Raw genomic sequence first — 57,671 nt, 5'->3', positions numbered from 1 at the left:
TACCACTAATGATTTGGCAGTTAGTGTCTCGCATACTACGCGCGAGCCACGCCCGGGCGAAGTCGATGGTCACCACTATCACTTTACCGACAGAGCTACGTTTATTGAAGGTATTCAGTCCGGTGAGTTTTTAGAACACGCACAAGTGTTTGATAATTACTACGGTACCTCAAAACAAAGTGTTGATCAGCAACTTAATTCAGGCATCGATGTGATTCTAGAGATTGATTGGCAAGGCGCACTACAGGTCAAAGACTTGTACGATGATGTGACCATGATTTTTATCTTACCGCCCAGTAAAGCCACGTTACGTCAGCGTTTATCCTCTCGTGGTCAGGATTCTGAAGAAGTGATTGAAAAGCGTTTGGCCGGTGCCGTGACCGAGATGCAGCAATACACTCATTTTGATTATGTGGTGATTAATGATCAATTTGAAGCCGCGTTAACTGAGCTTAAATCAATTATTGTTGCCAAGCGTCAGACACTAGCGCGCCAGCAAGCCCGTTATAGCGAGACCATTGCCGACTTAATGAAGGACTAATAGTAAACGGGTTGAATGCTCTATTAATCTTACTTCACTTGGTCAATTTAGTTATCCATTTAATGGCAAAATTTGCTATACTAAATGATTGACTATCATATTTTATATCTATCACTTAGTGATACAAAGAGGACTTTATGGCACGTGTAACCGTTGAAGACTGCTTACATGCAGTAGATAACCGCTTTGAGCTGGTACTGGTTGCCAGCAAGCGCGCCCATCAACTATCTAAGGGCATCTCTGAGCCACTAGTTGACGTTCAAAACGACAAACCAACTGTATTGGCACTACGCGAAATTGCTGCAGGCTTAGTTACTAAAGATATCTTAAATCAGCCTGACCATCACTTTGCAACTAACTCGTTAGATTTAGCCTTAAGCGGCGGTCAAAGCTTCTAATACTTTTTATATCCGTATTTAGGCTTATGTCATTATTTAAGCATCTTTTATGAGTTGCTTAGTGAAGACAGGTATAAGCCACAAGTTTAAGACCACGCATGATAAGCCGCGATCCGCATTTTGCAGATCGTGGTTTTTTTATGGTGTGCTCGTTAGCCCGTGTTGTCCTATTAAACTTATGAGTTATTCGCTTAGTGACGACTGTTGATATTGCCTTATTAACAGCGTTTTGTAGTTTTGTCTGCTCAGTGGTTGACACCACCTGATTTTTAAGCTTAATTAAGGGGGATAGCACCTTATTTATTTTGTTTGAGCATGGTTATCAGAATCTATCAGATACTGACACCTATTATGTTTAATCCTTCTTAACTGAAGGGTTGATTTAACTCATTTTGTTAGCATCATAAATGAGTTACCATTGATATCAATATATAAGCATTAATGGATAAGCGCTTGTTTTGATAGCGTATTATTAGTAAACCCTTTGCCAGACCTGTTTGTTCTTGATTACTTTTAATTGACTCTTGCCCAGCTGAAGGATGATAAATCATGTCACCGCCTATTACCCAAACACATCCTGATGCCGGCTTAACTTCATCTGAAACCAAAAACTCTATGACTACTGATTTACATACCAATATTAACGACACGGTTATTAATAATATTGCCCACTCTGATAACGTGGTGGATCCCGTTGACAGTGAATATATTACATTGCCTGATTCTAACGATGATGATCAAATCAATCAGACGTCATATATGCAGAACCTACCGAAGTTGAGTCATCATTTGGTTGATGATGCACAGCGCAATCTAATGCGCTCGGTGGCGTATCTTAGCGATAAAGAAAAAGAGGATATTTTAGAAGCCTGCGCCTATGGAGACCAAGCTCATATCAAAGACACGCGTAAATCAGGTGAACCTTATATCACTCACCCTATTGCGGTAGCAGAGATTTTGGCAGGCTTCCATCTTGATCGAGATACCATTATTGCCGCTATCCTGCATGATACAGTTGAAGATACTGAAGTCACTTCAGAGGAAATTACCACACGCTTTGGTGGCACCGTTGCGCATTTGGTCGATGGTGTAACCAAGCTTAAGTCGTCCAATCATAACAAGCGTCAAAATAAAGCGGCTACCTTTCACAAAATCATGTCAGCTACGCTCGATGATCCGCGTGTATTGATAATCAAGCTAGCAGATCGTTTACATAATATGTCAACTCTGGATGCAGTACGTCCTGAAAAACAGCGCTCTACGGCCTCTGAAACCTTGCAATTTTATATTCCCTTTGCGCGTCTGATGGGGCTTAATGATATTGCCGATTACATGGAAATTCTGTGCTATCGCAACCTTGACCCTGTCATGTATACCAAGATGTCAGACAAATTACTGCAACATGGTTTAGGTCGCAAGTATCAAACTGAAACCATTCAACAATATCTGAATTATGTGCTGGATAAGCACTATGTCTCAGGCCAGGTACGTGCACTAGACAACCGAGTGGTTATGTATCGTCAATTCTTCCGTAACCGCGGTGAGATTGATGATTTACTGCGTCATTATGCGTTTGAGATTGTCACCTCAACCATTGATGACTGTGACCTACTAGCCAACTATCTAATTAGTAAATATGACATTCAACCTAACTTTATTGAGGATAATATTCGCCATCCTCTCCCTGGTGGTAACCAGTCGTTAACGCTCACTTATGTGCGTGACAACGATACCATTAAAGTCACTTTATTAACCCATAAAATGCAAGAAGCGGCTCGCCTTGGCGTTATCGCAGCTGATCAAGCCTCTGAAGTCAGTCGTTCAGTTATTGAAGCCTCTCTACGCAATATGAAAGAGCTAATAGATTTAGGTGACGAAGGACAAAGTGAAGAGCTGGATTATGAGGGCGTTGTCGAGACCATTGATGAGCTAATCTCTTATCTAAACTCACGCAAAATCCTTTGTTATAGCCCCAAAGGTCGAGCTTACGAGCTGCCGCGCGGTGCTACTGCGCTTGATTTTGCTTATGCCGTAGGTCCTAAAGTGGGTAATATAGCGGTGGGTGCAAAAATCAATGGCGAAAACGCCAAATTAGGCTCTACCTTAAAATCAGGGGCTGTGGTTGAAATTGAAGTTGATCAAAATGCCAAGCCAAAAGCTGAGTGGCTTGGCATCGTGGTCACCAGTAAAGCACACCGCACTTTGCGCCGCTGGTTTAGTAGCTTGCCTGTTGAAGAGCAGCGAAGGCATGGTCGCCAAGCATTAGACCGCGCTTTAAAAACCTATAACAAATCGCTTGATGATGTTAACGATGCCGACTGGGAAGACTTACTACAGTGGCAGAATGCCAGTAGTAAAGATGAGCTGTTTGAGAACATGAGTGCCGGCACCTTATTACCGCAATTGGTCGTGTCACGCTTATTTAGTGATGATGTGACAAAGACTCACGAGCAAGCACGCAAAAAAGGCTTTGATAGACCCAATCAGCTATTATCTAATGCCAACGGTGTAGAGGTTCACTTTGCTGGGTGCTGTCGCCCTATTTTCGGTGACCCAATTATTGGCCATTTGACCATGCACGGGCTGATGCTACATCGACATCGCTGCTACTCTATCGTCAATAAATACGTCGATAAGCCGTATGAGCTAGTACAATTAAACTGGTATAGCGAAGAGCAGATTGAAAAGAGTATTGAGCACCCAAGCGAGCGTCCTCACTTTACCGCTTATTTAAAAATCAACTTAGCGCTAAATGATGAGCAAGTCTCACATGTGGTTTACACCTTACGTCAGCTTGATATTGGTATTGAAAAGGTCGATATCCGCGCCAAATCCACAGTCATCCATGTGATTGTACGTAGCCGTAATCATGTGCTTGAAGGCATTGAAGCGCTACGCCCTCATGTTGGCTTCGGCAGCATTCGACGTTTATACCGTTTATAATCGGTTCACTACTTTGACAACAAATAATCAAAGCAGCGACCGTTAGGCTATAAAAATACTAAAGACACTTTTTTAACCATGACATATGTCATCTCTAACAATAAATAAGGAAATTCTTATGGCACGTCAAACCATTCATACGAATAATGCCCCTGCAGCCGTTGGCGCTTATTCACAAGCCGTTAAAATCCCAACAGCGGGCGGCAGCATGGTCTACATCTCAGGTCAGCTTGGCTTTGACCCTGAAACAATGCAGCTTCGTGAAGGCTTTGAAGCTCAGGCTGTGCAAGTAATGGATAATATCGAAGCTATTTGTAAAGCAGCCGGCGGCAAGCTAAGCGATGTCGTTAAATTTAATGTGTCATTGACTGACTTGAATGACTTTGCTGCCCTAAATGCCGTATTTACTGAGCGTTTGGTAGAGCCGTTCCCTGCCCGTGCAGCAGTACAAGTAGCCGCACTTCCTAAAGGCGGTGTGGTTGAGATTGAATCTATCTTATTTATCGAAGATTAATGTCTTGGTAATCAAGCATACTGTATTCAATATTCATACACATCTTGTTCTACTTATTGCGGTGTTATTTTAAGGGAGGTTGCCATCTGATGCTTATCCGTGTCGCTTTGCCGGTGCCTCTCTACCGCGAATTTGATTACTTACCACCTCCTTCAAGGCTCTCACAAGTAGAGCCCTCTTTACCACCTATTGGGGGACGCGTCCAAGTCTCTTTTGGGCGGCAAACCCTCATCGGCATCGTGGTCGCTCATGTTAATGAAAATGACAGCGATGTCCCGACCAATAAATTAAAAGCCATTAAATCAAGCCTAGACGATGAGCCGCTTTTAGACGAATCAATGTTGTCACTGGCGGCTTGGTTGGCACGTTATTATCACTATCCTCTGGGGGATGTGCTCTCTGTTATGCTGCCAACGCTTATTCGCCAAGGCAAACCGCTCGACTTATTGGTGACTCACTGGCGTATATTACCAAATGTGCTCGATGACAGCCTCTCTAGTAATGCCTATAAGCAAAAGCAGCAACTGGCCATGTTAATGCTGCATGGCGAGCATGGTGCTAGTGAAGACACCTTGCTACTTGAGGGCATGGAGCGGCCTTTCTTAAAGCGCTTAGAAGAAAAAGGCTTGGTCGAGCATTATAAGCAGCAGCAGCCGGACCCTAAACCGGTGAGTCTGGCCAAAATGCCACTTGATTTAAACGATGAGCAAAAACAGGCGGTTGACGCCCTTATCGCCACTGCTAATGAGGGCAGCTACAGCGGTTATTTGCTAAATGGCGTTACTGGTAGCGGTAAAACCGAAGTCTATTTACAGGCAATGCAGCCAGTATTAGAAGCCGGCAAGCAAGTCTTGGTATTGGTACCGGAGATTGGACTGACACCGCAAACGCGAGCCCGTTTTGCAGAGCGCTTTTCGGCCAATATTTTGCTGTTACACTCCAATCTTAATAATACACAGCGTATGCAGGGATGGGAGGATTGCCGCCAAGGCCGTGCCCAAATTATTATCGGCACTCGCTCCTCAGTGCTCTATCCGTTTGCTAATTTGGGCTTGATTGTGGTGGATGAAGCGCACGATCAGTCTTATAAACAGCAAGATACTTTGCGCTATCATGCCGCTGATGTGGCTTTATACCGCGGCTTTCAGACAGGTATTCCTGTGGTTATGGGTACCGCGACCCCCTCTCTTGAGCATTTGAAACTGGTGCAAGATGGCAAGCTGACCGAGCTTATGTTGACACAGCGTGCCGGCAATGCAGCTGCCGCTACCCTACAACTGGTCGATGCGCGTGATAATCCAACCAAATATAGTGATTTGCCTGTCGATGCCAAACAGAGCGAGCTTCTGCCCAATTTAGAGCGTTCTCAAAACACCGGACTGACCGACGATACCATTGCAGAAATCCGAACGACGTTAGAGGCCGGCGAGCAAGTATTAGTATTTTTAAATCGCCGCGGTTATGCGCCCATTTTACTCTGTAATGCTTGTGGTTGGCAGGCAGACTGTGTACGCTGCGATGCGCATATGACTTTGCATCACAGTCAGCTCAATAGCAGTCAGCCAAGTTACCTCAAATGTCATCACTGCGACTGGCAAGCCTCTATTCCGCTTGCCTGCCCAGAATGTAACAGCACCAATTTAAACGCAGTCGGCATGGGCACTACCCGCTTAACCGAAAGCTTGCATGCACTATTTTCAAACCCGCAAACCATTAAAAAAACCTACCCTATTATTCAGATAGATAGAGATACCACTCGCCATAAAGACAGCTGGGAAGATATCTATCGACGCATCAATACCGGTGACCCTGCAATCCTAGTGGGCACTCAAATGGTGGCCAAAGGGCATCACTTTCCGAATGTGACCTTAGTGTGTTTGCCCAATGCTGATAGAGGGTTCTTATCGCCTGATTTTCGCTCCCCCGAGCACACCGCTCAACTTATAGTGCAAGTTGCCGGTCGCTCAGGCCGCGGCAGCAAGCCTGGCCGTGTATTAATCCAGACCGTACAACCTGAGAATCCTTTGCTGCGTAAACTGGTGCGTGAGGGCTATCATCCGTTTGCATTAGAGCTGCTTAATGAGCGTAAAATGCTTGGCTTACCGCCTTACACCCATGGTGCGTTAGTCCGCTGTGAAGGCAAGACCCTAGAGCGCACCACGCAAGCGTTAAAAGATGCGATTGCTATTTTACCGGCCAACGATTTGGCGATTTTGGGGCCGATTGATGCACCAATGAAAAGAAAAAACAGTCGCTACCACAGCCAGCTACTATTATTATCTAAACAGCGTGCGCCGCTCCATCAATTGCTCAATGTGTGGTGGCCGCAAGTACTGCAATTGCCCTCTGCTAAATACTTAAAGCTCACGTTAGATATTGATCCTGTGGGCTGGTAATCGACCTGTATTTTCTGATATCGTTTTCTAGCTAAAAAAGGTAATTATGAGCTCACATACGCCCCACTCTCACGACCCAGACAATACAATTGCCCATGACCCGCCTCATTTTCATGATGAGCCGACCGCGCGTGACATGAGTAAACAGCGCCGCAGCTTATGGTTAAGCTTTCTGATTATTACCGGCTTTATGTTGGTTGAAGCCATTGGCGGTGTGCTGACCCAAAGTTTGGCGCTATTATCAGATGCAGGGCATATGCTCTCTGATGCCGCCGCTTTAGGTGCAACGCTACTGGCGTTCAAAATTGGTGAAAAGCAGGCCAATGACGAGAAGACCTTTGGTTATAAGCGTTTTGAAATTTTGGTGGCGGGTGCGAACGGGGCGACGCTAATTATCATCGGGATTATGATTATTTGGGAGGCTATCGGGCGCTTTGCCTCTCCACCTGATGTGGCCTCTCAAGGGATGCTAATCATTGCCAGTATCGGCCTTATGGTCAATCTTATCGTGGCATGGTTATTACATCGAAGCGGTGCCGCTCACGGACATGATCACGGTCATGAATCCAGTCATGATGATGTCAATGCAGCCGCTTCTGAGAAAAACCTCAATATGCACAGCGCCTATTTGCATGTATTAGGTGATTTATTAGGCTCAGTTGCTGCGATTACGGCCGCACTCGCCATGATGTGGATGGGCTGGTGGTGGGCTGACCCCGTGGCCTCTGTGATTGTGGCGGTGTTGATTTTAATCAGTGGCTTTCGAGTGGTCAAAGCATCGACTCATATTTTGATGGAGGGTACGCCAAAGGAGATTTCACTCGATGAAGTGAAACGTACCATTGAGGAAAATGAGCACATTATCGCTGTGCACGATTTGCATGTATGGAGTATTACTAGCGGGTTGCTTGCCTTATCTTGCCACGTTGTGGTAGATGGCGACATGCGTATTTTGGAGGCTAGTAAGCTGATTCACGAGCTTGAGCACAGTCTAGAATCACTGGGTATTAGTCATACCACTATTCAGGTAGAATCAATTGAGCATCCTCACAATCGGCTTGAGGCGATTACTTGTGCCATAGACGATGCTAATTTAGCGGCAAACAAACAAGGCAGTCATCAGCACCATTATCATTAGTAAAGACAAGCTTTTTAATAAATTCTGACACACTCGCACATTCTAAAAACTAACAATCTATTCTCTATTACTATCGTCAATTGTTTTTTTATACACATAGCGCAGTAAAGGATAGACAAGCCAGATGACAGCAAACAGGGTGATAGCGACCGCCGTCAGCAAGACACCAATACGGATAACTATATCTAACGGGATATCGCCGACCACAATCTCAGGGGCTATGGTCGGCCCCATTGTAGAAGCAAAAGCTAAATAAAAGGCAAACGCACACAGCGCAGCAGCCAACACCAATTTGGCAAAAGTAACTAAGACAATATCCAGTAGTGTGTCCGTATCTTTATACTTGAGTATTTTTAGCACACAACCCTCCTCTTAGACGGTCATTTAGACAAACAATCCTTTAAATAAACGCTCGTTTGTTTAAAGAGTCAGTTTGATGGATGACTCATCATAAGAGTCAGCAATCCTGCAATACCAGTCTTTTATTGTGTCCTAACCTAACCGAGTGTGTCCTGTTTTTACTCAATCCTCTACTTACGTTTGGCTCAATTTTTGACTTAACCCGCTTATTTATCTAGCGTTTGTAGTATAGAGCTGACATCATCTTCATATTGCTGAGGCGACAGTTGTAATATATTTAGTAAGGCCTGTAAGAAGTCTTGAGCATTATAATACGCATCGATATAACTGCCATCTAATCCTAACACAGGGCTACATAAGACGTAACGTAGACGGTCAGTGGCAGCAATAGTATGTTGTGGTGGATAGCCCATCTTCTGGATAATGGCGGTGGCTCGCAGCTGCAAAGCAGATATTTGCTTAATAGCAAGCGCACCTAGTGGGCAACGCGCGGTATAACGGCGGCTGTATTGGAAGGTAGTATGGGTATTGGTTTGAGAGCTGTTTGGACGAGCAAAAGATTGCTGTATAGACATGTTAGACTCCTGAAACTCCGACTAAACGAATCTTATAAGGCACAAATGACTGTGTCGGAGTACAGGTTCATGCGCTTTACCAGGATTATTTTATATCGTGCTGGAAGTTGCAAGACATGAATCCGCCTGTTCAACAGGTAGCCCATGCAATTAAACCCACGATAGATGGTTTTATAGTACCACAAACATTTTTAGGAATAAATAATAGCCTAAATTTATATCATACGCCATAGCTTAACTAAATCAAGATTAGCTAAGCGTATTTAATGGTACTTTTAAATAGCGTACGCCGTTGTCTTCAGGCTCTGGCATGTTTCCTGCACGGATATTTACCTGAACTGATGGAATAATCAGCCGCGGCATATCGAGCGTTGCATCACGCTCTGTACGAATTTTCACAAATTCTGCCTTACTAATATCATCTCGAACATGCTTGTTATGTACACGCTGCGCCGCTACTGTAGTAGCTGGGGAATGCTCGCGTCCTTCAGGTGGATAGTCGTGACATAAATAAATCTCAGTATCGTCGGGCAGCGATAATATTTTCTGAATAGAGTGATATAAATCATCGACATCACCACCTGGAAAATCCACACGCGCAGTGCCTACATCTGGTGCAAACAGGGTATCACCAACAAAAATTGCCAATCGCTCATTATCGCTCGCGGTATCTTTTGCAATATAAGCCATATCTGCCGGCGTATGACCAGGCACGTGCATTACCGTGAGCTTAATATCACCTAGCATAAACTCGCTACCCTCTTCTGTCAGCATATCAAATTGACTGGCATCCGTTTTAAAGCTCATATCAAAGTTAAATACATCTTTGAAAATGCGCTGCACCTTACTAATGTGCCTGCCTATTACCAACTGACCACCAAGGGTCTGTTTGATATGCTGCGCTGAGGATAAATGATCTGCGTGAACATGGGTTTCAATGATATAACGCACCGTCAGCCCCTGCGCTTTGATAGAATCAATAACTTGATCAGAAAAATCAGTACGGGTATGTCCAGATTTAAAGTCATAATCCAAAACAGGATCAATAATTGCACACAGCTTATTAGCAGTGTCGATTAATACGTGCGTGTAAGTCTCGGTGTCTTCATGTAAGAATGACTTGATATCCATAATAATCCTGTCTCTACGTCTGTACGTTGGCCTCTCTATTTTTAGAGTAGCCCTAATCAAATAAGCCAACCAATATAAGTATATGCCTTAAATTTTTATTCACTCATTATAATATATATATTTATATTATATGTTTAAATATAGTAATTTTAGATAAGTGTTCATTGAGCTTTCAAACCGTAACCGTTTTAGCCTTCTTTGAGCTAAGCGGCGTTTGCTATACTGCCTCGATGACAATTTTCTCAAAAATCATGGACAAATAATGGATAATATAAATGAATGGGTCTTAAGCATCATGGACATGCTCGGCTATTTTGGGGTGACAATGATGATGTTTTTGGAAAACATCTTCCCGCCCATCCCCTCAGAGTTGGTGATGCCTGCTGCAGGGTTCGCAGCCGCGCAAGGCCATATGCAAATTATGATGGTTATCATCGCAGGAACGCTAGGATCTGTTTTAGGAGCCTTGCCGCTTTATTATCTGGGCACAAAATTTGATGAAGATCGTCTATTACAAGCCACCGAAAAGTATGGTAAGTGGCTATTGGTCAAACCAGAGGATGTGACTCGGGCTAATAGTTGGTTTAATAAATACGGCAATATGGTTATCTTTTTTGGGCGTATGGTGCCGGGTATTCGCTCACTTATCTCCATTCCGGCAGGCATGAATCATATGTCGTTACTGCCATTTATTCTACTGACAACTATCGGCTCAACCATCTGGAGCGCCCTACTTGCTTACTCTGGATATGTGCTTGGTACAAATTATGATCAGGTCGGGCAGTATATCTCGCCCATATCAAAAGTGGTCAGTGCGATTGCCATCATTGCTATTATCGTGTTTATTATCAGACGCTTAAAACACAGAAATTCCGATTAAAGCGATATAAATACTAAGTCTGAGCACTAAATATTTGGCAATAAAAAAGCCGGTAAATTGCCGACTTTTTTATTGCGTCCTGTAAATAATCAGACTCTAAAAAGACTTCTAACTATAGAACATTCTAGAAAAGAACACGGACACGAATGGTCTCGTCGATGTCTTTTAATGTCTCTAACGCTTCATTAGAATCGCTGTTGTCAACATCCATGACCAGATAACCAACATCACCTTCTGTCATCAAGCTCTGAGCAAGAATATTGATGCCTGCTGAGGCAAATGAGGTGTTAATTTGTGATAACACACCTGGTACGTTTTTATGGATATGAAGCAAGCGGTGTGAGCCTTCTCTGACAGGTATGCTAACTTCAGGGAAGTTCACAGACGTCGTGGTATCACCAGCATCAGAGTATTTAACAAATTTTTCAGACACCTCTAGACCAATATTCGCCTGAGCTTCTTGGGTAGAACCACCGATATGCGGGGTTAAAATCACGTTATCGAACTTACGTAGTGGTGATTCAAACTCTTCATCAGCTGATTTAGGCTCTTTCGGGAACACGTCCACGGCAGCACCTAATAAGCGCTCTGATTCAAGAGCTGCTGCTAAATCATCAATCTCAACACAGGTACCACGTGCAGCATTGATGAAGTAACTACCCTCTTTCATCTGATCGAACTGTTCTTTTTTCATCATGTAACGCGTGCTTGGCAAATCTGGCACATGTAATGTCACGATGTCTGCTTTGTTTAATAACTCATTTAAGCTACCAACCTGTACAGCATTCCCCAGTGGCAATTTGGTCACTACGTCATGATAGATAACTTTCATACCAAGGCTTTCAGCAAGTACTGATAATTGTGAGCCGATTGAGCCATAGCCCACGATTCCCATAACCTTACCACGAACTTCGTGTGAGTTTTTGGCCGACTTGCCCCAGCCGCCACGGTGTACCACTGCATTTTTCTCTGGAATACCGCGGTACAGCATGATGGCTTCTGCTAATACCAACTCTGCCACTGAGCGCGTATTTGAATAAGGCGCATTAAAGACAGGAATACCGAATTCACGAGCCGCTTCTAAATCAACTTGGTTGGTACCAATACAGAAACAACCGATAGCGATTAGCTTATCAGCCTGCTCTAAAATGTCGCGGGTTAATTGGGTACGTGAACGGATACCGATGAAGTGGGCATTTTTGATTTTTTCAGCCAACTCATCTGGATCTAGTGCGTGAGATAAGTATTCGATATTGGTGTAGCCAGCATCATTTAATACTTTAAGCGCGTTATCATGTACGCCCTCTAATAGTAAAAAACGAATTTTATCTTTATCAAGCGATAATGCCATGTTTTTGCCCTTATGTTTAGATGGGTATTTGAAAGTGCAATTTCTAAGACATACATTGGTTAGTAAACCAAGATAAGCAGAGAGATAACAGCATGATTTGCGCCTGTATAGTTCATACATTAGCCGCAATCAATCAGAGTGAACAAGGCTTACATACCTTATTATCAGTGTGTCATAATATAACTATCTTATAACAAATTATAGTGTTTTGGCAGGTTAAATATTGAATAAACCCCTACCATTTATGACTATACTATGTAAATTTTAGTTATATTATTTATTAGCCTTATTTTTTTGTTCCTTTTTTTCACCATTTATCTGCCGCTATATCAGGCACTTCTGTAGAGACTAATATGACTGAATCCCACACTGTAACTCCGAATACACCTGCTCACGAACTTGCGCATGGCGCGAATCAATCTCAGGTTAATGAGACCACACTGACGGCTTCTCATGAGGTTGCCCCTGAAGCGGTAGCTACGGTTATTCACCGTTTAACCGCCGATTATAATTTCGATACCAGTCAAATTAAGACCGATAGCGAAAGTCTTGAACATTGGGGTAAAGATTGGACTAAGCACTTTGCGCCTGCGCCTTCGGTGATTGTATTTCCTAAATCTACTGAACAGGTGCAAGCAGTGATTAAGCTCGCTAACGAATATAACATTGTGGTGACCCCAAGCGGCGGGCGTACTGGTTTGTCTGCTGGTGCAGTCGCCAGTAACGGCGAGATTGTGGTGAGTCTCGATAAAATGAACAAAATTAGTGAGTTTTTCCCCGCTGATAGAATGGTAGAAATTGAAGCTGGGGTTATTACCGAACAGTTGCAGCAATTTGCTGAAGAGAAAGGCTTATATTATCCAGTCGATTTTGCTTCAGCAGGCTCGAGTCAGATTGGCGGCAATATCGGTACCAACGCAGGCGGCATCAAGGTCATTCGTTACGGCATGACCCGTAACTGGGTATTGGGTCTGACAGTCGTTACCGGTAAGGGAGATATTCTAGAACTAAACCGCGGTATGATTAAAAATGCAACCGGTTATGATCTGCGTCATTTATTCATCGGCGCAGAAGGCACGCTAGGTATCGTCACCAAGGCACAGATTAAGCTTGAACGTGCGCCGCAAGACCTAACCGTTATGGTATTTGGTATGGATGAGTTTGAGCACGTAATGAACGTGTTATCGGCTTTCCAATCACAAATTGATTTAACCGCCTTTGAATTCTTTGATGACGTCGCAATCGAGAAACTCATGGCAACCGGTCATGTACAAGAGCCGTTCGAAGCACGTACTAAATACTATGCCCTACTTGAGTTCGAAGCACCATACGAGCCCATTATGGATAAAGCCATGGCCATGTTTGAACAGTGTATGGAGAACGGCTGGATTATCGACGGTGTGATGAGTCAAAACTTATCGCAAGCGGCTGAGCTTTGGAAGCTGCGCGAATATATCTCAGAAACCATTTCTGTATTTACTCCCTACAAAAACGATGTGTCAGTACTTATAAGCTATGTGCCAGAGTTTATTAAAGACATCGAAGCAGTGGTGAATACCAACTATCCTGACTTTGAGATTTGCTGGTTTGGGCATATTGGCGATGGTAATTTACACTTAAATATATTGAAGCCTGAGAGTCTTTCAAAAGATGAGTTCTTTGAGAAATGCCAAAGCGTGAATGATTTGGTATTTAGCACAGTGCAAAAATACGGCGGCTCAGTGTCTGCAGAGCACGGCGTAGGCATGACCAAAAAGCCGTATCTGAACTATAGCCGCAGTGAAACAGAGATTGAGTATTTAAGAGAATTAAAGAAGGTATTTGATCCAAACGGCATCATGAACCGTGGCAAGATTTTCGATATCTAATCTGCTGTACAACCTATTTCTATAACGTATAAAAAAAAGGTCGAGCTAATTTAGCTTGGCCTTTTCATTTATACGTTTTTATTTATAAGTTATATCGATATCTTTGATTTAGTGAATTAGCTAACTATTTATAGGAACGACGTATTAAACAACAGAAACAACGCTATGATAGATAGTATGGTCAATGCCCCTTGTATCATAATAAAGGCCTGATGCGGGCCAACCACATGCTGTAGCATATTCCCGAGTGCATTAAAGCGTATGTCTGCGGTTTTTGCCTGTGGCGTCGCCTCTAACTGGTGGATAACTGATAAGAACTTATTAGTATGAGGTGCCGTCCAATCGCATGGTTTAAATGGCAAAAACTCTGATAGCCGCTCGGCCTGCTTCTTAGTCTTTGGTGACCAAGTCCAGCGCTCTAAAAATAGAAGTCGCATATTCCACGTAAAAAAAGTACGTGACTCAATAGATTGTACCAGTAGCACCTTCAAATGTTTATGACGGTTATCTTCGGCAATACGATTTAGTAAATCGATCACCACTGGCTTAGAGCCCTCTAAGCATTGCAAAAAATGACCATTGCCGTAACACAGCGTGCCGGTCAAATTATTTTCTTTATTAAACCTATCAGATTGCGCTTCTATATCACGAAATACCGATGTCTGAAAACGGCTTTTGCATGTTATTTCGCTGGTATAAACTAAGCGAATAAGTGCCTGCTCATCTATTTGACTCAACGCTCTAATTGTATTTTGGTCATGTAATGGCATAAGATGCGCCTTAATATTGTAATTACCGAGTCATTTCAGCGATAACGTTAAATAATACATACATAAATTAGTCTTTATCATACAATAAATTACTTTGCCCCCATAGCTAAATATGATTATTAGTCTTAACGGCTTTTCAGCCTACTGGAATGCTTTTACTCTACTGCATTCATTGTTCATCGCCCTAGGCGTATCATCAAAAGGCTATCAAAGCTAAACGCTATATTTTACTTGGCATTAAGCATGATTAACAAGCCCCATAGCTGCCGTGCTAGCTATAACTTTATGGTTCAACACATAGACAATAAAAATAACGTCATTCATCATGAAGAACACTCACTATTAATCGCCAATTATTGACAGTTTGGTTTACAATTCTCCATTTTTTATAATCGTCTTCAGTTCTATAATAATGATATCTACGTATTTTATAACCGCAATCAATCGCTCTACCCTCTTTCTGACACTCTTTTATCTTGTTCCTTTTAATCTTATAAAGCACATGATATGGATGAATAAACCGCCTATCTAGACAAGGTGTCGCGATAAATAAATCTCACGATAAAAAATTATTCAAATTAAGAGTATGACCTCTTATACAGACAAATGAGTAACTCTATGACCCAAAAAACTGAAGACTTTCATTTAAAAATTGCTGAAATTAGAAAAAAAGACTACCCACAGCTTAAGGCCCTAATGGACCGTGTTTATGCTGATCTTGGTGGCTCTTGGTCTAAAAACACAATTGACAGCTTGATTGACTCTTTCCCTGAAGGGCAAATCGCCCTATTCGATCATGATAAATTGATCGGTATGGTACTGACCATGCGCGTTAATTATCAGCGCTTCTCAAACCCACATACCTATGATGACTTATTGGGTCAACGTGAAATCATTAAAGACGATCCGAATGGGGATGCCTTTTATGGTATTGATGCGTTAATTGATCCTGATTATCGTGGTTACCGCTTAGGTCGCCGTTTATACGATGCGCGTAAAGAGCTGTGTCGTCAGATGAATTTTCGCGCTATTTTAGCTGGTGGTCGTATTCCTAAGTACCATAATTATCAAGACTTAACCCCAGGTGAATATATCGATGCGGTAGAAGCACGCGAAATCTACGACCCTATCTTATCGTTCCAATTATCGAATGGCTTTATCGTTAAGCGTATTTTGACAGGTTACTTGCCTGATGATGAACAATCTAAAGGCTTTGCTACTTTGCTTGAGTGGGCAAATATTTACTACGAGCCTGAAGAATATAAGCCAAATGCTCGCAAAACCGATGTACGTATTGGCGGTATTCAATGGCAAATGCGTTCAGTGGAGTCGCCTGAAGAGCTACTACAGCAAGTTGAATTCTTCGTGGATATCATGGCTGATTACAACGCTGATTTTGCCTGCTTGCCAGAGTTCTTTAATGCGCCGTTAATGGGTTTATGTGAATCGACGGATCAAAATATTGCTATTCGTTTCCTCGCTGATTACACCGAATGGTTTAAAAATGAAATCTCAAATCTTGCGGTAAGTTACAACGTTAACGTCATTACCGGCTCTATGCCATTATTGGATGAAGAGGAAGAGGTACTTTATAACGTGAGCTATCTGTGCCGCCGTGATGGTACCGTTGAGGAGCAGCGCAAAATCCATATCACACCACATGAGCGTAGTGCTTGGGTGATTCAAGGGGGTAATAAGGTTCAAGTCTTTGATACCGATGCGGGACGTATCGGGATTTTAGTTTGTTATGACGTTGAGTTCCCAGAACTTGCCCGCCTACTTGCTTTAGAAGACATGGATATTTTATTCGTACCGTTCTGGACCGATACCAAAAATGGCTACTTACGTGTGCGTCACTGCGCGCAAGCCCGTGCGATTGAGAACGAGTGTTACGTGATGATTTGTGGCTCAGTAGGTAACTTGCCACAGGTTGAAAGCTTAGATATTCAGTACGCTCAATCCTCGGTATTCTCACCCTCTGACTTTGCGTTTCCGCATGATGCAATTATGGCTGAGACGACAGCAAACACTGAGATGGTCTTCTTCTCGGATCTAGACTTAGATAAATTGATTCATGTGCGTAACGAGGGGTCAGTCAATAACTTAAAAGACCGTCGTGAGGATATCTTTACCTTAAAGTGGAAGAAAAAGGCCAAAAAATCAGTGGCCAAATCTTCAAAGGTAGAGCTTAAAGACAATTCACGTAGTGTACGTGACGGTATGCCAATGCATGACCGAGCAACCAAGCCGATGTAATTTTGGTTTAATGAAGACCTATTTGAATCAAAAACAGGCTGCCTTAAGGGTGGCCTGTTTTATTATGTCTTGATAGGTTAATAAACCTGCTAGAATTTCACTAACTAAGCAGCTTACATTTTTACCGGATAACCCCTTATGACCCTAGACAATTCTCATTCTCAAAACAACGCCTCTCAATCCAAAAAATCTAAGCTACTATCTTGGATCTGGTCACTGGGTAAGTATCTGATTATGTTCCTAGTTATCTATACCGTAATCAATTGGTGGCGCCAACCGGTCATGCCTGCTGAGCCTGACTTGAAGCTTATTGATTATCAGGGGCAAATTGTCGATATCGAGAAGATGAGTCATGAGTCACCGGTATTGGTCTATTTTTGGGGAACTTGGTGCTCAGTATGTAAAGTGACCTCTCCGACTATCAACTCGTTATCTGAAGCTGGTAAATATCCAATTGTCACTATCGCCACTCAGTCCGGTAGCAATCAGGGCTTAGAAGAGTTTATGCGCGAACATGACTATAGCTTTACTACCATTAATGATAAGACCGGTGCTATCTTTGACGATTGGCAAGGACAAGTTACTCCTTCGTATGTCATTATAAAAGATGGGGAGATGACCCAAGGCCTAACCGGTATTCAGCCAAAATGGTCATTAAACTTAAGATTATGGCTGTCATCATTGGTTTAGACACACTACCCCGAGTTAAGTTCTAATCTGCGTCTCAATTCGTCTATAATAGCCGCTAACCACTTATCACTCATGCAGCCCTGCTGAAATTAAGGATGTTATATGTCGAACCCTGCGCCATTAAGCCCAACGCCTAAGTTTAAACATGACCCAGATTTTAATAATGGCAAATGGTTCCCAACTTGGAAGCCATTTAAAGGTGATTTAGATCAGCATCCGGTAGCAATTAATGAGTATCTTCCTCCTGGGAAAAGCATCATGTTGGGTATCCAGCATACCTTTGCCATGTTTGGCGCGACGGTTTTAGCGCCTTTGTTAATGGGCTTTGATGCTAACTTAGCCATTTTAATGTCTGGTATCTGCACCCTATTGTTCTTTTTACTTACAGGCGGACGGATGCCAAGTTATCTTGGTTCAAGCTTTGCCTTTATTGGTCCGGTCATCGCAGTAACAGCCTATGCCGGTAGCGGCCCTAACGGCAACTTAAATGTCGCTCTTGGCGCCATTATGGTCTGCGGTATCCTCTACTCGCTAGTCGGCTTATTGGTCATGAAGGTTGGTACCGATTGGATTGAAAAACTAATGCCACCTATCGTTACTGGTGCCATTGTGATGATTATCGGTTTAAACCTTGCCCCAGTAACCGTGCAAGGTGTTTCTGCCAATCAGTTTGATGCATGGATGGCGACGTTGACCGTCTTATTAATCAGTAGCGTGGCTATTTTCACTCGCGGTATGTTACGCCGCTTGCTACTGCTGGTCGGTCTTATCTTGTCTTATGTGATTTACTATCTGGTAACCAATGTACTTGGCTACGGCACTCCGATTGACTTTAGCGGCGTGCAGCAAGCCGCTTGGTTTGGCCTGCCTAATTTGCACACCCCTGAATTTAGCTTAAATGCGATTGTGCTCATTGCTCCGATTGCCTTTATTTTAATCGCTGAGAACTTAGGTCACTTTAAAGCCGTTGAAGGCATGACCAATTCGCACGTCACCCCGTATATTGGTCGCGCTTTTTTTGCTGATGGTCTAGCCACTACTTTTTCTGCCGGCTTTGGCGGCACCGGTGTGACTACCTATGCGGAGAATATTGGTGTCATGGCAGTCACCAAAGTATATAGCACAACCATCTTTGTGATGGCAGGTATTGTCGCTATCTTCTTGGGCTTATCACCAAAATTCGGTGCCATTATTCAGAGTATCCCGCCTGCCCTACTTGGCGGCGCATCAATCGTTGTCTTTGGCCTCATTGCCGTTTCTGGGGTAAAAATTTGGATTGATAACAAAATCGACTTTAGCAAAAATAGCAATCTAATTATCGCCGCTGTGACCGTTATTATGGGTGCAGGTAACTTTAGTCTACATTTGGGCGGCTTTGATCTGGGCGGTATCGGTACTGCAACGTTAGCGGCGATTATTTTAAATGCGCTATTTAATCGTGAGATTTTTGTAACAGATGGGCTAAAGCCTTAACCTTTGAATCGAACAAAAAGCGTGGGTATAACAGTAGGTACAACAGAGTAGAACAGGCCAAAAATCATATAACGCTTGGGAACCGTAAAAACTACTACATCACTTTATTTATGTCTATAAAAGCGAGAAAAAAAACGATAACGGCGTAGCTTTGTATTTTGGCGTAACGGCTTTGGCTTTAATGAACCCAAATAAATAGCGAACATAGTCAACGCTGCGCCTACCCACTGTATAGCGTTAATGGGCTTATTGAGCCAAAAATAGTCGATGATTAAAGCAGCGACAGGCTCACTTAATAACAATAATCCAGTCAACGCCAGAGATAGCTTAGGAATAGAATACGCAATCAGCCCCCAAGCCAAACACTGCATCACGGTGCCATAAATAATAATCCAACCAAGTTCACTCAGGCTATTGGGTAGCATCTGCCCACTATCGAAGACAAACATCGGTATCAGCATCGCTAGGCTACCACCGATACTAACCCGCTGCATTAAGATAAAAATCGGAGTCGGTGCGGCTTGGTGCGTCAATCGAATAAAGGTCATAGATGCCGCCAACATACTCGCTGACACTATACCGGTAATAAAACCATACGCGGCGTGATGATTATTGGCAAATTCAGGACTCGCGATAAATACCACACCCAGCAGCGCAATCACTAGGCTAATTAACTGCAAAATAGTCTGACGCTCTTTGAAAATTAAAAATCCCAGCGCGGCCAAAAAGAATATTTGCAGACTGTTTAATAAAGTTGAGATACCAGGGCCAACGGCATAAATACTTTCGTGCCATAGCGCCAAATCTAGCCCTAAAAAAGCACCGGATAGCAGACCATATATCAGTGCTTTTCGGCTATTATTAGCACTAATATCACTTGGCATATGCTGCTTAAAAACAGCGACTAAAGCAGTAAATACCAATCCAGATATCGCCAAACGCCAAAACGACATGGCGTAACCGCCCACCTCGACGTGAGCAACAATTAGGCTACCCAATCCAAAAATAATACAGCCTATAATAAGCCCTATGGCTGGTATTTGCGTATTGTCTTGTCGCTGATTCATTGAGCACCCGACTAAAATATATCCTTTATCTTGTCTGAAAATTAACCTAATTACTAAACACGGCTATCAAACAAGTTAGATAAGTCACCCCTTTAAAGCGCCTTATCTACTCTACTTTTAAAAATAGGATAATGTTCAAAATGGCGTAAGTTTGATACAGTGTAAACGAGCTTTAATTATGATTGTCACAATCTTTCAGTATAGCCATAATGGAATTTAATAAAAGCCCATTTTTAATCTCACTGCAACTGAGCCTGGACTTGTCTCCAAAATATGGACAGAGAACGAAGAGACACAAGAGGCAGCCGGTATCTATGTCTTTGATAACCTTAAAGATGCACATAGATATCTTGATAAGCATATCCAGCGTTTTCAGTCTTTTGGCTTTACTGATATTAATGCAAAAGTGTTCAATATTAACGAGCCGTTAAGTGCTATTTGCCATGCTACTTTTTAGCTCTTAAGATGTAATAGCTCTCCCTTAGTGGTGCGTTTACTTGGCGGAGCGTTTATTGTTATCAAAATACCGAGACAGCCCTCTATTTTCAACTCTATTTCTTATATTATTATTAGCACAAAAAAACAAAGCATGCTCTCAAGGAATCTGATATGCCATCAAAAAACGAAGTATTACGTTCACGCGTTAGATTATTAGGCTCATTTTTAGGTGATGCCATTGCCCGTCAATCAGGAGAAGACACGGTCAATACCATTGAAACCTTACGCAAAGGGTTTATTCAAGAACGCCGCTCACCTAATCCAGAAAATAAGCAAAAATTAATCGACCTTATCGCGTCATTAGACAATCAAACGCTTAAAAACGTTATCCGCGGTTTCTCGATTTATTTCTTTTTGACCAATCTCACAGAAGAGAACGCGCTACGTGAAGAGCGCCGTGTGCAAAAGGAGCAGTCGAAGCATTTTTGGCCTGGCTCATTCCGTAATACCCTGCTTGAATGTAAAGAGCGCCATATTGAAGCGGATCAAATCAAGGAGCTGATTGATCAGCTTAAGTTCATACCGGTATTTACGGCGCACCCAACCGAAGCACGCCGCCGTACTACCATGAATATTTTGCAGACCTTATATGCGCACAGTAATGCGTTAAATGACTTCCCTGAAGGCAGCATGGCTTATGAGGAGGCAAAACAAAAAACCGCCGATACTATTGATTTGCTATGGTCATCGGATGAAGTACGTACGCGTAAACCACTGGTCTATGACGAGATTAATAACGGGCTGCATTATTTCAATGCCAGTCTGTTTACTGCCATTCCTAAGGTCTATCGCAATATTAAAAACGCCATTGTGGATGTCTACCCTGAACTATCAGATTACCCTATTCCAGCGTTTTTAAGCTTTGGCTCGTGGATTGGTGGGGACAGAGATGGCAACCCGTTTGTGACTCATGAAACCACCAAAATGGCCGTATTAATGCACTCTAATACCGTGCTGCGCCACTATCAGGTAATGATACGCAAACTACGCCGTGAGCTGATTCATAGTGACACCATCATAGAGATTGCCCCTGATGTTTATGAGCGCATCAAAGCCTATAGCGAGCTTGATCAAAAGATTTTTTACTACAATCCTGATGATTACAATAATGAGCCATATCGCCGATTGTTATCCATTATCTTGGCAAAAGTAGCAGCAACTAACGAGTATATTCAAAGTGAGGGTAATAATGCTGAAGCGGCCGCAGATGCTTATAGCACGCCGCGAGCATTGTTAGATGATTTACGTCTCATCCGTCAGAGTCTACGTACTCATGATGCCGCACATGCCGAAGGCTTATTGCTTGATATGATTCGCTTGGTGAAAACCTGTGGATTCCATCTGGCAGCACTTGATATCCGTCAAGACTCCGGCTATCACGGAGAAGTAATTGCAGACATCTTTGCTAATGCTTCAAACCTGCCTGATTATCAGTCGCTTAGCGAGCAAGAAAGACAAGAGTGGTTAACGCGCTTGCTAGAGAAGCCAGGTGTGCCACTGATTTATGCTGATAACTTAACTGAGCAAACCCGTGAACAGTTAGCGCTGATGAATACCATTGCTAAGCTGCGTAAATTGGTTGGTGAAGACACTTTTGGTAGCTATATTATCTCTATGACCAACAATGCTAGCCAATTGCTAGAGGTCTTATTACTGATGCGTTTTGCGGGCTTATCGGGGATTGATGGGGATGGTAATTTATACGCCGCTCTTCCTGTTGCGCCATTATTTGAGACCATTGATGATTTAAAAAATATCGATAAAATCATGCCGATGGTGCTTGATAACCCGTTGTATCGCAAACTACTTGAGCAGTCAGGTAACATTCAAGAGATTATGCTTGGCTATTCTGATTCCTCTAAAGATGGCGGGATTATTACCTCAGCATGGCAGCTCTATAGTGCGCAGCAAACCATCACTGATATTGCTAAAAAGTATGGCATTAACACGCGTCTATTCCACGGCCGTGGTGGTTCTGTCAGTCGCGGTGGTGGCTCAACCCATCAGGCAATTGCTGCTCAGCCAGCCGGTACATTGAACGGTCAAATCAAATTCACCGAACAAGGTGAAGTGCTGTATGCCAAATATGCTAACTCAGATACCGCCGTATTTGAGCTGACTATGGGTATTACTGGCGCATTAAAAGCCAGCTCATCACGTTTTGTCGAACAGCCAAAGCAGTTAGACAGTTATGAGACTTTATTCGCGCGTCTGGCCGAAGCCGGTGAACAGCAATACCGAGCACTGACAGACAATACCGAAGGCTTCTATCAGTTCTATTCAGAGGCAACGCCGGTACAAGAGATTTCCTTATTAAATATCGGCTCACGCCCTGCGCACCGTAAAAAAGGCTTACCAAGCAAATCAACCATTCGTGCGATTCCTTGGGTGTTTGGTTGGTCACTGGCTCGCTTTACCCTGCCTGCTTGGTATGGTGTAGGCAGTGCGCTATACAGTGTCAAACAAGATGAAGCATTAATGAAAGAGATGAATGAGAATTGGCCATTCTTTAATGCCTTTATCAGTAATATTGAAATGGCATTTACCAAGTCTGAGATGAGCATCGCCCACGCTTATAGTCAATTGTGCGATGATGCTGACTTGCGTGAGCGTATTATGCAAGCGGTAATTAAAGAGCATGAGCTGACAGAATCTGGTCTTAACTCGTTGCTTGAGCAAAGCTCGCTGTTGTCTAATCAGCAAGAGCTGGCCAATTCATTAGAATGGCGTAATGCATATCTAGATCCGATTAACTATATCCAAATCGAACTACTAAAACGTATGCGCCAAGACAAAGAGCATGAGAATCAAAGCAATGACGGATTAGCAGTAGAAGACCCACTCATTCGCAGTATCAATGCTCTAGCAGCAGGGTTACGTAATACAGGTTAATAAATTGCCTCTAATTAGAGTCTAATAAAAACGCCCATCGCAAATTTGTGATGGGCGTTTTTATTGGGTACTCAAAATAAATCATATGAGGTTTAAAATTATCTGTAACTATCCACTCTACCATTTAATCGTTTACTTGATACGGCCGACTTGATAAGCGCAATAACCTCATCGATGTTGGCAGAGGAAGCGAAATATGCGATGTCTCATAATCTAGTAAAAGCTCATTCATTATAAGACGGTGCTTCGCAATTTTTTCTGCATTATCACGCGCAATCCAGTGCGGCTGTAAATCAATGCGAAAACTCTCGCTTGGATCCTTTTTATTTTCAAAAACTACCCGATAGATGCTTTCATAAAACAAGCGTTTACGCCTGACATAATGGTTTATCTTCTGAAGCACCTGTTCATCACTTTTTAGTAGCTGCTCACTGGCAATAAAAAAGCCCATCACCAGTGTGAGGGGCTTTTTCTTAATAACGCTTGTCTGCTATATATTAACCTTTTAAAATATTAACCTTTTAAAGGCAATCAGCTTACTGCATTATCAATGACGTTTGCTTACTTAGCAGCAGCAGCTTGAGCAGCAGCAACTTCAGCAGCGAAGTCTTCTTGTTTCTTCTCGATGCCTTCACCTACTTCAAAGCGTACGAATTCTTTAACAGTTACGCCGTCAGCTTTAAGAACGTCACCAACTTTCTTCTCGTTGTCCATTACGTAAGCTTGACGAACCAATACAACTTCGTCTAGGTACTTACGTAGGCCACCTTCGATCATTTTTTCGATAATGTTGTCAGGCTTGCCAGACTCACGCGCTTTCGCTTCAGCGATTTCTTTTTCACGAGCTAGGATGTCAGCAGGTACGTCAGTGTCATTAACCGCTACTGGGTTGAATGCAGCGATGTGCATAGCAAGGTTTTTGCCGCTGTCTTCGTTGCCGCCTTCAGTAGAAACAACAACACCGATACGTAGGCCGTGACGGTATGACGCTAGGTTATCGCCTTCAACGATTTTTGCACGGCGTACTTGGATGTTCTCACCAATTTTTTGTACTAGAGAAACACGTGCTTCTTCAACCGTTTGACCATTACCATAGTCAAGACCAGCGATTTCAGTAACGTCAGTTGTGTTGTTTGCTAGAGCAAGCTCAGCAACTTTGTTAGCGAACGCTGTGAAGTTGTCATCTTTAGCAACGAAGTCAGTTTGGCAGTTCACTTCAAGCAAAATAGCTTTGTTGCCTTCTTGAGCGATTATGATGGCACCATCAGCTGCGATGTTACCCGCTTTCTTAGCGGCTTTTGCTTGACCAGATTTGCGTAGATTGTCAATGGCAGTTTCTACGTCGCCGCCAGTTTCTTCTAGGGCTTTTTTACATTCCATCATGCCAAGGCCAGTACGGTCACGAAGCTCTTTTACTAATTTAGCAGAAATCTTAGACATATTTTTACCTCTGGTTTAGTGGTTATTTATAAATTATAAGTAATAGCAATACTGATAAATTGATTACCATTTTCAACTTATTAAACCGACAATGTGCCGTATTCATAATGTTGTTATTGTCAATATATCAATTATCATAAAAGGTAGTTATTGAGCCGATTGTAAGTTTATAAAATGACAAGGGCATGACGAGGGTTTCCACATCATGCCGCAGTACATCATTTGATACTTATCAGTTTAGGAGTTTTTTGTATAGACTTGGCACTATGAGGATATTTTATCAATGCCATATACCAAGCCTATTAACCTATCTACTTAATACTAAGTCCTAATTGCTCAGGTCTTAATTACTCAGCTGAATCAGCTTGTGCTTCAGTAGCTGGGGCTTCTTCTTGAGCATCAGCAGCGGCAGGAGCTTCAGGTGCGCCGCCAGCTTGTGTTTTAGCATACTCTTTACCAGCAATGATAGCATCAGCCATACGAGTAACATATAAAGTTACGGCACGGATAGCATCATCATTTGCAGGGATAACGTAGTCTACGTTGTCTGGGTTAGAGTTAGTATCAACAATACCAATAACTGGGATACCTAGGTTTTTAGCTTCTTTAATAGCGATGGCTTCATGGTCAACGTCTACAACGAAGATAGCGTCTGGTAGGCCGCCCATGTTTTTAATACCACCTAAAGAGCGCTCTAGTTTTTCCATAGCACGTGTACGTTCTAAAGCTTCACGCTTAGTAAGCTTAGCGAAAGTACCGTCTTCAGCTTGTTTTTCTAGCTCTTTTAAACGGTTGATTGACTGGCGTAGTGTTTTCCAGTTAGTCAACATACCACCTAACCAGCGATGATCAACATATGGTTGACCAGCACGGAGTGCTTGTTCGCGAATTACTTCGCTCGCAGCACGCTTAGTACCAACAAATAATACTTTGTTGCCTTTAGCGGCTAGACCGTTTACGTAAGTCAACGCTTCGTTAAATGCTTTAACTGTGTGTTCAAGGTTGATGATATGAATTTTGTTACGCGCACCAAAGATATACTGGTTCATTTTTGGGTTCCAAAAACGAGTTTGGTGACCGAAGTGAGCACCAGCCTGTAGAAGGTCGCGCATTGGCATATTAGTTGGACTGTTTGACATGTAAAATTCCTTAGTTATTGGGTTATGCCTCCACACTGCAAAAATCACCGATTTATCGACACGCATTTGCTCTTTTGCACCCGCCTTTGCTTATCTCTAAGCACAGACATAGGGGCAGTCAAGCAAATTAGTCAAGCCGATAAACACCCAGCAATTCTTAAACGCAATGTGTGTGTCATTGGTTGAATAAGTGAGTTTATTGCTTTGTTCTATCTCTAAAATTTAGAAATAAAGCAAGGCGCATATTTTAACATAATAAAAGGCAGAGTAGAAGTGGCAATCCTCGCCTATTTATCGCTTAACATACCAATTAATACATTGCTCAATATGCCGCTTAATATACAATCAGCGCTGCTATTTATGCCACTCTTTGGTTCGCCCTACTTTAAATCATTGAATTCTTTAAAATCAGCAGCATATTAACAGTCAGCCTAGTAGCGATGAATGTTTGCTATTTCAGGTGCTTATTAGGGTACTTATTAAAGTATCAATTGATAATAAACCGTTAAATATTTACCGTAACACAGTGACAAATTAAATGAATAACGGCCTGTGTTATAATTACTTTCTGTTTTATTTACGGTCTATGTTCGCTTCAAAAGGGTCTAATTTTGTCACGCTTATGCTGCGTTATTACGATCCTTATCCTGCCAAAGCTAGCAATTGATTATCGATAACTTAAGTGACAAGACCGAGATTCACTCTATTTCTTTTTTATTCACTTCAACGACGTAAAATAAAAATATTATGACAAATACCCAAGATTTAATTCTCGCGCCCGATGCGATCGAAAAAATGCGTGTCGCCGGCAAACTTGCCAGCGATCTATTGGTAATGCTTGATGACCATGTTAAAGAAGGCATCAGTACCGAAGCGCTTAACCAAATTGCTCATGAGTTTACATTAGATCATGGCGCTATCCCTGCCCCATTAAACTATGGTCAACCGCCCTTTCCTAAATCCATCTGCACCTCAGTAAACCATGTAGTCTGTCATGGTATTCCGTCTGAAAATAAGATTTTAAAAGATGGCGATATTATTAATATCGATGTGACGGTCATTAAAGATGGTTATTATGGTGATACCTCTAAAATGTGGATCATCGGTGAAGGCTCAATTATGGCGCAGCGTATTTGTGACGTGGCTCAAAAAGCGCTTTATGCAGGTATGGCTGTGGTTAAAAATGGTGCACATTTAGGCGATATTGGCGCCGCTATCCAAGAAGTGGTTGAGCCTGAGCGTTTTAGCATCGTTCGTGAGTTCTGTGGCCATGGTATTAGTAATACCTTCCACCATGAGCCGCAAGTGATGCATTATGGCCGTAAAGGTACTGGTATGGAGCTTAAGACGGGTATGACCTTTACCATTGAGCCGATGATTAACCAGGGTACTTGGAAAACCAAGATTCTTCCCGACCAGTGGACGGCAATTACCAAAGACCGTAAGTTATCTGCGCAGTGGGAACACACGCTGATGGTAACAGACAATGGCTGTGAAGTATTTACCACACGCCCTGAAGAAGATTTAAGTTTTTTAACTGCTTAGTACACTCAAAAGACTGCCTTGGCAGTCTTTTTTTTGGCATGATTACTGTTTAAACTGGTCTTATATTTAAACGGATAACGCCGTCATACCGACTATAAAGCTTGGAAGCCACTATGTTTATTCACGACCCCACCGACCCTCTTATTACTCCTCTGCCTAATCTAAAAGACAATCCTGCACGCAATTTAGGCATTCCAGACTGGCTAAAGCAAGTCGAGTCAGATATCTCTAAAGCTTTAGAGCGAGGTGTGGGTATTAGACAATTGGTCGGTGCTCGAGCCTTTGCGATAGATACCTTATTGGTTGAGCTCTTTAAATTACATGGATTAGAAGACACCAGTCTGGCTTTATTTGCAGTCGGTGGTTATGGGCGTGGCGAATTATCGCCACACTCTGATGTGGATATTTTACTGCTTGCACCCGAGGCGGTTAATGATAGTGAAGCCAAAAAGGTCGACGGTTTTGTGGCCAGCCTTTGGGATGTGGGCATTGAGCCAGGATTGGCTGTACGCAGTGTCGCGGACTGCTTGCAAATAGCGAAAGACTTATCCGTTGCGACCAATATGTTAGAGGCGCGCCTACTTATCGGTAATGAGGCACTGAGTACGGTGCCAAATAATGTGGTCGAAGAGGTCTGGTCACAAAAAGACTTTTATGAGGCCAAAATAGAAGAGGCCCGTGCCCGCCATTTACGGCATAACGGCACTGAGTACAATCTCGAACCGGATATCAAAAAGTCCCCTGGCGGCCTACGTGATATTCACACCATTGGCTGGGTCACCAAACGCTATTTTAGAATCAGCAAGCTGTATGACTTAGTACCGCAAGACTTTTTGACCGAACGCGAATTTGACGAGTTGATGTTTGCCGAAGGCTTTTTATGGCAAATCCGTCATCATCTGCATCATCTGACTGGCCGTAATGAAAACAAGCTGCTGTTTGATTATCAGCGTGATATTGGCGAGCTGATGGGTTATATCGAACAGCCTGATGATGAGCCAAATGCCGCGGTTGAGCGTTTTATGCGCGACTATTATCGCTGTGCCATGCAAATCTCGACCTTATCTGAGATGCTGACCTCACATTATTATGAGACCTTGATTGAGGCGCGCCTGCCAGAAGCAGAACGCCCCAAACAGACTGTACTCAACGCCCGCTTTAACAAAATTGGTGACGACCAAATTGCCATTGCCCATCATCATGTGTTTGCGCAGCATCCAGAAGCGATTCTAGAGATGTTCTTATTGATGGGACAACACGGCATCAAGCATATCCGTACCCGTACATTGCGGGCACTTAAAATTGCAGCACGTGGTATCGATCAAGCTTACCGTGATAATCCGGTGCATCAACAGCTATTTTTGGATAACTTAAAAGAGCAAAACTACCTATTCCATCGTCTGCGTATCATGAAACGCTACGGGGTTTTAGCCAATTATATGCCGCAGTTTGTACATCTTATTGGACTGATGCAATATGATTTATTCCATCGTTATACGGTAGATGCGCATATTCTACTACTGGTGCGTATGCTGCACCGCTTTACCGACCCAAAATATAAAGATGAATTTGCATTAGTGAGCTCTATTTACCAACGTATCGAGCGTAAAGAGATTATTGTACTCGCCGCTATTTTCCATGATATCGCTAAAGGACGAGGTGGTGACCATAGCTTACTTGGCGAAGAGGATGCGATTGAGTTTTGTCTAGCGCATGGTATGAGCGAAGCGGATGCTAAGCTAATCGGTTGGCTGACTCGTTATCATTTATTAATGTCAATGACTGCACAAAAACAGGATATCTCTGACCCAGAAGTGGTCACGCGATTTGCCAACCTGGTCGGTAACGTCACCCACCTGAATCACTTATATGTATTAACCGTCGCCGATATGAATGCGACCAATCCGCAGCTATGGAATAGTTGGCGTGCCAGCTTAATGCGTCAGCTATATACGCAGACGCGCCGTATTTTACGAGCTGATTTGGATGCGCCAACCAATCGCCAGGAGATGATTGCCACCACACGCAAGCAGGCACTGGCCATGCTTGATAAGGTCGATAATCAGCATATGAACCGTGACGAGGTGTTGGCGTTATGGGATGAGCTCGGTGATGAGTATTTCCTACGTGAAATACCAGAAGCCATTATGTGGCATACCGAAGCAATTCTTAATCACCCACCGATTGGTAAAGCGTCTGACGCCAGTAGCGAGCCGTTAGTTGTGCTACGTGAACACCGCGAGCTTGCGCTTGATGCAGTGCAGATTTTTATTTACACTCAAGATCAAGCGAATCTGTTTGCGGTTACTATGGCCGTCTTTGACCAGATGAATCTAGACGTGCTTGATGCGCGCATTATTACCGCAACCCGAGATTTTGCGCTAGATTCATATGTACTACTTGACCGTCAAGGTACATTATTAACCGATCCTGAGTCGCGTGAAGAGCTGACGCATCGCTTGATTGATGCCTTTAAGAATCCAGAAACACCCAAGTTGGTACAAAAGCGTCTGCCGCGCCGTTTAAAGAACTTTCAAGTACCAACTACCATAGATTTTAACTATAATGAAGCCAGTCGCCAACATGTCATGAGCCTCACCACGCTCGACCAACCAGGACTACTGGCACGTATTGGTCAAATCTTCTTGAATGAAGGTATTGAGGTACATGCTGCCCGTATTACCACATTGGGTGAACGTGCTGAAGATATGTTCTATATCAGTGACTTGGGGGATGCTGCGCTTAGTGATGAGAAGCTTAAAAAACTAGAACAAGCCTTAATAGAAGCATTAACACCGAATAATCAGTAATGGATATAGAGTCAGCATAATTGGCTGATTTTTAGTCAGATTTAACCCGACTAATCCGGCTATCCTGTTAATGATGAGCTGTCAGCAACCACACTATTTTGCATCAATAATACTTTCATAATATAGGCAACCAATGAACCAGAAACTAGACTTATTGCACCCCTACCCGTTTGCCAAAATGGCAACGCTGATAGCGGACTCTCAGCCTGCCGCACAATACGACACCATTAAACTGGGTATTGGTGAACCTAAACATGAGCCGCCTGAACTTGTTCTTGATGTGCTACGTGATAACTTAATGAAAGTGCAAAATTATCCGAGCACTGGTGGCTTGCCTGAGCTTAGCAGCGCCATCGCAACTTGGCTCAAAAAGCGTTTTCATTTAAATTATATTGATGCAAGCAGCCAAATCATTCCGGTCATGGGCACGCGTGAGGCCATTTTTAGCTTTGTACAAGCGGCGGTGAATACCGATTCATCTGTTAATAAAGAGACAAATACTAAGCCTGTAGACAATAAGCCACTGATTATAATGCCCAATCCCTTTTATCAGATTTATGAGGGTGCAGCACTATTGGCCGGTGCCGAGCCTTATTTTGTGCCGTGCACTGCAGATAATAACTTTAAGGGCGATTATCAAGCCGTTCCAAGCGATATCTGGGAGCGTGCGCAAGTTGTTTTTGTGTGCAGCCCGAATAATCCAACTGGTGCGGTTATGAGTGAGGCCGATTGGAAAGCACTCATTGAGCTGTCTGATAAGCATGACTTTATTATTGCCAGTGACGAGTGTTATAGCGAGTTGTATTTTGATAAGCCGCCACTGGGTCTGCTTGAGGTGTGCGCTAAGATAGGCCGTGATGATTACAAAAATTGCGTGGTCTTCCACTCTTTATCAAAGCGCTCAAATCTACCGGGTCTACGTTCTGGTTTTATCGCCGGTGATGCAAGCCTACTTAAGCCCTATCTGCAATACCGAACCTATCAAGGCTGTGCGATGCCAATTCATCATCAACGGGCATCTATCGCAGCTTGGCAAGATGAGGCTCATGTTGAGCATAATCGTGCTCTTTATGCCCAGAAGTTCGATTTGTGGATGTCAGAGCTTGGCGATACACTACAGCTGCACAAACCGGATGCCGGATTCTATCTATGGGTACAAGTGCCTGAGCAATTTACAGATACCCAAGGCGAGCGTGATGACGAAGCCTTTGTCAAAGCACTGTTTGAGCAGGTCAATATTCATGCCTTAGCCGGTCGTTACCTCTCACGCGAGATTGATGGTTTTAATCCAGGTAAAGGCTTTGTTCGTCTAGCCTTAGTTGCCAGTGTTGATGAGAGCCGCGCAGCTATTGAGCGCATCAAAACCTTATTAACCAATACCGCTGCCCAATAATATTTAATTGAACTGCTTTACCGATAATTAGGCTTTATCCGTATTTAACTCGCTATACCCTTTAATACTAAAACACCCTGCATGCCACTCTATAGTCAACGGTACATGGCCTTATAGGGTGTTTTCTATGTTTAAGCCAATATTATCATCAACAAAACATACTCCGAGCCCTTTAATTCCTTATTCAACGATTATCTACATATTAGTGCTACCCCTATGATTCTGCCTACTTCACGTCCATGCTTATCACACCCTACGTCCTCTAATCAGACAGCGTCTACCTCTTGCTTACGCAAAAAACTAACCACTGCATTAAGCCTCAGTTTGGGACTAAGCTTAGGCAGCACGGCTCAAGCTCAATTGCCTGCACCGGTTGAATCCATGCTAAATCGAGCCAATATCAGCACCGATGATATTAGCTTAGTTATTATGCCGGTTACACCTGCCAATACCCAAAACAAAGCAGGCAATGCTACTTCAGAGAGTAGCGCCAATGATAATAGCGACTCTATTGAACAAGCGGCTAATCAATCAAATACTGCCTCTACTACTGCTAGTTCAGCTGCCACCCCTACTAGCAATTTACCACCTATTGTCAAACCAAAACCAGAAGAGCCCGTGCAGGAAGAGGTAACGGTTGATACCACAGATGCGCTGCCACCTGAAGAAAATGACAATCAAGAACGTGAGAAGGCACAGCCCATAAAGGCCAATGACAACGAGATTATCAGCCCGCTAACTGCACCAATTCGTCATTTGAGCGATATACCGCGTACACCGGCCAGCACTATGAAGCTGATTCCCACCTTTATTGCGCTGGATTTATTGGGCCCTGATTTTGTGTGGTTTACCAAGGTGTATTATACCGGATATGTGTCCGCCAATACCTTACATGGGGATTTGATTATTCAAGGCAGCGGTGACCCTAAACTGACGCACCGACGTTTAGCGATGCTGCTCAGCCAAGTCAGAAAAGCCGGTATCCGTCATATCGAAGGCGATATTGTCCTTGATAGTTCTGTGTTTCAAGGTGTGGGCAAAGACCCTGCTTCCTTTGATAACGACCCACTGCGTCCGTACAATGCTAGTCCAGACGGCCTATTGATTAATTTTAATAGCATTGAGATGACCACCATTCCAATGAGTAGCAGTACTCAAAGTGGACGCGCAAAAATATTTTATAAGCCAAGATTGGCCGATTATAATCTGCCAGAGACCATTCCTATTAGTCATTCAGGCCGCTGCTCATCTGTTCGTTATAGTCTAGCGCCGAGCTGGCAAAATGAAGGCTTAAGTATCGCCAAGCCATTACCTGCCGCTTGCGGGGCGCATACTTTTTATATCGCCTATCCTAATGTCAAAGATTTTGCTCAACGTGTGGTCAAAGAAAAATGGCTGAATCTAGGCAATACTATGTCGGGCAATATTAAATTTTTAGGCCTAGGTAATACGTTATCAGGCGATACCATTAATACCGAATATCCACTAAAAACACGCTTTGGTAGCTATATGGATATGAGCAAAACCGGTAATAAGGACAAGCTATTGGCCGGCTCGTTATCGACTATACCGTCATCACCGTTGCCTTTAGTAACTTATCCCTCGTTACCGTTATCGCAGCAGATTTACGATATTAATCACTATTCTAATAACGTGATGACCGAGCAAGTGACTCTGACTCTGCCTTTATTTGCTAATCTTGATGGTACCTATAACAAAAGCAGCTCGCTGCAAGATCGTCATTCAGATTACAACAAAGCATTGGGCGTGATTGATTACTGGTGGCAAAAGAACTTACAGACACCGGCACCAGTCATGTCAAATGGCTCCGGCTTATGCCGTGATTGTAGCGTCAGTGCGGACAATTTAGCTGAACTGCTAACCTATGCTTATAACCATCCTAATTTTGATACCTATGTGAATTCGTTAGGCATCGCGGGCGTCAGTGGTACGATTAGCGAGCATGCTGACCGCTTACCAAAGTCTGCAGCCATCGGCCGTGCATGGATTAAAACCGGTACCTTAAATAATGTGACCTCTATGGCCGGTTATGTGCATGGGAATTCTGGACAAGATTATGTGGTAGTCGGCATTATTAATGGCTCGAATACACTTAACACCTACGATGCGCGAGTCGTTCTTGATACCATGCTTGATTGGACGACCAAACATTAAGTCAGGCACTAAATAAAGTAGCGAGCGTCATAGTATAGCGTCCGTATTCATACAATAAGCAAATAGGATGAGCCATATGGAGAATTTCTTCTTTCACAACTGGGAAACTCTGATTCGCATTGTGATTTCAGCGGCTGTGGTTTACTGTTGTATTGTCTTATTTCATAAGGTTTCAGGTAAGCGTTCAAGCTCACAGCTCAATAACTTTGACTGGGTTGTGACAGTCATGATCGGCTCTATTGGCGCGAGTACCATTGTATTGAGTAATGTCCCTCTTATTGAGGGCATGGCATCTATCGTTACCTTATTAACCTTACAATACTTAGTAACAAAATATTCTGCTTTATCACCAGAATTTGCGAGCGTGATTTTATCTGAACCACGGGTAGTGTTTTATCAAGGTCAATTTTTACCAGAAGCAATGCGTCAAGAACGACTAACTCGTCAAGAGATTGAGTGCGCCATGCGTAGCGAAGGTATCCATGACTTTGATCAGGTGGCTGCGGTTATTTTTGAAAGTGATGCCAAATTGACAGTGGTTCCTAAACGCGATAAAAAAGAGCGCTATGATACAGAGGGTAATATCAAACCATCAGATACACTGCAGAGCATCACTTATTAAGCTTAAATAGTAGGCACAAAAAAAGGTTAGATGCGATACGCTCTAACCTTTTTTATTACCCGAGCCCTATTATTAGAGCATCGAAGGTATTGTATTTAACGGATGTCTTATTTAATACGTTTCCAAGTTTGGCTACGTTTTAATGGGGTATATTTGATATTACCGGTTAGCTTTAATGATTGACCATTATCAGCTAAAATCACTTTACCGCCATAGACTTTACCGGTTTCTGGATCGATTAAATCACCGCCAGACCATTTGTTATTACCATCTGACTTAAGGCCAGTGAGAATAGGTAAACCAATAATTGGTTTATTTTTTAAAGAGCCTGAGCATTTTGAACAAACTTCTTTGGCTTTTGAAGCATCATTGACTTTAATAATGGTGCCGGTCACTTTACCATTTCTTTCGGTCATTTTAATGACGGCTTTTTTCTCACCAGTTTTATCATCAACAGATTGCCATTGAGTGCCGTCTAATGACGCGGCCATTGCAACTGTTGACATAAGGCCCGTTAGGGTTGCAGTAGCAAGTAAAGTAGTAAAACGTTTCATAATCGACTCCTATCGAAAAAAATATAAATCCATTTAAGGTATTCAACCTCATCATATTACTTATAATAGAGTTACTTATAATATGACTAAGTTTTGGCTAGAAGAATAGGTTAACTATTCAAGCATTTAGCTCAATTCAAACCTCTAATCGGGTAAGAACACGCTAATCATACAAGGTAATTTTTATGTTGTCGATAGCTAAGCTTTGAAATAACACTTAAATCTAAGTTTAACAATAAGTTTTAATCAATCAGGTCACAATTGGGCATTATTATTGCTCAGTTGTGTAGCAACTGACTATATTGGGCTGCCTTCTTATTCTAAACAGACTGACCCCTCGCTATTTATCTTATACTCTCTATCACTATCCTATAGAAAATACTGCCATGACACGCTTTGTTAAAAAAACCTCCCCCGATATGAAACGCACTGGGTTACGACACTTGCCAATTCTAACCGTATTGGGCATTTGTTCAAGCCTATTGCTGACCAGCTGCGTTACCTCACCTACCGCGCCTTATATTATTGATAACAAAAGTTATCAATCTCAGGGCAAAAGCGAGCGCATTAAATATATTATCTTGCACTATACTGCTGAAAACGAGGCGCAATCTTTAGAGATATTGACCAAAGGCAATGTCAGCGCGCACTACTTAGTACCACTTGCTGACAACAATAAAATCTATCAGCTAGTGCCTGAAAGTGAGCGCGCTTGGCATGCCGGCTCAGGTGGATTTAATGGTCGAAAAATATTAAATGATACCTCTATCGGTATTGAGATTGTTAATCTGGGTATAGCGCCGCAATACCGAGGACGCAATGCTCAGGCTGAGCTTGATGCCAATAATGGCTATCACCCTTATAATCATTATGTTGGCTTTACCGATGTGCAAATCAAGAAAGTCGCACAACTGATCAAAGATATTACCAAGCGCTATGACATTCAGCCAACAGATATTATTGGCCACTCAGATATGGCGCCGTCTCGCAAAATTGATCCAGGCGCAAAATTTCCATGGGAGCGGTTATATAAGGAATACGGTATCGGCGCTTGGTACGATGAATATGATAAATACTACTTTATGAATTCACAGGACTTTGAGTCTGAAAGTATCATCGATATTAAGCAGCAGTTCCGAGAATACGGCTATGAGATAAATCATACCGATGAATGGGATAGACCTAGTCGCAATGTGGTTTATGCTTTCCAGCTGCATTTTCGTCCGCATCACGCAAATGGGATTATGGATTTAGAAACCTACGCCATTTTAAAAGCGCTTAATAAAAAATATAATCATAAAAATTAAGCGCTTTTATCAGTCGATACCTGCCAATTATACTGTGTGACTAGCGACCATTAGGTGCTTTAGTGGCTGCTTGATAAATGGGCATTACTTCAGGCAATTGCTTTTGAATCTTATTAATACGCTGCTGAGAGTTAGGATGCGTAGACATTAGAGTGACAACAGCATTGCTACGACCATTGACCGCCTCCATTTTCTTCCAGACAGAAACCGCTGCTTTAGGGTCATAACCCGCTTTAGCCATCAACAATAGACCACCTGAATCAGCAGCTGAGCTTCCGTATCGGAGCTATTTAAAAGAAGTGTTTTATGCAGATTATGAGTCATATATTTTTTATGACTATGTCCGCCCCTCGTCCCTCGGGGGAGAACAAGAACTTATATTAGAGTTAGGTATGACGTACTCTGTATACTAAAAGAATAAACGATATAATCGCAATAAATAACTTTTATTAATTGAAGTACTATTTATCATTTTGAAAAATTTGCATTCTAAATTGTGCTTTTACTACTTTGTAAAACTATATCCTTGACAAATATAAGGGAGTAATTAAAATAAACCTGCATCTAGGATTTGCCTAGGTGGTAGCGGATGTCAATCTTTGGGTAAGCGCCCCAAATGACCATTCTAACGTTAGAATGCTAATTTGTGTCGCTCCATAATCATCTGTTAGGTATACAGTTAGTATATTTATAATGGTTAGTAGGTTGAGCATATCGCATTTCCTCATACATGTTGGAGACTGTGCTGAAGAGGAGGTTGCCTTAGTAGATTGGTTTTATAGTCGAGGAGGTAACGTAGACTTTTGGGGGGTGCTTCGAGAGAAGTTAAGGACTGCAGTCATCTGACCCTCATAAGTTGGCATCAAATGAAGACTATTGAAGAAAGTTTTTTCAAAAAAAGACAAGGTAAACGCAATTATCTACACTTTGATAAAAAGCGTTCACCTACTTACTTATGCAAATATGTCACTAAACCTGCCAACATAATTAAACATTCTTTTTATCCTTTCATTTCTTATGACTTAAAAGAAAAAAAAGTTAAGCAAGGATATATACCTTTAAGAAAAAATCCTGCACTTCCTTTATTTACTTTAGTAAAAAATTATCCTAAAAAAATCCATCATCATTTTTACCCATTTATCTCATATAAAAAAGCTAAGTTATATGCTGTCCCAAAACTTAAGACTAGACCGATTAGTTATGCCAGTCATTTTGATAGCGATATCTATGCTTACTATGCTCACCTATTGACCCCATCTTATGAAAACTATCTTGTAGAAAATAATTTGCAAGACACTGTACTTGCCTATAGAAAAATAGTAAGAAATATAAGAGGGGAAAAGGTTTCTAAGTGCAATATCCATTTTAGCAAAGATGTGTTTGATGACATTACTAGACATAAAAACTGTGTTGTACTTTGCTACGATATCTCAAAGTTTTTCGATACGCTTTGCCATGTGATACTCAAGAATAACTGGTGTAAGATTTTGGATGAAAAGCATCTACCAGAAGACCATTACAAAATTTATAAAACCCTTACTAAATTTGCAACTGTCGATAAAACTTTACTTTATAAAGAGTTAGGCTTTTCTCTAAATTCTAGAACACTGCATAAGCGACATGAAGTACTATGTAGTTCTAAAGAGTTTCGAGATAGAGTTAGAGGAAAAGGATTAATTAGTATTAACACACTTGCGAAGGGAATTCCACAGGGCTCACCTTTGAGTGGACTATTATCAAATATATATATGATGGATTTTGACAAAAATGTGAAGGAATATGTGCAAGAAATTAGTGGGGAGTATTACCGATATAGTGATGATATGATTTTTATCATAGGTGATGAACATGAAAAGAACTTTGTTAATTTTATTGAAGCTGAGATACTAAAGCTAAAAATAGAATTGAATAAAAGTAAGACTCAAAGAGTTGTGTTTAAGGACGGTATTCTAGATTTTAATACGAGTAAAGTTAACTTTAACAATCCGAATAAACTTCAGTATTTGGGTGTGCTTTATGATGGTGAACAAGTACTTCTTAGAGATACTGGACTCTCGAAATATAATCATAAACTTAGAAAAGCTATCAGAATGCGTTCAGCACATTACAGGCGTTTGAAAGAAAACGATAGCCTAAAAGAACCTAACATTTATAAGAGAAAGCTTCATTGTCGGTTCACTTATATTGGCAAAAGAAACTACATTAGTTACGCTCTTAGAGTGTCCACAGTGCATAACTCTAAGAGTGTTAAAAGACAAGTAAAAGGTCATTATAAGCTATTTAATCAGTATTTGAATGAAAGGATATGATTTAGGTACGCTTTACGCACCATTTAGAACTCTTATTTGCAGAGTAGGTAGGCTGAGGCTTTAGCCCATTCCATAAGAACAAACTCGTAAAAAGGTGAGCCATTTCTGACTCACCTTTTTATTAACGTTCTGATTTAATTAATACAGCGTCTAACGCAACCAAGCACGTGCGTTACGGAACATACGCATCCATGCACCGTCATTTGCCCACTCGTCTGGCTTCCAGCTGTGGTTGACTGCGCGTAACGTACGTTCAGGGTGTGGCATCATTAAGGTCACACGACCGTCTGTACTACAGATACCAGTCACACCACCAAGTGAACCGTTCGGGTTCAGCGGATAAGTCTCGGTTGGATTACCTTGGCTATCCACATAACGCATTGCGATTTGACCATGGCTTGCCATACCGTTTACTTCCGTCTCAGTTAAGGTCGCGAAACCTTCACCATGTGCCACTGCGATTGGTAAAACACTGTCTTGCATACCTTTTAATAAGATAGATTTGGTACGCTCAACTTTTACGTTTACAGTACGTGCTTCAAAACGTGCCGACTTATTATAAGTGAAGCGTGGGAAGTTTTCTGCACCTGGAATTAAGTCTTTTAGCTGTGCCATCATCTGACAGCCGTTACACACGCCTAAGCTGAAGGTGTCAGGACGCGCGAAGAAGCGAACGAACTGCATACGCAAGTCGTCATGGAATAAGATTGAGTTTGCCCAGCCAGAGCCAGCACCCAATACGTCGCCATAGCTAAAGCCACCACAAGCCACTAGACCATTAAAGTCACGTAAATCGATACGACCGGCTAATAAGTCACTCATATGGACATCAACCGCATCAAAGCCTGCACACACAAAGCCTGCTGCCATCTCTAACTGACCGTTCACACCTTGTTCACGCAAGATAGCTACTTTTGGTTTGTTTGGACGGCTCTCTAAATATGGCTCTTCTACTTTTTGATTTAAATCAAAATTTGCCTGAGCGATTAGACCATGATGATTTGCATCTGCAATCAAATCAAACTCTTGCTGTACGCACGCTGGGTTATCACGTCGCTTAGCGATCTGATAGCTCACTTGCGTCCATGTTTGTTGTAGGTCGCTACGGCTAAATACTAGTGCATTGTCGCCTTGATGTGATGGCGTGATAATGGTTAGCTTATCTTGATTTGCACCGCCCACTGGCGTCTCAAAAGTCTGACCCACTAAGCTTAGCATGCCAGCTACATTATGCTCTTCAGCAAGTGCCATCACTGCTTCAACGTACTCTGGCAATACTTGAATGACAGCGCCAAGCTCTTCGGCGAATAACTGGCCTAATAGATTGTCATCGGTTAAGTTTAGGTTCACAGCCAAGCGATTGGTAAACTGCATCTCAGCGACCGCAGCCAACAGACCACCATCACCGATATCATGATAAGCGCTTATGACACCTTGCTCGTTACCGGCTTGGATAAAGTTAAAGAAGTTCACCAAGTCTTGTGGGTCTGCTAAGTCTGGGCTCTCATTACCTAACTGGCTTTGCGTTTGCGCTAGGATTGAGCCACCCAAGCGGAACTTACCGTGTGATAAATCTAAACGATACAAGCCTGCGTCTGCATTTTTAAGCTCAGGCGTCAATGTTTTGTTTACATCAGTGACTGGCGCAAAGGCAGTAATCACAAGACTCATTGGGCTAACCACTGATTTCTCTTCGCCCCCATCTTGCCAGTTAGCACGCATAGATAGCGAGTCTTTACCCACTGGGATAGCAATGCCTAATGCAGGGCACAGTTCTTCACCAACAGTATAAACCGCTTCATAAAGTGCCGCATCTTCTTTATCTTCACCACAAGCGGCCATCCAGTTTGCAGATAAAGTAATGTCTGAAATCTGATTGATGCGCGCACCAGCGATGTTGGTAATTGCTTCACCGACTGCTAAACGAGCTGAAGCAGACGGATCAATCAGCGCCACAGGTGGACGTTCGCCAATACTCATTGCTTCACCGGCGTCAGCTAATAAGCCTGAGCTAGTCACTGCGCAATCTGCCACAGGCACTTGATAACGACCCACATATTGGTCTTGAGTCACCATACCGGTAATTGAGCGGTCGCCAATACTGATAAGGAATGATTTACTGGCAACGGTTGGGTGACGTAATACGTCATGAACCGCTTCGCTGATATCAACTTGATCAAGCTGAAGTGCTTCAAGCGTACTTTCGCCACGCTCAAAGGCACGTTTCATTTGCGGCGTACCACCAAGCAATACTTGCATTGGCATATCAACCGGTTGTTCGTCTAATAAAGCATCATCCACTTGTAAATGGCGAATCTTAGTCGCTGTGCCCAAAATAGCGTACGGACAGCGCTCACGCTCACAGATAGCGTCAAATAACGCTTCACTTTCTGGACGAATAGCTAGCACATAACGCTCTTGTGCCTCATTTGACCAAATGGCCATTGGCGACATGCCCGCTTCAAGCGATGGAATATGGCGCAGGTTTAATACTGCACCCATGTCATGATCGTTAACCAACTCTGGCATCGCATTTGATAGACCACCTGCACCCACGTCATGGATAGAAACAATTGGGTTGCCATCTTGGCTTGCAGCGCTTGCTTCGGCATTATTACCAGCAAGTGACCAACAGCGGTCAATAACTTCCTGACAACGACGCTCCATCTCAGCGTTATCACGCTGAACAGAGGCAAAGTCTAAACCTTCATCAAGCTCACCACTGTCAACTGACGATGCTGCGCCGCCGCCCAAACCGATTTGCATCGCAGGGCCACCAAGTACAATTAATAAGTCGCCTTCTTGAATGCTGTTTTTCTCAACCAAGTTACGTTTGATATTACCGTAACCACCGGCAATCATAATTGGCTTATGATAGCCACGCATTTCGCTACCGTCTTGGTTTTTACTAGTATCTAATTGGAATGAACGGAAATAACCACATAGATTTGGACGACCAAACTCATTAGAGAAGTTGGCTGAGCCTAGCGGTGCTTCGGTCATAATCTCTAAGCTTGACGCCATACGATCAGGCTTGCCATATTTTTGACTGTTAACCTGACCCGATTGCTCCCACTTCTCTGGCATCTCTGGTAAATGTAGATGCGATACGTTAAACCCAGTTAAACCTGCTTTTGGTTTACCGCCGCGACCGGTTGCGCCTTCATCACGAATCTCACCACCAGCACCGGTTGATGCACCGGCATAAGGAGCAATTGCGGTTGGGTGGTTGTGGGTTTCGACTTTCATTAGAATATCGATATACTCCTTATGGAAGCCATATTGATGTATCTCAGTCGATAACAAATCATCGCTTAGCTCAGACTTTGGTAACGGATAGAAGCGCTGAGCTTCAAAGCCTTCCATGACCGCAGCGTTGTCTTTATACGCTGATAGAATACCTTGTGGGTTTTTCTCATGAGTATTACGAATCATTTTAAACAGTGATTTTGGCTGTACCTCGCCATCAACCGTCCATTCTGAGTTGAAGATTTTGTGACGGCAATGCTCAGAGTTAGCCTGCGCAAACATCATCAGCTCAACGTCAGTTGGATTACGTTTAAGCTCATCGACGTACGCCGCCATTAAGTAGTCAATATCTTCATTTGATAGCGCAAAACCAAACTGCTTATTGGCTTGTTCTAGCGCACTACGGCCCTGCCCGATGACATCAATATGGTTTAAGCACTCTGGGCTATGATCATCAAACAATTGTGCCAGCTTGCTCATATCGTACACCAAGCTTTGGGTCATACGGTCATGCAAAATTTGCTCGGCTTGCTTTGGTAGCTTAGCAGGCAAGTTATCCCCAGTTAGAGTAAAAACAACAACGCGCTCAACACGCTCAATATCAAGCTCACAGTTATTAAAGATGTCTGTCGCTTTACTTGACCAAGGCGAAATCGTACCAAAACGTGGGCTAACAATAACTTGGCATTGACCTTCTTTGGCTTCAATCGTGGCGACTTCTTCACCTTGATTGAGTAAGTCCAATGCTTTTTTACGCTCTGCATCGTTCAATTCGCGAGACAGGACATACACTTGCTGTGTATCAATGCCGGTCACATTAAGCGCCGTTTGGCTATTTAACTGCTCAATCAGCTGATTGGCTTTAAAGTCGGTTAAAAAACGGTGTCCAGCGAGGGTCATCATAAGGCAATTTCCGCAGTGTGAAAGTTTGGTGTAGAAAACTGTATTAAAGAGTCTTGAGGCAAATCATATAAATTGCATCACGTAAACAACCTAAAATCAGGTCAACAAAAAAGCTATATAAATTAGCCGCTATTATAGCAAGAAGTTACCCTTGCCGTCGCCTCGAAACTGTCATCTTTGTCCTGTATTTCTATAAAGTTTTGATTTTAATGAATGCCGTCTACCTAGAGCGTTTTTGACTCTGCCTGTTACTAAATTTCAGAACAGATGCATAGTCTTACTTAAGACGAACGTGCTCTTACATAAATCAGTATGGTTGTCATCATAAAACATTTAACATATGTTCAGTTATTTAGAAAAGATAACTTGAGGAAACATTCAAAAACAATAATCAACCAACCCACAAAAAAGGATATACCGATGAGTAAACAACAGGAAATAGATATCATTACTGCAATTGTTAAAGACGTGAAATTTGCGATGTTAACAACGTTAACGGATGAAGGGCATCTACATGCCTGCCCAATGACCACTAGCGAGACCAGCTTAGGCGCTCGTGAAATCTGGTTTATTGGTGATAAAGAGTCAGAAGCGGTTGCTAATATTAAGCAAAATCCGCAAGCCAACTTAGCGTACGTTAGCAACGATAATAAAGACTATGTCAGCATTAACGGCACAGCTGAACTGGTTGATGATAAAGCCAAATTAGAAGAGCTGTGGTCTCCTATCTATAATGCATTTTATGAGCACGGTAAAGAAGACAAAAATGTACAGTTGATTAAAATTGTACCAAACGGTGCTGAGTACTGGCGTAGTGGCAGCACCGTGATTAATACTGCAAAAATGGCAGCGGCTGCTCTACAAGATGGCAAAACTGCCGAGAGCCTAGGCGAAAATGGTTCAGTAGAATTCAATTAATCCTGAATGAAGGTCAGTTCACAGAACCTTTATTGATCAGCTTATAATCAACAAACAATAAGCAAAGAAAAGCCCTAACAATGTGTTAGGGCTTTTCTCATTTAGATATATCTGATTGGTCTAGCCACTTTGTTTTAAATAAGGCCAAGCGGCACGCATATAAATCATCATTGACCACAGCGTTAATATGACCGCTGCCATCATTAATATATAGCCCAGTATCTCAAGAGACTGAATATTTAATAACAGTACCGTAATCGCTATCATCTGAAACGTCGTCTTAAGTTTACCCACATAAGACACCGCCACACTGGTTCGTGCACCCAGTTCTGCCATCCATTCACGCAGCGCCGATACGGCAATCTCACGTGAGATAATCACGATGGCTGCGATTGCCATAATAATATTGGGATGCCACTGCACCAATACGATTAAGGCCGCAGCGACCATCAACTTATCTGCAACAGGGTCCAAAAAGCGACCAAAGGCTGAAACAATATTCATTTTACGCGCAAGATAACCATCTAACCAATCAGTAATGGCCGCCAGCACGAATAACAACGTCAATATCAAATGACGCAGCATACTGTCACTAAATGCATCCATATTCATGCCGATATTGGCAATAGCATTATCGGATATCATCGGAACACCGATGCCAAGCGCAGGCGGCCAATAAGCGATTGCGACAAACAGTGGAATCATCAAAATACGAGCGATGGTTAGATTGTTTGGCAAATTGAAGATGCTTGCTTCTTTTTCAGACATTGGCATTGATTCAGTCTTAATCGGTTGGGAGTTAATGGGTTTAGTCATAACGGGTCCGCTCAGGATATAGCATCGACAGCCTTACTGATAGGGTGTTGCTAGCTTAGCACTTCCATTCAAAATTAGTAAGCCCAATTCTGGAAGGGTCGGGTCAATACAGAGGGTTAATTCAGTGGCATTAATCGGAAAGGCCTAAGTAGGTCAATTAATCACATACCCACCATAACTTTTCGCACGCTTTAGACTTAAGCAAAATAACCATCAAAACGTACCACATTATTTTGCCATGTCTCATCTTCAACTTTTTTAGCAAAAACAGGGGCTGATACGGGTCTTTTTACCACCACTCTACCACCTGACTTCACACTCGTTAATGCTAAGTTTAATAGTCTGGCTTCTTCCTCACTATCTGGAGGATTGGCTATATGATGTAGCGCTTGCATGTGCTTACCGACTTTGGCGCCTTTATTGGTACTGGCATGCTCATAGCTGTTTTCTGGAAACATGGGGTCCAAATAAACCACATCGTAGCCATTATAATCGTTATTAATGTCAGAAAGATGATGCTCACTACTATTATCAATAACTTGACTTGACTGCGGTACCGCTTGCTGTATCCGTTGTTGCATATACTGAGCCGAATCTGCGCAGATAATATTTAATCTTGCCATCAGTTTATGCCAATTTTTATGCTGTGCCATCACCTGCTGTTCATGCAGTAATAACAGCGCTATCAGCGGGTTACGCTCAAGCAAGGTTACTTGCGCGCCTGTACTGGCCAATATCAAACTATCATGACCAAAACCTGCAGTGGCATCTAACGCTCGATTATCCTCATTAAGTTTGCAAGCTTGCAATATCAATTCAGACTTACGCCCTGCTCTAACCACACGGCGCTGCAATGTCTGCCACTCTGGCGCCACACTTATTTGATTGGCAACCAAGCTTAAATTTTGTTTCTCATCAAGTACCAAGAGCGGTATCGCATACTGCTCACTGAGCTGTTTGCGCACCTTTTGTGTCAGTTTCTGCTCTATCTTAATTGGCTCTAAAGATAGCGGTAAATCAGACTGCGCTGCCCGTTCAATAACCGCATCGACAGCCGTCACATCTAAGGCATTGGCATAAACAAAAGGAGCACGAACGATGGCCTTATTCATTCGCCTATCCTTGAATGTTATATCCAAACAACCAAGCTGCTAACAATACCAAGACACCAGTGGCAATACGTAGCCATGCAAAAATCGTAAAGTCACGACGGCTCACCCAGTCTACTAGCCAGCGAATACATAATAGCGCAACGATAAAGGATACCAAAACACCAACGCCTAGCACCACCCAGTCCTCGCTGCTGCTTAACACATCTTTATGCTTTAGCATATCTAGAAGGCCCGCACCAACAATAACGGGAATACCTAAAAAGAAGGAGAATTCTGCAGCCGCTTTACGCGAAACGCCAAGCCATAGCGCGCCAATAATGGTCGAGCCTGAGCGCGAAGTACCAGGAATCAATGCCAAACACTGGAACAAACCGATTAATAGGGCTGTTTTTAGACTCACATCTTCCGCTTCTTCCGCAATCACTGGAATAGGTTTTCGTTCTACATAGAAAATCAGAAGACCACCAATAATCAGCATAATAGCGACGGTATAAGGATTAAATAAATACTCCTTAATCTGATCCGCCATGGTAAAGCCCACAATCATCACCGGTATGGTTGAGACAATAAGACTAAGACCCAATTGACGTGGATTCTTCATCGTATGAGGGCCACTAGACTTACCTGTGATTAGACCCATTAATGCGTGCCATAAGCGTCCCCAATATTCATAGATGACCGCTAAGATAGCACCCAGCTGAATGACCACAATCAGTAGGTCTGCTTTGTCTTTGGTCCAAAAATCCATGATATCGGCTGATAAAATCAAATAACCTGTACTGGATATGGGTAGAAACTCCGTAATACCCTCAACGATGCCCATAATAATGGCTTGGAAAATGAGTAATATATCCAAAATAAGCGCTCACTCTAAAATGTATCAAATTAACAAAATTGGGAATTACCACACCTATAGGCAGCTTATTGTTTAAGCTTTACCCTGCTCTTTTAGGGTCTTCCAAGTATTATTACGCAGATAAACCGGCAAGGCTTGTTCTGCTGGCACGCCGCCCGAATGTAGATACTGAGCAATACCCAGTTTAGCCAGACTCACCGCGTCAGGATTTATGTGAGCTGCGACTGTTTGATTATCTTGAGAGGCTAAAAGCTCTGCGCCATTACCCGCGATTAGTAGCGGCTTCTCGGTAGCGCTCTCATAATCAAGGAGTCTCTCTTCACTACCCTCAGCTTGCAGCATCACTCCATTGGCGCTATTATCTAATAGGCCTAATTGATATTCGCCAAAATAGACCTGCTTCATTCTAGCATCAAGCGCAGCATATACATGCGTTGCTCCCAGCTCATCATAAGCTGTTTGCGCAATCGCAGCCAAACTAGACACCCCAATGCAAGGCAAATTATGAGCCACAGACAAAGCCTGTATCACAGCTGTATTGATTCGAATACCGCTAAATGGGCCTGGACCACGGTTAAATATGAGCGCGGTCACGTCTGCAAGCTTAACACCAGCTTGTTGCAATGCCGCATCAATCATTGGCAATATTTGCTGAGTTTGCTCACGCTTACCTGTCTGAGTGTGATTGCTTAATACCTTCAAATCTTGGCTAACAATTGCCACAGCGCATTGATCAAAAACGGTATCTACTGCCAAAAACATAGGAGCCTCTTTTTTAGCGTTGGGATGGCGGTATTTTTCAATCCACACCACATAAGAATAATGCGCCTTATCATACCACCTGCGCCGGTTTTGATAAATCACTATAGTGAAAGTGGATAGGGATTATTTTAATACCGTTAAACAGGTCATGCTTTATCGCATTAAAAAACCAGACAACTGCATTAGTCATCTGGTCTTAACATGGCGTTTAAGTCGGTCATTTTGGTTTTATTTAGGTAAATTTGCTGAAATTTGGCTTAAAATTTCATTAATCTCGCTATTAGCCTCTTCTTCCTTATCCAGACCACCGGTTGGGGTTAACTGGTTAAATACTTCTGGTAATAACTCGGCCAAACCTTGACGTACTTCGGTTTCATCCGCCCCTGTTTGCTGTACAACCTGATGAATCTCTTGCGTATCGAACAATTGATCAACTTCGTTTGGATCTAGGTTCTCATTCTCTTGTTCGGTACTTAACCAAGACTGAGCTTGTGGGCCATGACCCATGTTTTGGATTTTTGATAACGCACCAGATAAGCCGCCATTACGCTGAATCCAGCCTAAAACTAATGGCATCAAGGCTGCAATTAGCATACCTTTACCGCCGCCCATACCGGAGCGCGCTATACCGCCTCGATTACCGCCGCCTAATACGCTGCCTAGTATTGAGCCTAAACCGCCTGCACCGCCGCGACTATTGCCACCCATTTGGCTACTAAGTACGCTACCTAAGATATCGTCCATACCAAAGCCATTGCCACCAGTAGAACGAGGCGCTGCTTGTGCCCTGTTTCCACCTAATACGCTACCCAAAATATCACCAAGGCCACCGGTACGACGAGGCTGAATACGCTGGTTTACAGGGTTACGTTTTGCATCTTCTGGATCCATTGCTTGACGGGCAACTTGAGTGATTAGATTTCCTAGTAAGCTCATAATATATCCTTTATATTATTCGTTTTGAATAAGTAGTTTTAGCTAAGTTTATTTTAGATAAATAGGTTTAGGGAAAGCCCCTAATATCAGTCCAATATTATGGGATATCAAACAGGCAATCAATGCTTTTTGGTATCAAAGGTGTGAGATAAGGTATTAATAGCAAAATCGTGTTTATTTTAGTGATTATTGACGCCCTATTTCCATCTACTCAATACTTTAAGCTGACGCCAACACGTAGAATCGACTTGGTCTTGCCAAATCAGGACATTTTTTTGCCTTACTAAAGGATGAACCGTCTGAAACTTAAACTGAATAAAATGGGCAAAGCTTTGCACGTCTATAAGCTCAGCTTCCCATAATACCGGCGTCTCCCTACCGCGATATATCAGCTGCCAACGACTGGTCTTTTGTGTGTCCTCGGCCGATGTAAAATGCTGCGGCTGATGACTAAGTGATAGTCTCAAACCATATAACACACTGCTCAAGCAAACTATCACACCCACTGCCCACCAAGGCATTGCCAACACCGCCGCTGAAATCACAATACAAACCAGATAACTGGCTGCATATAAATGCCGCCAATAACTGGTAGTGCGAATACTAGAATCTATCCGGCTCAATAGACACTCCTTGATTCATTAATCTAGGAGCAGATAAACACTGAACCTCTAGGCAGCAAGCATGAGTCATTAAGATAAATTATCACCATGCTGCAGCTTTTTAAGCTTAAGCACCAACTCAGTCACTTCACTGTCCTCTGGAGTATCTTGATTCATAAAGTAGTTTAGTAAATCAGGATCTTCATAGGTCAGCAGCTTAGCAAACGTCGCTTGCTCGTCCGCATTGGCTTGCAAATAATGATGCTTCACGTAAGGATCAATATAAAAATCTAACTCTTTTAGTCCTCTGCGTGCCTGATAAATAATACGTCTTTGCTCGTTGGTTGGTTCTGGCTGTGTGGTCAAAATAAAGCTCCTCGAAATAAGACTAAATTTATTGCTATTAATAAAACTATATTCAATAACTGGCTGCACAATTATTCATAAAATGCTTAGCCTAACTATTTAGCTGTTGCCACAGCGCTAGCCCTTGCATCGTCAGACCGACATTATGAGTACGTATAATACTGGCGCCTTGCTGTACAGCCAACAAAGCTGCTGCCATGCCAATGCCATCCCTATCTATAGCGCTATGCTCTTTAAAGACTGCCACATCAGAATTGTGTAGCACCTCACCTAAAAAACGCTTACGTGAAATACCAAATAATATAGGCAGCTGTAGTTCATGCAGATGACTTAACTGATTGAGTAAGATTTTTTGATGCTCGTAATTTTTTGCAAAACCAAAACCGGGGTCAACAATAATGTGCTGACGTTTAACACCAGCATTTAGAGCACATTCAATACGCTGTTGTAGCTCAGATATCATCTCAAGCACTACATTGTCATAACTCGCCTGACTGCCCATGGTTGCAGGCTCACCGCGCATGTGCATTAACACCACGGGAATATCAAGTTTGGCTGCCATCTCTGGCGCACCGTCACGTATCAAAGCACGTACGTCATTCCAAATATCGGCGCCTGCTTGCACCGCCTGCTTTATCACTTTAGGCGAACTGGTATCTATTGAGAGCCAGATATCATCACCAAACTCTTGGCGAATCGCCTCAACGACGGGTACTACACGTGCACACTCTTCTTCTTCGGATACAGGCGTGGCATTAGGACGTGTTGACTCACCACCAATATCAATAATGCTAGCGCCTTCACTGAGCATTTGCTCGCAGTGCTTGATTGCAGCCGATAACTCATTAAATCTACCACCATCTGAAAAGGAATCTGGGGTAACGTTCAAAATACCCATAACATGGGGCTGACTCAAATCTAACGATTTTGATTTGGCATCGCTATTAAACTGATATTTTGTCATCAAGACATTTGGCAAGTCATGTAATTGCATGGTCATTATTCTTATTCAAAGACATTAACTAGTATGGATAACACATCATTTTATGCCCTACATTCTAACAGATATCAGAGGTAATAAGAGAGAGGCGCTAACTAATGACTAGAATAGTAGCCATAAAAAAGCCCCTCTCTATTGAGAAGGGCTCTTTGGAATAATGCAGGGTATGAACCAGTACCATCCATAACCGTAGTAGACTATATAATTAATCTACATGGCTGGTAATGGTGGCGGTGTAGCACCTGAGCTGATATTGTCATCTTTTGTCGGGGTTACATCTTTTTCTTGATATACTTTTGGCTCACGTGGTTCACGACCTGCCAAGATATCTTGTAGCTGATCTCTATCGATGGTTTCCCACTTCATTAACGCATCAACCATGATATGCATTTTATCTTGGTTGGCTTCAATGATTTCACGAGCGATATCATATTGCTCTTCTAAGATACGACGAATCTCTTCATCAACCTTTTGTTGAGTCGCTTCAGAAATCGTACGTGCGCCGCCACCGAAGTAACCTTGATTAGCATCATCATCTTCATAAACCATGATACCTAATGCATCTGACATACCATATTTGGTAACCATCGCACGCGCCATTTTCGTTGCACGTTCAAAGTCATTAGAGGCACCCGTGGTCTTCTGGTTCACGAACACTTCTTCTGCGATACGGCCACCAAACAAGATAGCGATGTCATTAAGCATCTTAGACTTATCTTGGCTCGTCTGATCAAACTCAGGCAACTGCCAAGTCACACCCAAGGCCCAACCACGCGGCATAATCGTTACTTTATGCACAGGGTCAGTGCCTGGTAGCATCTCTGCCACAAGTGCATGACCTGCTTCATGATAGGCAGTCGAACGACGCTCTTCTTCACGCAGTACCATAGACTTACGCTCAGGACCCATATACAGCTTGTCTTTCGCATCTTCAAAATCATGCATATCAACACTGGTCTTGTTACGGCGCGCTGCAAATAAAGCGGCCTCATTAATCAAGTTAGCAAGCTGTGCACCACTAAAGCCAGGTGTACCACGAGCAAGTGCGTTTATATCTACGCCCAAGGTTGCCGGCAGCTTTCTAAGATGCACTTTTAGAATCTCTTCACGGCCTTTGATATCTGGTAAGCCAACGTGCACCTGACGGTCAAAACGACCAGGGCGTAATAACGCTTTATCCAGTACGTCTGCACGGTTGGTTGCGGCAATTACGATAATACCATCATTACCTTCAAAGCCGTCCATTTCAACAAGCAGCTGGTTAAGCGTTTGCTCACGTTCATCATTACCGCCGCCCATGCCAGTGCCACGGCTACGACCGACTGCATCAATCTCATCGATAAAGATGATACAAGGTGCATTCTTTTTGGCTTGCTCAAACATATCACGAACACGTGATGCACCGACACCAACGAACATCTCAACAAAGTCAGAACCTGAAATTGAGAAGAAAGGTACTTTGGCTTCACCAGCAATGGCTTTTGCAAGTAAGGTTTTACCCGTACCTGGTGGGCCTACCATTAAGATACCACGAGGAATTGTCGCACCCAGTTTGGTGAATTTGTCAGGATCTTTTAGGAAATCAACAACCTCAACCACTTCTTCTTTGGCTTCTTCTGCGCCAGCGACATCATTAAAGCTCACTTTAATTTGGTCCTCGCTCAGCATTTTGGCTTTTGATTTACCAAAGCTCATTGGACCGCCCGCTTTACCGCCTGCACCGCCTTGCATATTACGCATAAAGAACAAGAAGATACCGATAATCAGTAAAACAGGGAAGCTTGCAATTAACAGTTGCATTAGCACACTTTGACGCTCAGGGGCTGCCCCTTGAACCTCAACATTATGCTCACGCAGTGTTGGCATTAACTCATCGTCAGCTACCGCAGGAAGAACAGTCTCAAATTCTGATCCATTCACTTTTTCACCAGTGATTTGCTCACCGTCGATTTTGACGCTTTTTACTTGATCTTCAGTGACTTGAGTTACAAACTCAGAGTAATTGAGCGTATCCGGCTCATTACCGCTATCAAAGTTGCTAAATACCAGCACTAATACGCCGATAACAACTAGCCACAATAAGGTATTTTTTACCATGTCGCTCACAAGCTATACCATCCCTTACTTGTTAATTTATTCGAAATTCTGCCTAATCTAGCATTATAGCATGAGGTAGGCAGACAATGACGGCTCGTCACTCGGTTAATACACCCTGTTATGATTCTGTCATTTTCAAATAAATGATCTTTAACGATTACATATTTTAGGGAGAAAATTGACAAGCCATTACTCATTTAATGTTTTATCTTATAACTTACTTTATTAGGTCACTACCTGCATATATCAAGCGCAGTAAGCGGATTGTTAAAACACTCCTATCAGGAATTGCCAACCAGATTAGTTATACTAGGCTACTCAAACGCTTTATAGCTATGGCCTAGCACCTCTTGCCCACTGCCTGCCTTCTGTTAGATGTCTATAAAAACTTTAATCAATAATCTTGTTTAAAAAATCTTATCGCTATTTGGTAGCGACCCAAAACATCTCTTTGGAACGGGCACGAGAAGCCGCAGGTTTAACACTGCGTATTTTTGAGAACTGTGACTGCATTTGTTGACGCAGCTCTTGAGTGCCCTCGCCTTGGAACACTTTCATAATTAATGAGCCGCCCTCTGGCAATACCTTTAAAGCAAAATCAACAGCAAGCTCACATAGATAAATCATACGTGGCTGATCCACGGCTTTATGACCTGAAGTGTTGGGCGCCATATCAGATAACACCACATCAACCTGCCTGTCACCCACTTCTTTCATCAATTGCTCAAACACCTCTTCTTCACGAAAGTCCCCTTGGATAAAGGTCACATTCTCTAAAGCATCCATCGGCAAAATATCAGATGCAATTAACACACCCTCATCACCAACCAAACGGCCAGCCACCTGCGACCAACTGCCTGGCGCACTACCCAAATCAACAACCGTCATCCCTTTTTTAATTAGGTCGGTCTTTTCATTAATTTCTAACAACTTATAGGCAGCACGCGCACGATAACCCTCTTTTTGAGCCAAATGAACATAATGATCATCAATATGCTCTTTCATCCAAGTTTTGCTGCTTTTCGATAATGATTTATTGGTAATACGTGTCGCCACAATACCCTCGCTGTTATAAATAATAGACGTTACAGCTTAATTCTAGCATCATTTATCCTCATAAAGGGTCAAAGCCTGTCAAGATATCCAGACTTTAGCCATTTAATCTACTTTAGTTTGTTACAAATGATGCAATCAGGCAATCTACTCATGCAAGTGATGCCAACTTTCTTTATAATGGCAGCGTGTTATTTAAACTTTCCAAGGCTGACTAAGTTAGGCCTAATAATCAATACTGAGACATTATGAGCACTGCTAAAAAGACCCATCCTAAGTTAGATACAACTGAAATGCGCCGCCTGAAAGGCATTGGTCATGCATTAAAGCCCGTTGTTACTATTGGCAACAAAGGCCTTAGCGAATCAGTGGTTGAAGAACTTGATCGCGCTTTAAATGATCATGAGCTTATCAAAATCAAAACGCCGCCAGGTACCAAAGAAGAACGTGAAGCCTTTAGCGATGAGTTAGCGGACAAAACCGGTGCCCAGCTTATCCATAGCATTGGCCGTATGGCATTATTGCTTCGCCGCAACCCGAATGCCAATCCTAGATTATCTAATCTATTGCGCTTTAGTGAATAAATACCATTAGATTAACGAGCTAGGTTAATATTGACCTCTCAAGATGTTTAAGCTCGATACATTATGTAGATAAAGGCTGCTAATTTTAAATTAGCAGCCTTTATTATATGCAGGGTTTATATAATAATATTGTCAGTTTCATCCTATTTGAGTAAAGACACTCAAATTAGAGATATCAAAAAGCCCAGCCTTAGCTGAGCTTTTGTTCTAAGCATTAGACGATTACTATTATTCGTCCATTGCTAAGTAGATGCCTTCATTCGACGCATCATTTAAGTAACGTGCATCACGCCATGTGGTGTAAGAATAAGTGTCACTGTATGGGCTCTTTCTTGCTTGGCGGAAATCTGATACCCAGTTGTTGCCATCAAAAATTTGAATATGGCCATGTGGATGTTTTGCTGAGCGGTTATAAACAACAACATCACCAATTTGTGGTGCTGAGTTATTGCTGATTTTTACAAAACCTGCTTGAGCCAAGGTACCACGAGTCGCATACTGATATGCTGATGGGTTTGGCGTGAAGCTATAACCAGCTGATTGAAGTGCTTTACGAACATAACGTGCGCATAAGCCAATTGTTCTTGAATGTGCAGCGCTTGCAGCACGAGCAGCAGCAATGGCTGGTGGCGCTGAGCTGTCAATACGACTTGAATAACGTGATGGATTGTTCGCAGTTGTTGCAAAAGAAGTTGTGGCGTATTGGTTAGTCAAGCGCTCTGCAAGTGCTGATAAAGTATCTTCTTTTTGCTGAGCCTGTGCACTTAGCACTTCAATGCTCTGAACGCGTTCAGCGGTATTGTCTGACGAGAAGTTAGAGTAATGGTTAACTCTAGTAATCGAAGAGGTACCTACGAGCGGTGTAATAGAAGTATTACTACCTGACGCTAATGACGTACTTTGTGGTGGCTCAAATGTTTGCTGTACCGACGCATTTACTTGTGTGGCACTAAGCCCCATTAACGACAATATAATAAGTGACTTTTTCATAACGCTCCCAAAATTAATCTTTTAATGTACCACCCAACTTACCTGTCAGATAGCCTTCATGGCTCTCATGTCCTCAACATCTCTCTAACGAGACGCTGCTGGTATTCGAAGCAGTACACAACCTAACTTTGATTGCGCTATTTATACTGTATTTGTTGGCTGCTTATCGCAGGGTTAACAAAATCTATTGGTATAAATTAAGCAGTTGTTTATCCTATACAGCTATACTTCACTTACTAATTATTAAGTTTGAGGCCTGCAATGCAAAACCCGTTAAAACCCAATCATCTAGCAAAACGCATTGATCATCAAAAGTCTGCGGCGTCTGCCTTGCCTGAAACTTTAAAAGAAAAATGCACTCAGTTGAATCAATTTACTCAAGAGATTAAAACACTGTTAGATAGAGGATTACCTGAGGAGATATTAAAATCTCTGTGGGTCGTTAAGTATGAAGAAGGACAACTGGTGCTCTCAGTGCAGTCTCAGACCGCTGCTAATCACCTTCGTTACCAATCTAACAACCTAAATCATATACTAAAAGAACAATCTCTTACATTCAGACAACTAAAAAATATAGATGTAATCGTTACTTACCCTGCTTCGATTGATCATTTAAATGAGAACCAGAATTACTTAAATCCGCATTCAAAAAAATCTAATTTAACTAATAGTAAGGGCGCAAGCCATAGTATACATGGCTTAACCGAAACGACGAAACGAACTATAGCATACGCAATTGAACATGTCATCAAAGATGAACGGTTGAAAAAGACGCTTGAACGGCTTTTAAATAATCACTAAAACCCTTCTGTAAAGTTATTTTATGTAACTTACTGTCGTATTGTTAGTACTCAGTGTTTAATTTATACGACTGGCTCGTTAGTTTTTCTAAATATTAGAGATTTTGATTAACTAATACTTCATTAATATTAGCCCTGAGGTATTGCCATGGTTAGGATTGTGAGATTTTTCACTTATATTCCATAAAAAAAGCGAAACTCTCCTTTCGCTAAAATTGATATTTCCACATTGTTGCTTTCACAGTCACTAAAAGACGGAAAATAAATTCAAAAATCACTTGAAATTTATAAAATATAGTCTATTGGTACTTTATTTTTGTCATAAAATGTTACAATTTCGAAGTTTGAAGGGTCAGAATATAGAGCTCTAACTAATTTATTATTGAGTCCATGCCCAGATTTATATGCTTTAAACTGTCCGATTAAGCTATGTTTTGCCAAATATAGGTCGCCTAGCGCATCTAATATCTTATGACGAACAAACTCATCTTTATGGCGTAGGCCATCTTTATTCATAATACCCTTGTCATCTAACACGATTGCATTTTTGAGGCTACCACCCAGTGCCAGATTGTTCTTCTGCAGATACTCAATATCACGCATAAAGCCAAAGGTACGGGCATTACCTACATTTTTGATATAACTTTGCGTTGAAAATTCGAACGTATACTTCTGAGTATCTTTCGGAATGCCAGGATGGTCAAAGTCTATTTCAAACGCCATGCTAAAGCCATCATAAGGTACGAGTTCTGCCCATTTATCTTCTTCCGTTACGCGTACTGGCTTTAGAATTTTCATAAATTGCTTAGGCGCATCTTGCTCTTCAATCCCCGCCTCTAGCAGTAAGTCGACATATTGAGCGGCGCTGCCATCCATAATAGGAATCTCTGCATCCGACACCTTAATTAATAGATTATCAATTCCCAAACCAGACAATGCGCTTAATAGATGCTCAACAGTGCCGATTTTAACCCCATTGACGACTAGATTAGAGGACATCGTCGTATCGGTCACTAAGAAGGCATCAGTGGCAATAAGAGGCGCATCAGTAATATCCGTACGTAAAAAATGAATACCGGTATCAATATCTGTTGGCTCTAATACCATAGTGACGTCCTGCCCACTGTGTAGACCCACGCCCACGATGGTAATCGGCTTCTTTAAAGTCCGTTGTTTCATAATTAAATCCCCTTAAGACTGTCTCGCTAATATATTTTGTGAAATTCTAACACAGTAAAAACCTCATGTTAGCGCGTCTTGGCATCCGAACCTCATTCATTTAGCAAAACATACTGTCTCGTCCTAAAATAGGTTGATGATTTAAAACAAGCCAGATACCCCGTGTATCTGGTTTTTTCTATGCAGAACACCCATAACTTTGATGAAACTCGAAAGGCGTTCTCATATTCAAACTCAAATGCGGTCTCATATGATTATAAATATAAACCGACTCATCAACGAGCACTCTTAGCTCATCTAACGTATTACACTGATGAATTAAAAACTCATCCTTTAAAATGCCATTAACGCGTTCAGCTAAAGCATTTTGATAACAGTCATAGCCATCTGTCATAGACGGTCTAATGTTGTTC

At 42.4% G+C, this 57,671-nt stretch carries 47 protein-coding genes and 1 pseudogene (1 of these 48 running past the window's edge); 23 read left to right on the top strand and 25 right to left on the bottom strand.

Annotated features, from left to right (window positions below; genetic code table 11):
- The 6 genes from gmk to AC2SLM_RS08625 all read left to right on the top strand — a co-directional run.
- Positions 1–541, top strand: partial view of a guanylate kinase gene (gmk, locus tag AC2SLM_RS08650; RefSeq protein ID WP_486543482.1) — the 3' portion only. The gene continues 74 nt to the left of window position 1, outside the view; the window shows 541 of its 615 coding nt (coding positions 75–615); the start codon falls outside the window, past its left edge; its stop codon occupies positions 539–541.
- Positions 542–678: 137 nt separating this feature from the next.
- Entirely contained in the window at positions 679–939 is a 261-nt protein-coding gene (gene rpoZ, locus AC2SLM_RS08645; protein WP_486543483.1) for a DNA-directed RNA polymerase subunit omega, read from the top strand.
- A gap of 759 nt (positions 940–1,698) precedes the next feature.
- Positions 1,699–3,882: a RelA/SpoT family protein gene (locus tag AC2SLM_RS08640; RefSeq protein WP_486553256.1), complete on the top strand. Its 2,184-nt coding sequence runs from the start codon at positions 1,699–1,701 to the stop codon at positions 3,880–3,882.
- A gap of 118 nt (positions 3,883–4,000) precedes the next feature.
- A complete protein-coding gene (locus tag AC2SLM_RS08635) occupies positions 4,001–4,396 on the top strand; it encodes a Rid family detoxifying hydrolase (RefSeq protein WP_486553249.1) in 396 nt (131 codons plus the stop codon).
- A gap of 89 nt (positions 4,397–4,485) precedes the next feature.
- A complete protein-coding gene (locus tag AC2SLM_RS08630; protein ID WP_486553247.1) occupies positions 4,486–6,792 on the top strand; it encodes a primosomal protein N' in 2,307 nt (768 codons plus the stop codon).
- A 46-nt stretch (positions 6,793–6,838) separates the two neighbouring features.
- Positions 6,839–7,930, top strand: coding sequence for a cation diffusion facilitator family transporter (locus AC2SLM_RS08625; protein WP_486553245.1), 1,092 nt, complete (start codon positions 6,839–6,841; stop codon positions 7,928–7,930).
- Positions 7,931–7,987: 57 nt separating this feature from the next.
- Here the strand turns inward: AC2SLM_RS08625 and AC2SLM_RS08620 are convergent, their stop codons facing one another.
- From AC2SLM_RS08620 to AC2SLM_RS08610, 3 genes are all read right to left on the bottom strand, one after another.
- Positions 7,988–8,290 carry a hypothetical protein gene (locus AC2SLM_RS08620; RefSeq protein ID WP_486553243.1) on the bottom strand — a complete coding sequence of 101 codons (303 nt, stop codon included), beginning with the start codon at positions 8,288–8,290 and terminating at the stop codon, positions 7,988–7,990.
- 206 nt (positions 8,291–8,496) lie between these two features.
- The gene (locus AC2SLM_RS08615) at positions 8,497–8,865 is read right to left on the bottom strand and encodes a hypothetical protein (protein ID WP_486553241.1); all 369 of its coding nucleotides are present in this window, start codon (positions 8,863–8,865) and stop codon (positions 8,497–8,499) included.
- Between the two features lie 249 nt (positions 8,866–9,114).
- Entirely contained in the window at positions 9,115–9,996 is an 882-nt protein-coding gene (locus AC2SLM_RS08610; protein WP_486553239.1) for an MBL fold metallo-hydrolase, read from the bottom strand.
- Between the two features lie 262 nt (positions 9,997–10,258).
- Here AC2SLM_RS08610 and AC2SLM_RS08605 point away from each other — a divergent pair, with 262 nt between their 5' ends.
- Complete coding sequence (locus AC2SLM_RS08605; protein WP_486543490.1) at positions 10,259–10,876, top strand: DedA family protein; 618 nt, start codon at positions 10,259–10,261, stop codon at positions 10,874–10,876.
- 124 nt (positions 10,877–11,000) lie between these two features.
- Here AC2SLM_RS08605 and serA read toward each other — a convergent pair whose 3' ends face one another.
- Positions 11,001–12,227, bottom strand: coding sequence for a phosphoglycerate dehydrogenase (serA, locus tag AC2SLM_RS08600; RefSeq protein ID WP_486543491.1), 1,227 nt, complete (start codon positions 12,225–12,227; stop codon positions 11,001–11,003).
- 353 nt (positions 12,228–12,580) lie between these two features.
- On the opposite strand from serA, the gene AC2SLM_RS08595 reads away from it, so the two are divergent.
- On the top strand, positions 12,581–14,095 hold the full coding sequence (locus AC2SLM_RS08595; protein WP_486553237.1) for an FAD-binding oxidoreductase: 1,515 nt from the start codon (positions 12,581–12,583) through the stop codon (positions 14,093–14,095).
- 128 nt (positions 14,096–14,223) lie between these two features.
- Here the strand turns inward: AC2SLM_RS08595 and AC2SLM_RS08590 are convergent, their stop codons facing one another.
- A complete protein-coding gene (locus AC2SLM_RS08590) occupies positions 14,224–14,865 on the bottom strand; it encodes a BLUF domain-containing protein (protein ID WP_486543493.1) in 642 nt (213 codons plus the stop codon).
- Positions 14,866–15,483: 618 nt separating this feature from the next.
- On the opposite strand from AC2SLM_RS08590, the gene AC2SLM_RS08585 reads away from it, so the two are divergent.
- From AC2SLM_RS08585 to AC2SLM_RS08575, 3 genes are all read left to right on the top strand, one after another.
- Positions 15,484–17,121 (top strand): nitrilase-related carbon-nitrogen hydrolase, encoded by a 1,638-nt coding sequence (locus AC2SLM_RS08585; RefSeq protein ID WP_486553235.1) that lies wholly within the window; start codon positions 15,484–15,486, stop codon positions 17,119–17,121.
- A gap of 138 nt (positions 17,122–17,259) precedes the next feature.
- Positions 17,260–17,811, top strand: a complete 552-nt coding sequence (locus AC2SLM_RS08580) for a protein disulfide oxidoreductase (RefSeq protein ID WP_486553233.1) — start codon at positions 17,260–17,262, stop codon at positions 17,809–17,811.
- 102 nt (positions 17,812–17,913) lie between these two features.
- Positions 17,914–19,284, top strand: coding sequence for a solute carrier family 23 protein (locus AC2SLM_RS08575; protein ID WP_486553231.1), 1,371 nt, complete (start codon positions 17,914–17,916; stop codon positions 19,282–19,284).
- Between the two features lie 104 nt (positions 19,285–19,388).
- Here AC2SLM_RS08575 and AC2SLM_RS08570 read toward each other — a convergent pair whose 3' ends face one another.
- Entirely contained in the window at positions 19,389–20,351 is a 963-nt protein-coding gene (locus AC2SLM_RS08570) for a DMT family transporter (protein ID WP_486553229.1), read from the bottom strand.
- Positions 20,352–20,580: 229 nt separating this feature from the next.
- Here AC2SLM_RS08570 and AC2SLM_RS08565 point away from each other — a divergent pair, with 229 nt between their 5' ends.
- Entirely contained in the window at positions 20,581–20,808 is a 228-nt protein-coding gene (locus tag AC2SLM_RS08565; RefSeq protein ID WP_486553254.1) for a YdhR family protein, read from the top strand.
- 152 nt (positions 20,809–20,960) lie between these two features.
- Positions 20,961–23,741, top strand: coding sequence for a phosphoenolpyruvate carboxylase (ppc, locus tag AC2SLM_RS08560; RefSeq protein WP_486553228.1), 2,781 nt, complete (start codon positions 20,961–20,963; stop codon positions 23,739–23,741).
- A 124-nt stretch (positions 23,742–23,865) separates the two neighbouring features.
- On the opposite strand, the gene AC2SLM_RS08555 is transcribed toward ppc, so the two are convergent.
- The 3 genes from AC2SLM_RS08555 to rpsB form a co-directional block, all read right to left on the bottom strand.
- Positions 23,866–24,192, bottom strand: a complete 327-nt coding sequence (locus AC2SLM_RS08555) for a hypothetical protein (protein WP_486553226.1) — start codon at positions 24,190–24,192, stop codon at positions 23,866–23,868.
- A gap of 110 nt (positions 24,193–24,302) precedes the next feature.
- A complete protein-coding gene (gene tsf / locus AC2SLM_RS08550) occupies positions 24,303–25,181 on the bottom strand; it encodes a translation elongation factor Ts (RefSeq protein ID WP_486542451.1) in 879 nt (292 codons plus the stop codon).
- A 347-nt stretch (positions 25,182–25,528) separates the two neighbouring features.
- Positions 25,529–26,320 (bottom strand): 30S ribosomal protein S2, encoded by a 792-nt coding sequence (gene rpsB, locus AC2SLM_RS08545; protein ID WP_486542449.1) that lies wholly within the window; start codon positions 26,318–26,320, stop codon positions 25,529–25,531.
- Between the two features lie 747 nt (positions 26,321–27,067).
- Between rpsB and map the strand changes: the two genes are divergently transcribed.
- The 5 genes from map (at position 27,068) to AC2SLM_RS08520 (ending at position 34,865) form a co-directional block, all read left to right on the top strand.
- Positions 27,068–27,865 carry a type I methionyl aminopeptidase gene (map, locus tag AC2SLM_RS08540; RefSeq protein WP_486542447.1) on the top strand — a complete coding sequence of 266 codons (798 nt, stop codon included), beginning with the start codon at positions 27,068–27,070 and terminating at the stop codon, positions 27,863–27,865.
- Between the two features lie 113 nt (positions 27,866–27,978).
- Positions 27,979–30,675 (top strand): [protein-PII] uridylyltransferase, encoded by a 2,697-nt coding sequence (gene glnD, locus AC2SLM_RS08535; protein ID WP_486553224.1) that lies wholly within the window; start codon positions 27,979–27,981, stop codon positions 30,673–30,675.
- A gap of 133 nt (positions 30,676–30,808) precedes the next feature.
- Positions 30,809–32,068, top strand: coding sequence for a succinyldiaminopimelate transaminase (gene dapC, locus AC2SLM_RS08530; protein WP_486553222.1), 1,260 nt, complete (start codon positions 30,809–30,811; stop codon positions 32,066–32,068).
- A 216-nt stretch (positions 32,069–32,284) separates the two neighbouring features.
- On the top strand, positions 32,285–34,243 hold the full coding sequence (locus tag AC2SLM_RS08525; RefSeq protein ID WP_486553220.1) for a D-alanyl-D-alanine carboxypeptidase/D-alanyl-D-alanine-endopeptidase: 1,959 nt from the start codon (positions 32,285–32,287) through the stop codon (positions 34,241–34,243).
- A gap of 76 nt (positions 34,244–34,319) precedes the next feature.
- On the top strand, positions 34,320–34,865 hold the full coding sequence (locus AC2SLM_RS08520) for a DUF421 domain-containing protein (protein WP_486542439.1): 546 nt from the start codon (positions 34,320–34,322) through the stop codon (positions 34,863–34,865).
- 107 nt (positions 34,866–34,972) lie between these two features.
- Here AC2SLM_RS08520 and AC2SLM_RS08515 read toward each other — a convergent pair whose 3' ends face one another.
- Positions 34,973–35,419, bottom strand: a complete 447-nt coding sequence (locus AC2SLM_RS08515; RefSeq protein WP_486542437.1) for a DUF2147 domain-containing protein — start codon at positions 35,417–35,419, stop codon at positions 34,973–34,975.
- A gap of 386 nt (positions 35,420–35,805) precedes the next feature.
- Here AC2SLM_RS08515 and AC2SLM_RS08510 point away from each other — a divergent pair, with 386 nt between their 5' ends.
- Positions 35,806–36,726 (top strand): N-acetylmuramoyl-L-alanine amidase, encoded by a 921-nt coding sequence (locus AC2SLM_RS08510; RefSeq protein WP_486553218.1) that lies wholly within the window; start codon positions 35,806–35,808, stop codon positions 36,724–36,726.
- Positions 36,727–36,766: 40 nt separating this feature from the next.
- Here AC2SLM_RS08510 and AC2SLM_RS08505 read toward each other — a convergent pair.
- A pseudogene (locus AC2SLM_RS08505) lies at positions 36,767–36,997 on the bottom strand (M48 family metalloprotease); the annotation flags it as partial.
- A gap of 595 nt (positions 36,998–37,592) precedes the next feature.
- Here AC2SLM_RS08505 and drt2 point away from each other — a divergent pair.
- Positions 37,593–39,035: an antiviral reverse transcriptase Drt2 gene (gene drt2, locus AC2SLM_RS08500; RefSeq protein WP_486553216.1), complete on the top strand. Its 1,443-nt coding sequence runs from the start codon at positions 37,593–37,595 to the stop codon at positions 39,033–39,035.
- Between the two features lie 150 nt (positions 39,036–39,185).
- Here the strand turns inward: drt2 and purL are convergent, their stop codons facing one another.
- Positions 39,186–43,187, bottom strand: coding sequence for a phosphoribosylformylglycinamidine synthase (gene purL / locus AC2SLM_RS08495; RefSeq protein ID WP_486553214.1), 4,002 nt, complete (start codon positions 43,185–43,187; stop codon positions 39,186–39,188).
- Between the two features lie 420 nt (positions 43,188–43,607).
- Between purL and AC2SLM_RS08490 the strand changes: the two genes are divergently transcribed.
- Positions 43,608–44,105 (top strand): pyridoxamine 5'-phosphate oxidase family protein, encoded by a 498-nt coding sequence (locus AC2SLM_RS08490; protein WP_486553212.1) that lies wholly within the window; start codon positions 43,608–43,610, stop codon positions 44,103–44,105.
- A gap of 120 nt (positions 44,106–44,225) precedes the next feature.
- On the opposite strand, the gene pgsA is transcribed toward AC2SLM_RS08490, so the two are convergent.
- From pgsA to AC2SLM_RS08440, 10 genes are all read right to left on the bottom strand, one after another.
- On the bottom strand, positions 44,226–44,873 hold the full coding sequence (pgsA, locus tag AC2SLM_RS08485) for a CDP-diacylglycerol--glycerol-3-phosphate 3-phosphatidyltransferase (RefSeq protein WP_486542471.1): 648 nt from the start codon (positions 44,871–44,873) through the stop codon (positions 44,226–44,228).
- Between the two features lie 245 nt (positions 44,874–45,118).
- Positions 45,119–46,033 (bottom strand): class I SAM-dependent methyltransferase, encoded by a 915-nt coding sequence (locus AC2SLM_RS08480; RefSeq protein WP_486553210.1) that lies wholly within the window; start codon positions 46,031–46,033, stop codon positions 45,119–45,121.
- A 4-nt stretch (positions 46,034–46,037) separates the two neighbouring features.
- Positions 46,038–46,889 carry an undecaprenyl-diphosphate phosphatase gene (locus AC2SLM_RS08475; RefSeq protein WP_486542415.1) on the bottom strand — a complete coding sequence of 284 codons (852 nt, stop codon included), beginning with the start codon at positions 46,887–46,889 and terminating at the stop codon, positions 46,038–46,040.
- A gap of 72 nt (positions 46,890–46,961) precedes the next feature.
- Positions 46,962–47,651 carry a tRNA (adenosine(37)-N6)-threonylcarbamoyltransferase complex dimerization subunit type 1 TsaB gene (gene tsaB / locus AC2SLM_RS08470; RefSeq protein WP_486553252.1) on the bottom strand — a complete coding sequence of 230 codons (690 nt, stop codon included), beginning with the start codon at positions 47,649–47,651 and terminating at the stop codon, positions 46,962–46,964.
- 228 nt (positions 47,652–47,879) lie between these two features.
- On the bottom strand, positions 47,880–48,587 hold the full coding sequence (locus tag AC2SLM_RS08465) for a YidB family protein (RefSeq protein ID WP_486553208.1): 708 nt from the start codon (positions 48,585–48,587) through the stop codon (positions 47,880–47,882).
- A gap of 197 nt (positions 48,588–48,784) precedes the next feature.
- Positions 48,785–49,210 carry a hypothetical protein gene (locus tag AC2SLM_RS08460; RefSeq protein WP_486553207.1) on the bottom strand — a complete coding sequence of 142 codons (426 nt, stop codon included), beginning with the start codon at positions 49,208–49,210 and terminating at the stop codon, positions 48,785–48,787.
- A 69-nt stretch (positions 49,211–49,279) separates the two neighbouring features.
- Positions 49,280–49,555, bottom strand: coding sequence for an FAD assembly factor SdhE (locus AC2SLM_RS08455; RefSeq protein ID WP_486553205.1), 276 nt, complete (start codon positions 49,553–49,555; stop codon positions 49,280–49,282).
- A gap of 91 nt (positions 49,556–49,646) precedes the next feature.
- Positions 49,647–50,549 carry a dihydropteroate synthase gene (gene folP / locus AC2SLM_RS08450; RefSeq protein WP_486553203.1) on the bottom strand — a complete coding sequence of 301 codons (903 nt, stop codon included), beginning with the start codon at positions 50,547–50,549 and terminating at the stop codon, positions 49,647–49,649.
- Between the two features lie 216 nt (positions 50,550–50,765).
- Positions 50,766–52,652: an ATP-dependent zinc metalloprotease FtsH gene (gene ftsH / locus AC2SLM_RS08445; RefSeq protein ID WP_486542467.1), complete on the bottom strand. Its 1,887-nt coding sequence runs from the start codon at positions 52,650–52,652 to the stop codon at positions 50,766–50,768.
- A 423-nt stretch (positions 52,653–53,075) separates the two neighbouring features.
- Positions 53,076–53,708 (bottom strand): RlmE family RNA methyltransferase, encoded by a 633-nt coding sequence (locus tag AC2SLM_RS08440; RefSeq protein WP_486553202.1) that lies wholly within the window; start codon positions 53,706–53,708, stop codon positions 53,076–53,078.
- A 245-nt stretch (positions 53,709–53,953) separates the two neighbouring features.
- Between AC2SLM_RS08440 and AC2SLM_RS08435 the strand changes: the two genes are divergently transcribed.
- Positions 53,954–54,289 carry a YhbY family RNA-binding protein gene (locus AC2SLM_RS08435; protein WP_486553200.1) on the top strand — a complete coding sequence of 112 codons (336 nt, stop codon included), beginning with the start codon at positions 53,954–53,956 and terminating at the stop codon, positions 54,287–54,289.
- Between the two features lie 228 nt (positions 54,290–54,517).
- On the opposite strand, the gene AC2SLM_RS08430 is transcribed toward AC2SLM_RS08435, so the two are convergent.
- Positions 54,518–55,279, bottom strand: a complete 762-nt coding sequence (locus AC2SLM_RS08430) for a CHAP domain-containing protein (RefSeq protein ID WP_486553199.1) — start codon at positions 55,277–55,279, stop codon at positions 54,518–54,520.
- A gap of 261 nt (positions 55,280–55,540) precedes the next feature.
- Between AC2SLM_RS08430 and AC2SLM_RS08425 the strand changes: the two genes are divergently transcribed.
- The gene (locus AC2SLM_RS08425) at positions 55,541–56,080 is read left to right on the top strand and encodes a hypothetical protein (RefSeq protein ID WP_486553197.1); all 540 of its coding nucleotides are present in this window, start codon (positions 55,541–55,543) and stop codon (positions 56,078–56,080) included.
- 284 nt (positions 56,081–56,364) lie between these two features.
- On the opposite strand, the gene lpxC is transcribed toward AC2SLM_RS08425, so the two are convergent.
- The gene (lpxC, locus tag AC2SLM_RS08420; protein WP_486553251.1) at positions 56,365–57,261 is read right to left on the bottom strand and encodes a UDP-3-O-acyl-N-acetylglucosamine deacetylase; all 897 of its coding nucleotides are present in this window, start codon (positions 57,259–57,261) and stop codon (positions 56,365–56,367) included.
- Between the two features lie 175 nt (positions 57,262–57,436).
- Positions 57,437–57,671, bottom strand: a 235-nt coding sequence (locus AC2SLM_RS08415; RefSeq protein ID WP_486551188.1) for an integrase core domain-containing protein, incomplete at its 5' end; no start/stop codon positions are given.

It is taken from the genome of Psychrobacter sp. CX16 (assembly GCF_057396245.1).
This window is presented reverse-complemented; position numbering and strand designations above follow the sequence as displayed.

Coding starts and splice junctions, on each gene's coding strand:
- AC2SLM_RS08555 (WP_486553226.1), bottom strand. CDS start 24,192: ATGGGCTTTTTTATTGCCAGTGAGCAGCTACTAAAAAGTGATGAACAG.
- dapC (WP_486553222.1), top strand. CDS start 30,809: ATGAACCAGAAACTAGACTTATTGCACCCCTACCCGTTTGCCAAAATG.
- AC2SLM_RS08425 (WP_486553197.1), top strand. CDS start 55,541: ATGCAAAACCCGTTAAAACCCAATCATCTAGCAAAACGCATTGATCAT.
- AC2SLM_RS08610 (WP_486553239.1), bottom strand. CDS start 9,996: ATGGATATCAAGTCATTCTTACATGAAGACACCGAGACTTACACGCAC.
- AC2SLM_RS08635 (WP_486553249.1), top strand. CDS start 4,001: ATGGCACGTCAAACCATTCATACGAATAATGCCCCTGCAGCCGTTGGC.
- rpsB (WP_486542449.1), bottom strand. CDS start 26,320: ATGTCAAACAGTCCAACTAATATGCCAATGCGCGACCTTCTACAGGCT.
- glnD (WP_486553224.1), top strand. CDS start 27,979: ATGTTTATTCACGACCCCACCGACCCTCTTATTACTCCTCTGCCTAAT.
- AC2SLM_RS08595 (WP_486553237.1), top strand. CDS start 12,581: ATGACTGAATCCCACACTGTAACTCCGAATACACCTGCTCACGAACTT.
- AC2SLM_RS08590 (WP_486543493.1), bottom strand. CDS start 14,865: ATGCCATTACATGACCAAAATACAATTAGAGCGTTGAGTCAAATAGAT.
- ppc (WP_486553228.1), top strand. CDS start 20,961: ATGCCATCAAAAAACGAAGTATTACGTTCACGCGTTAGATTATTAGGC.
- AC2SLM_RS08605 (WP_486543490.1), top strand. CDS start 10,259: ATGGATAATATAAATGAATGGGTCTTAAGCATCATGGACATGCTCGGC.
- AC2SLM_RS08525 (WP_486553220.1), top strand. CDS start 32,285: ATGATTCTGCCTACTTCACGTCCATGCTTATCACACCCTACGTCCTCT.
- AC2SLM_RS08490 (WP_486553212.1), top strand. CDS start 43,608: ATGAGTAAACAACAGGAAATAGATATCATTACTGCAATTGTTAAAGAC.
- tsaB (WP_486553252.1), bottom strand. CDS start 47,651: ATGTTTTTGGCAGTAGATACCGTTTTTGATCAATGCGCTGTGGCAATT.
- rpoZ (WP_486543483.1), top strand. CDS start 679: ATGGCACGTGTAACCGTTGAAGACTGCTTACATGCAGTAGATAACCGC.
- map (WP_486542447.1), top strand. CDS start 27,068: ATGACAAATACCCAAGATTTAATTCTCGCGCCCGATGCGATCGAAAAA.
- AC2SLM_RS08640 (WP_486553256.1), top strand. CDS start 1,699: ATGCAGAACCTACCGAAGTTGAGTCATCATTTGGTTGATGATGCACAG.
- AC2SLM_RS08435 (WP_486553200.1), top strand. CDS start 53,954: ATGAGCACTGCTAAAAAGACCCATCCTAAGTTAGATACAACTGAAATG.
- AC2SLM_RS08585 (WP_486553235.1), top strand. CDS start 15,484: ATGACCCAAAAAACTGAAGACTTTCATTTAAAAATTGCTGAAATTAGA.
- AC2SLM_RS08510 (WP_486553218.1), top strand. CDS start 35,806: ATGACACGCTTTGTTAAAAAAACCTCCCCCGATATGAAACGCACTGGG.
- AC2SLM_RS08570 (WP_486553229.1), bottom strand. CDS start 20,351: ATGAATCAGCGACAAGACAATACGCAAATACCAGCCATAGGGCTTATT.
- AC2SLM_RS08430 (WP_486553199.1), bottom strand. CDS start 55,279: ATGAAAAAGTCACTTATTATATTGTCGTTAATGGGGCTTAGTGCCACA.
- AC2SLM_RS08515 (WP_486542437.1), bottom strand. CDS start 35,419: ATGAAACGTTTTACTACTTTACTTGCTACTGCAACCCTAACGGGCCTT.
- folP (WP_486553203.1), bottom strand. CDS start 50,549: ATGCAATTACATGACTTGCCAAATGTCTTGATGACAAAATATCAGTTT.
- AC2SLM_RS08520 (WP_486542439.1), top strand. CDS start 34,320: ATGGAGAATTTCTTCTTTCACAACTGGGAAACTCTGATTCGCATTGTG.
- AC2SLM_RS08615 (WP_486553241.1), bottom strand. CDS start 8,865: ATGTCTATACAGCAATCTTTTGCTCGTCCAAACAGCTCTCAAACCAAT.
- AC2SLM_RS08480 (WP_486553210.1), bottom strand. CDS start 46,033: ATGAATAAGGCCATCGTTCGTGCTCCTTTTGTTTATGCCAATGCCTTA.
- pgsA (WP_486542471.1), bottom strand. CDS start 44,873: ATGTCTGAAAAAGAAGCAAGCATCTTCAATTTGCCAAACAATCTAACC.
- purL (WP_486553214.1), bottom strand. CDS start 43,187: ATGATGACCCTCGCTGGACACCGTTTTTTAACCGACTTTAAAGCCAAT.
- drt2 (WP_486553216.1), top strand. CDS start 37,593: ATGAAGACTATTGAAGAAAGTTTTTTCAAAAAAAGACAAGGTAAACGC.
- AC2SLM_RS08465 (WP_486553208.1), bottom strand. CDS start 48,587: ATGAGCTTACTAGGAAATCTAATCACTCAAGTTGCCCGTCAAGCAATG.
- serA (WP_486543491.1), bottom strand. CDS start 12,227: ATGGCATTATCGCTTGATAAAGATAAAATTCGTTTTTTACTATTAGAG.
- AC2SLM_RS08625 (WP_486553245.1), top strand. CDS start 6,839: ATGAGCTCACATACGCCCCACTCTCACGACCCAGACAATACAATTGCC.
- ftsH (WP_486542467.1), bottom strand. CDS start 52,652: ATGGTAAAAAATACCTTATTGTGGCTAGTTGTTATCGGCGTATTAGTG.
- AC2SLM_RS08575 (WP_486553231.1), top strand. CDS start 17,914: ATGTCGAACCCTGCGCCATTAAGCCCAACGCCTAAGTTTAAACATGAC.
- AC2SLM_RS08580 (WP_486553233.1), top strand. CDS start 17,260: ATGACCCTAGACAATTCTCATTCTCAAAACAACGCCTCTCAATCCAAA.
- tsf (WP_486542451.1), bottom strand. CDS start 25,181: ATGTCTAAGATTTCTGCTAAATTAGTAAAAGAGCTTCGTGACCGTACT.
- AC2SLM_RS08630 (WP_486553247.1), top strand. CDS start 4,486: ATGCTTATCCGTGTCGCTTTGCCGGTGCCTCTCTACCGCGAATTTGAT.